This window comes from Micromonospora haikouensis (assembly GCF_900091595.1).
GTDB lineage: Bacteria > Actinomycetota > Actinomycetes > Mycobacteriales > Micromonosporaceae > Micromonospora > Micromonospora haikouensis.
Window position 1 is genome coordinate 1 of sequence record NZ_FMCW01000027.1, and the last position, 57,671, is coordinate 57,671.

The window sequence follows — 57,671 nt, forward strand, 5'->3', positions numbered from 1 at the left end:
GACGACGAACACGCCGTGTCCACCGTCACCGCCGGCCCCTCGAACCCGAACACGTACGACACCCGCCCAGACGCCACACTCGCCGCCGTGCCCGTCATCACGTAGCCCTGCACGTCCTCGGGAACCCGGCGCAGCCGGGTCACGTAGTCGTGGTGCACGATGCCGGTGAAGACGCCGACGTCCCGACCCCGCAGCGACGTCGGGTCGACGCCCGCCCGCTCGAGCGCCTCCCACGAGACCTCCAACAGCAGCCGCTGCTGCGGGTCCATCGCCAGGGCCTCGCGCGGGGAGATGCCGAACAGGGCGGCGTCGAACAGGGCGGCGTCGGGCAGGAACCCGCCGGCCCGGGTGTAGGACGTCCCGGGGTGGGCGGGGTCGGGGTGGTAGAGCCGGTCGACGTCCCAGCCCCGGTCCGCCGGGAACGGGGTGATCGCGTCACGCCGCTCCGACACCAGCCGCCACAGCTCCTCGGGGCTGTCGACACCGCCCGGGAACCGGCCGGCCGTGGCGACGATCACGATGGGGTCGTCGGCGTCGGCGTCGACGGGCGCGGGCCCGTCCGCCCGGCGTCCCGCGTCCGGCGTCCCGTGGAGGACCGCGTGCAGATGCGCGGCGAGGGCGGCGGGGCTGGGGTGGTCGAAGACGACGGTGGTCGGCAGCTCGACGCCGGTCTGCTCGCGCAGGCGGTTGCGCAGCCGGACGGCGCCGAGCGAGTCCATGCCCAGGTCCTTGAAGGGCTGGCCAAGGTCGAGGTCCGCGTCCGGGCGGTGGCCGAGGACAGCCAGGGCGCTCGCCCGGACGAGATCCACCAGTTCGTACGCGCCGGAGGCGACCGGCGGGGCCTCGGCGTACGTGGGCGGGGTGGCCCCGGGCCCGGACGCGCCCGGCTCGGGCTCGGCGTCGATCCAGAAGCGCTCGTGCTGGAAGGCGTAGGTCGGCAGGTCGGGGCCGAGGGTCGCGGCGCCGGACCGACCGAGGACCGCGGGCCAGTCGACGGCGACGCCGCGCACGTGCAGGCCGGCGACGGCGGTGAGCACGGCGAGCGGCTCGTCCACGCCGGCGGGCAGGCTGGTCAGGCAGGCGGCCTCCGGCAGGTCCGGCGCTTCGAGCAGCATGGCGGTCAGCGCGCCGCCCGGCCCGGCCTCGAGGAAGGTGGTGGCCCCCTCGGCCCGCAGCGCCGACACCGCCGCGCCGAAGCGGACGGCGTGCCGCACCTGCCGTACCCAGTAGCCGGCGGCGCCCAGTTCCCCGCCGGTGGCGAGGGCGCCGGTGAGGGTGGACACGATCGGGATGCCGGCGCTGCCGAAGGTCAGGCCCTCGGCGACGGCGCGGAACTCGTCGAGCATCGGCTCCATCAGCGCGGAGTGGAACGCGTGGCTGACCTCCAGCCGGCGGGTCCGGTGGCCGGCGCGGCGCAGCCGGTCGACGACCGCGTCGACGGCCTGCCGTTCGCCGGAGAGGACGAGCGACTCGTCGCTGTTGACGGCGGCCACGCAGACGATCCCGGTCGCCTGCTCCAGCAGCGGCGTCACGTCCGCCTCGGTGGCCCGCACGGCGGTCATCGCGCCCCCGGCGGGCAGCGCGTCCATCAGCCTCGCGCGTGCGGCGACCAGCTCGGCGGCGGCGGCCAGGTCGAGCACCCCGGCGACGTGGGCCGCCGTGATCTCCCCGACCGAGTGCCCGGCCAGCAGCCCGGGCCGCACGCCCCACGAGGCGAGGAGCCGGAACAGCGCCGTCTCCAGCGCGAACAGGGCGGGCTGGGCGTAGAGGGTGCGGTCGATCAGCTCCGCGCCGGGCGTCCCGGGCGCGGCGGACAGCACCTCGGGCAGCGGCCGGGGCAGGTGACCACCGAGATGCCGTTCGACTGCGGCGACCGCGTCGGCGAAGGCCTCCCGGAACACGGGGTGGCGGCGGCGCAGCCCCGCGCCCATGCCCGCCCACTGGCTGCCCTGGCCGGTGAACACCAGGGCGAGCAGGCCCTCGCCGGCGGAGCCGGTGACCGTGGCGTCGCCGGCCACCCCGCGTTCGAGGTCACGCAGCTCGGTCACCAGGTGCTCCCGGCCGGTCGTCAGGATCACGGCGCGCCGGTCGAGGTGGCTGCGGGCGGTCGCCTGGGCGTGGGCGACGTCGCCGAGCGGCAGCGCCGCCGGGGCGGCGGCGACGAACGCGGCGACCCGGCCGGCCTGGCCGCGCAGGCCGGCCGGGGTGCGCGCCGACACGACCACCGGCACGAGGGCCGGATCGGCCGCCGGGGGCGGGGCCGGGGGGTCGCCGGCCGGCGCGGCCTCCAGGACGACGTGGGCGTTCGTGCCGCCGATGCCGAAGGACGAGACGCCGGCCCGGCGGGGGCGGCCGGAGTCCGGCCAGTCGCGGGCCACGGTGAGCAGCCGCACCCCGCCCGTCGACCAGTCGACGTGCGACGACGGGCGGTCCACATGCAGGGTGGCGGGCAGCACCCCGTGCCGCATGGCCATGACCATCTTGATGACGCCGGCGACGCCGGCGGCGGCCTGGGCGTGGCCGATGTTCGACTTCACCGAGCCCAGCCAGAGCGGCCGGGCCGGGTCGTGCTCCCTGCCGTACGTCTCCAGCAGCGCCTGCGCCTCGATCGGGTCACCGAGCGTCGTGCCGGTGCCGTGCGCCTCCACCGCGTCGACGTCGGCGCAGCCGAGCCCCGCGTTCGCCAGGGCCGCGCGGATGACCCGCTGCTGGGCCGGCCCGCTCGGCGCCGTGAGGCCGTTCGACGCACCGTCGGAGTTGACCGCCGACCCACGGACGACGGCGAGGACCTGGTGGCCGTTGCGGCGCGCGTCGGAGAGACGCTCGACCAGCAGCAGGCCGGCGCCCTCGGCCCAGCCGGTGCCGTCGGCCGCGTCGGCGAACGGCTTGCACCGCCCGTCGGGGGCCAGGCCGCGCTGGCGCGAGAACTCGACGAACGTCTCGACGGCGCCGATGACGGTGACGCCGCCGGCCAGGGCGAGGGAGCACTCCCCCTGTTGCAGGGCGCGCACCGCCAGGTGCAGGGCCACCAGCGACGACGAGCACGCCGTGTCGATCGTGATCGCCGGGCCCTCGAAGCCGTAGTGGTAGGCGATCCGGCCGGACACGACGCTGCCGGAGCTGCCGGTGAGTCGGAACCCCTCGGCCCCGGGGGAGCGGTGCAGCCGCATGCTGTAGTCGTGGCTGTTGACGCCGGCGAACACGCCGACGTCGCGGCGGGTCAGGGTGGCCGGGTCGATGCCGGCGCGTTCGAAGACCTCCCAGGACGTCTCCAGCAGCAGGCGCTGCTGCGGGTCCATCGCCAGGGCCTCGTTCGGCGAGATGCCGAAGAACGCGGCGTCGAACCCGGCGGCGTCGTCGAGGAACGCGCCGTGCCGAACGTACGTCGTGCCGGGGTGGTCGGGGTCGGGGTGAAACCTGCCGTCCGGCGGCCAGCCGCGGTCGGCGGGGAAGCCGGTGACCGCGTCGACGCCGTCGCGCACGACCCGCCACAGGCCCTCGGGGCTGTGCACCCCGGCCGGAAAGTGGCAGGCCATGGCGACGATGGCGACGGGTTCGCCGAGGTCCGCCCCGGGCGCGGCGGCGGCCGGGGCCGGGGCCGGGTCGCGACCGGTGAGGCGGTCCCGTAGGTACGCCGCGAGCGCGGCGGGTCGCGGATGGTCGAACGCGATGGTCGCGCCGAGCGTCAGACCGGTCTCGGCGGCCAGCCGGTTGCGCAGCTCGATGGCGGTCAGCGAGTCGAGGCCGGCGTCGCGGAACGGCCGGTCGGCGGGCACGGCCTCCGGGCCGTCGTGGAAGAGCACGTCGGCGGTGTGCCGGCGCACCATCCGCAGCAGCGCGGCGTGCTGCTCCGCCTCGCCCATGCCGGCCAGCCGGGCCGGCGCCGGCGCCTGGGCCGGTGCCCCGGCGGTGGCCCGCGGGCGGCGCGGCGGGACGAGCGCCCGCAGCAGCGGGGCGACGGGTCCGGCGTGGTCGTCGGCGCGCAGGGCGGCGAGGTCGAACCGGGCGGCCACGACGACCGGGGGCGCGTCCGCGCGCAGCGCGGCGTCGAGCAGCGCCATGCCGTCGTCGGCGGTGAGCCCGGTCATGCCGCCGCGCCGGGTCCGGGCCAGGTCGGCGTCGCGCAGGTGGCGCGTCATGCCGCTCGCCTGGCTCCACCAGCCCCAGGCCACGGAGACGGCCGGCAGGCCGAGGCGGCGGCGCTGCCGGGCCAGGGCGTCGAGGCAGGCGTTGGCGGCGGCGTAGTTCGCCTGCCCTGGGTTGCCGAGCAGGCCGGCGGCCGAGGAGTAGAGGACGAACGCCGCCAGGTCGCGGCCGAGGGTCAGCTCGTGCAGGTGCCGCGCCGCGTCCAGCTTGGGCCGCAGCACGGTGTCGAGGCGGTCGGCGTCGAGCGCGGTGACGACGCCGTCGTCGAGGGCCCCGGCGGCGTGCACGACCGCCGTCAGCGGGGCGTCCTCCGGGATCCCGGCCAGCAGTTCGCCGACCTGTGCGCGGTCGGCGACGTCGCAGCGGGCGACCGTGACGGTGGCGCCGAGGGCGGTCAGCTCGTCGCGCAGGGCCGCCGCCCGGCCGGTGAGGCCGCTTCGCGTGGCCAGCAGCAGGCGGCGCGCCCCGTGCCGGGTGATCAGGTGCCGGGCGGTGGTCGTGCCGAGCAGCCCGGTCCCGCCCGTGATCAGCACGGTGCCGTCCGGGTCGAGCGGTCGCCCGGCGGTGTCGCCGGGCGGCGTACGGACCAGCCGCGGCACCTGCGCCGCGTTGCGGCGTACCCGGATCTGGGGTTCGCCGGTGGCGATCGCGGCGGGCAGCGCGTCGCGGGACTGCTCGTCGGTGGCGACGAGCAGGATCCGGCCGGGGTGTTCCGACTGCGCCGAGCGCACCAGCCCCCAGACCGCCGCCGTGGCCGGGTCGTCGCGATCGCCGGTGTGCACGACCAGCAGGCCGTCCGTCGCCGGCCCGGCCAGCCAGGCCCGCAGCGCCGTCAGGGTGTCGGCGAGCACGGCCCGGGGGTCGCCGTCCGCCGGCACCTCGTGGCGCAGGTGCTCCGGCGGCGGCGTCGCCGTGTCGGGCAGGGCGACGTCGACCCACTCGACGTGGAGCAGCGGGGGCGCGGCCGCGGCCGTCGGTTCCGGCCCGGCCGCCACCGTGCCGGCCGACAGCACCGGCACGCCGGACGGGTCGGTCAGCAGCAGCCGGTGCCCGCCGTCGCAGGCCGCCGCCCCGACGGTGAGCGCCGTGGCGTCGGTGGCGTGCAGGACGACATCGGTCCAGGTCACCGGCGCGGTGGCGGGCGCGAGAACGGTGCGCACTGCCGCGTCGAGCAGCTCCGGGTGCAGGCCGTAGCCGGCGGGGTCGCGGGCGAGGGCCACCCGCCCGGCCTCCGGCGCGGGCGGTGGGGCGGGTTCGGCGGGGGCCGGGGCCAGCAGCCCGTGGGCGTGCCGGGTCCACGGCTCGCCCGGGTCCGCCCCGGCCGCCCGGGTCCAGCACCGCACGGCGCGACGCCCCCCGTCGCCGAGGCCGCCGACCGTCACCCGCACGTCGAGTGCGCCGCGGGCGGGCAGCACGAGCGGGGCGTCGGTACGCAGGGACGCGACGGCGGGGGTGCCGGTCTCGTCGCCGGCGCGGATGACGACGTCGAGCAGCGCGGTGGCGGGAACCGTCGTGCCGCCGTCGGGCCGGTCGGCGGTGAGCCAGGGGAACGACCGTGCCGACCAGCGGGCGACGGCGACGACCCCGCCGGTGTCCGGCTGGGCGACGAGGGCCCCGACGAGCGGATGCCCGGGGCCGGTGAGGCCCGCTCCCGTGGCGTCGGCGCGGGCCGGGGTGGCCGGCAGCCAGTAGGGCCGGTGGTCGAAGGCGTACGGCGGCAGCTCGACGCGGCCCCGCGCGGGCGGGGTCACGGCGGGCCAGTCCACCGCGATGCCGGTGACGTGCAGCCGGGCCATCGAGAGGGTGAGGCGGCGCAGGTCGCCCTCGTCACGGCGCAGGGACTCGGTGACCGTGGCGGCGACCCCGGCGGCATCGACGATCTCGGTCACCGGCGCCACCAGCACGGGGTGCGCGCTCACCTCGACGAAGGTCGTGAAGCCCTGGTCGAGCAGCGTGGCGACGGCGGGGGCGAAGCGCACCTGGTGGCGCAGGTTGCGCACCCAGTAGTCGCCGCCGAGGTCGCCGTCGGCGGTGATCCAGTCGCCGGTGACGGTGGACAGGAGCGGGATCTGCGGCGCGCGGGCCCGCACCCCGGACAGGGCGACGCCGAGTGGGTCGACGATCCGCTCCACCTGCGCGGTGTGCGAGGCGTAGTCCACGGCGACGCGGCGGACGCGGACCCCGTCGGCCTCCCACCCGGCCAGGATCTCCTCCAGCGCGGCGGCGGGCCCGGCGACGACCACCGAGGAGGGGCCGTTCACCGCCGCCACCTCCACCGGACCGGCGGCGGGCAGCCGCCGGGCGGCCTCGGCCTCGCCGAGGGCCACCGACGCCATCGCCCCGCCGCCGGCGAGCACGTCGCGGACGAGCTTCGCGCGCACGGCCACGGTCCGCGCGGCGTCCGGCAGCGACAGCGCCCCCGCCACGTACGCCGCGGCGATCTCGCCCTGGGAGTGGCCCACGACCGCGCCGGGGACGACGCCCGCCGCCCGCCACATGGCGGCGAGCCCGGCCATCATCGCGAAGGAGGCGCTCTGGACGACGTCCACCCGCGCCGCGAGGTCGGCGGGGACGTCGCCGCGCAGCGCGTCGACCAGCGAGAAGTCGGTGTACGGCTCGACCGCGGCGGCGCAGGCGCGCACCTGCGCGGCGAAGACGGGTGAGCTGTCGAGCAGATCCCGGCCCATCCCGCGCCACTGGGTGCCCTGGCCGGGGAAGACGAAGGCCACCCTCCCCGGCCGGGCCGACCCCACCAGGGCCCCGGAGTCGCCGCGCCCCTGCGCGACGGCGCGCAGCCGCCGCGCGGCCTCGTCGGGTGACGCCGCGACGACCACCGCGCGCTCGTCGAACAGTGCCCGCGCGCCGAGGGCCGCAGCGACGTCGGGCAGCGGGGCGTCGCCGTCGGCCAGGAACGCGGCGAGGCGCGTCGCCTGCCCGGCCAGGGCGGTCGGGGTCCGCGCCGACAGGGCGAGCGCGATCGGCCCGGCGGCGGGCGCGGCCGGCGGCGGGGCCGGCTCGTCGGGGGCCTCTTCGAGGATGACGTGGGCGTTGGTCCCGCTCACGCCGAACGAGGACACGCCGGCGCGGCGGGGGCGGCCTTCGGTGCGGGGCCAGTCACGAGCCTCGGTCAACAGCCGCACCTCCCCCGACGACCAATCCACCTGCGACGTCGGCTCACCCACATGCAACGTCGCCGGCAACACCCCCCACCGCAACGCCTCCACCATCTTGATCACACCAGCCACCCCAGCAGCAGCCTGAACATGACCGATATTCGACTTCAACGACCCCAACCACAACGGACACCCCACCCCACGACCCCGCCCATACACCCCCAACAACGCCCCCACCTCCACCGGATCCCCCAACACCGTCCCCGTCCCATGCCCCTCCACCACATCCACATCCCCACCCACCAACCCACCCACCGCCAACGCCCGCCGAATCACCCGCTCCTGCGCCAACCCACTCGGCGCCGTCAACCCATTCGACGCCCCATCCTGATTCACCGCAGAACCCCGCAACACCGCCAACACCCGACCACCCCGCGCACGCACCCCCGACAACCGCTCCAACACCACCACCCCCACCCCCTCCCCCCAACCCGTCCCATCCGCGTCCGACGAATACGACTTGCAACGACCGTCGGCCGAGAGCCCACGCTGGCGGGAGAACTCCAGGAACGCGTCCGGGCTGGCCATGACGGTCGCGCCGCCGGCCAGGGCGATCGTGCACTCACCCGCCCGCAACGCCTGCGCCGCCAGATGGATCGCCACCAACGACGACGAACACGCCGTGTCCACCGTCACCGCCGGCCCCTCGAACCCGAACACGTACGACACCCGCCCAGACGCCACACTCGCCGCCGTGCCCGTGGTCATGAACCCTTCGAGGTCGGGCGGAAGCTGACCGCTCGGGGCGGGGCCGTGGCCCATCACGCCGGCGAAGACGCCGACCTCCGTGCCGCGCAGCGGCCCCGGGTCGATGCCGGCGTGTTCGAGGGCCTCCCAGGACGCCTCCAGCAGCAGCCGCTGCTGCGGGTCCATCGCCAGGGCCTCGCGCGGGGAGATGCCGAAGAAGCCGGCGTCGAACTGCGCGGCCGTGGGCAGGAAGCCGCCGCGCTCGACGTACGACGTGCCCGGGTGGGCGGGGTCGGGGTCGAACAGCGTCGACAGGTCCCAGCCCCGGTCGTCGGGGAAGCCGGTGATGCCCTCCCCGCCCTCCGCGACCAGCCGCCACAGCTCCGCCGGGCTGCCCACGCCGCCGGGCAGGCGGCAGGCCATGCCCACGATGGCGATGGGTTCGGCGGAGGCGACGCCGACCGCCGCCCGGTCCGGGGTCTCGCGGCCGAGGAGCCGGTCGCGCAGGTGCGCGGCGAGCGCCCCGGCGGTGGGGTGGTCGAAGGTGACGGTGGTGGGCAGGGCCAGTCCGGTCGCGTCCGCGAGCCGGTTGCGCAGCTCCACCACGGCCGCGGAGGAGAGGCCGAGGTCACGGAACGCGCGGCCGGCGGTGGCGTCGGCGCGGCCGACGCCGAGCACGGCGGTGACGTGCTCGCCGACCAGGTCGCGCAGCAGCGCGAGCTGGTCCGGGTCGTCCAGGGCGGCCAGGCGGGCCCGTAGCCCCGCGGCCGTGGCCGGGTCCGGCGTGCCGGTGGGGGCCGCGGCGGCCGCGAGGTCACGCAGCAGGGGCGGTGCCGCGCCGGCCGTCGCCGACGGGTCGGGGCGCCGGGCCAGCAACACGGCGGGGCGCAGGGCGAGCGCGGCGTCGAGGGCGGCGAACAGGTCGCGTGGCCGCCCGACCGCGCCGTCCGGGGCGTCGTCGCCGGCCCACTCGACGAACGTCGCGGGCAGTCCCTGCCGGCGTCGGGTGTGGACCAGCGCCTCGGCGTCCGCCGTGGCGCCGACGGCGAGGAACAGGGCGGTGTCGAGGTGGGCGGTGGCGAGGTGCAGGGCGCGGCCCAGCTCGACGTCGCCGCAGGCGTGCAGGACCGCGACCACCGGCCGTGGCAGTTCCGCCAGCGCCGCGCGCAGCGGCCCGTCCTGACCGGGGCGGACGGTCGCGGTGTCCCCGGCGCGCCCCGGCGCGCCCGTGGCGACGGTGAGCACGGTGCCGGCCCCGGTGGCCTCGACGAGCCGGCGGGCCAGCTCCGCCCGGGGCCCGGTGTCCGCCCCGGTGACGACGACCGAGCCGCCGGCGGGTGCGGCGAGTGGCCAGGGCCGGTCGTCGGCGGGGACGCGGACCAGCCGGGGCACCAGCGGGCCGGCGGGGCGCACGGCGATCTCCGGCTCGTCCGTGCCGGTCGGCGTGGCACCGGCCGTGACGCCGGCGGCGAGGTCGACGGTGGCCAGGTGCCCCGGCGTACGCGGGCGCAGGGCGCGGGCCGCCGCCCAGACCGGGAACTGGGCCGGGTCGGGCGCGGGATCGTCCGGGTCGGTCGTCACGGCGTGCCGGGTGAGCACGACGAGCCGCTCGCCCGCGCCCAGCCGGCCGGCCCGCTCGGTCAGCGTCCGGGCGAGGCGACTGCCGAGCAGCGCCCGCTCCGCCGGACCGGCGGGGGCATCGGCGGGCGGGGTGAGGTCGAGCAGCTCGGCGTCCGGCCGTTGCGGGCCGTCCGCGGCCAGCGGCACCCAGCGCAGGGTGAGCAGGCCGTCGTGGTGGCCGCTCGCCGCCCAGCGCAGCCACGACGGCTGGTCGACGAGCCGGCGACGGGAGATCTTGCCGGACGCCGTGCGCGGGATCGCCCGCACCTCGCGGATCTCCTCGGGGACCTCGAAGGGGGCCAGTTGCGCGCGGCAGCGGTCGAGCAGGGCTGCGACGTCGAGCCCGGCCGGGCCCGGCTGCACGTACGCCACGGGCACCTCGCCGAGCACGTCGTGGTCGACGCCGCCGACGCCGACGTCGGCCACTCCCCCGACGTCGCGCAGCACGGCCTCGATCGTCTCGGGGTGGATGTTCTCGCCGCCCCGGATGACGAGGTCGCTGATCCGCCCGCAGATCGTGAGGTAGCCACCGGCGTCGCGCCGGGCCAGGTCGCCGGTGCGGTACCAGCCGTCGCGCAGCGCCGCCCCGGTGGCGACCGGGTCGCCGTGGTAGCCGACCATGACGCTGGGGCCACGCACCCAGACCTCGCCCTCGTCGCCGACCGCCGCCTCCCGGCCGGTCCCGGGGTCGACGAGCCGCACGTCGACGCCGGGCACGGGCAGGCCGCAGGACCCGTCGGGCCCGCCGCCGTCGGGCGGGTTCATGGTGATCGCCCCGCAGGTCTCGGTGCTGCCGTACGCGTCGACGAGCGGCACCCCGAAGGTCTCCTCGAACGCCCGTCGCAGCCCGGGACCGGTCACCGCTCCGCCGACGAGCCCGATCCGCAGGTCGGGCAGGGTCAGGCCGGTCTCGCGCCGCGCCCGCACCAGCCCGTGGTACGTGGTGGGCACCCCGGCGAGGAACGTCGACCGGTGTGTGCGCAGCGCGTCGAGCACGTCGGACGCCGACTGGCCGTCCACGATCCGGGCCGTGGCGCCCACCGCGATCACGGCCAGCACGCAGGCGATGTGGGAGAGGCTGTGGAACAGCGGCAGCGGCCAGAGCACCCGGTCGTGCTCGCCGAGCCCGGGGACGGGCACGTAGCAGGAGGCCACGGACCACAGGCAGTTGCGCTGGGTGGAGAGCACGCCCTTGGGCCTGCCGGTGGTGCCGGAGGTGTAGAACATCCAGGCCACCTCGTCGAGCCCGAGGTCGTCCGGCGCGCTCGCGCGCGGCTCGGTCGCGGCGAGCCGCTCGTAGGGCAGGCAGCCCGCCACGGTTCCCGTCGACAGCACGGTCGGCGGCGACGTCGCGGCGGCGAACTCCGCCGCGTGGGCGGCGGTGGTCATGGCGAACCGGGCACCGCTGTCCTGGAGCTGGAAGGCGAGGTCACGGCGGCTGGCGTGCGGGTTGAGCGGCACGCCGACAGCGCCGGCGCGGACCACGGCGAGGTAGCCCTCCACCATGGCCACCGTGTTGCCGAGGCAGAGCGCGACGCGGTCGCCGCGGCGCAGCCCGGCGTCGACCAGGTGGCCGGCGAGCCGGCGGGTCCGCGCCTCCAGCTCGGCGTAGGTGACCCTCCGGCTGTCGTCCTCGTACGCGACCCGGTCGCCGAGGCGTTCCGCGTGCTCGCGCAGGATCATGGGCAAGGGTTTGACTAAATCGGCACGCACCACAGCCCCTGACACTCTCGGGAAAACCGGCACGGCGGATACCAGCGCCGACCGACCCATGTCGAAAGCCGCCACCGGAATGCATTTGACGGAAGCGTCGGCAGCGCATTCGCGGGCGGACACCACCTTTATCCCTGCTGCACATTAATCACCGTCCCGCTCCTGAGGGGATCCCCCGGTCTGGTAGCCGCGCGGGGTCATCGAGAGGTCAAATTGCCCCTAGGGTACGAAGCCACCAAATCGGCGGAGTCACCCCCAGCCCTCGCCACCCCTCGCCGCCTCGCGCATTTTGCTCGTTTTGTCCGTCGGATGTCCGCCACTTTCGTGACCAAGAGGGTTCACCACGCCACCAGGAGTTACGCAACGCTCCGACCGCTACTTGCCGTCATTGCCGCAAGAACACCTTCAATGCTGCACAACCACCCTGGAACCTAAGATCAATAAAGGGTGCCCTCATTAGCAGAGAGTAAGGCGGACCTCGATGCTTCTGGCGGCACATTCGACTCCTTGCTGATACCGTCCGGCCATGGCTACGATTACGCCCGAACGGGGGTCAGCGCCCGCGCCACCATCGTCGCGTCATCGACGACCGACATAATTCCCACGCAGTCCGGCGCCGTTTTTCAGCCCCTCCCGAAACTTGCCCGCGGGCACCGCCGTGACCAGGCGGGCCCGGGGCGGCCACGACGATCGGGCCCTGTGATGTGACGTTCACCGGCCCGGGACGACAGACGCCACGGCACGTGCGGGCGTCCGCCCCGGCACAGCACGAAATCGAGGGAATGATGACGTTAGAGGCCGCACTTCATCCGGAAGCTCCCGCCGGCAGTTGCCTGCGGCGGCTCGACAGCGGCGCCCCCCACGCGATCGAGACGCTGATCATCGCGTCCGCCGCCGCCTGGTGCGAGGGACGGCTCGACCGCTGCCTCGAACTGGCCCGGCGGGCGGCCGTCAGCGGCGGTCACACACCGGCCGACCGCGACTGGTCGCGCCTGGCGACGGTCTGGCACGCCACCGTCCTCACCCGCCTCGGCGACCTGCGGCACGGCAGCCAGATGGTGGCACGGGCGCTGGCCGGCGACGGCACCGACCCGAGCGAGCGGCTGCTGGCCGCCGCCACGCTGTGCCGCTCCGAGATCGCGCTGGCCCACGGCGACCTCGACGACGCCGTCACCGCCGCCCGCGACGGGCTGGAGCTGGCCGAACGCGCCGCCGTACGCACCCTGCTGCCGCTGGGCCACATCGTGCTCGCCCAGAGCGCGCTGCGCCAGGGCGACATGGGCACCCTCGGCACGTACGCCAACCATCTCAAGGACGATGCCCTGCTGGGGCACACCCGGTTCATGCCCGGCCGGTGCTCCCTGACGATCACCCAGCTCCTGGAGGCCCGGGACGGCACCGCCAGCGTCGCCCACCTCATCGAGAGCATCACCACCGACGACCGGCTGCTGCTGGAGCTGCTGGTGGCCCACCCGGCCGCCGCCTCCTGGCTGGTGCGGGCCGCACAGAAGCTCGACGCCCGCGACCTCGCCGCCGGGGTTGTCTTCCGGGCCCACGGCCTCGCCGTGTGCAATCCCGACTTCCCCCTGCTCTACGCCTCCGCCTTGCACTCCGCCGGCCTGTTCGACGACAGTGTCGAGCGGCTCCTGGCCGCCGAGGAGCTGCACCAGGACGTGTGGGCCAAGGCGTCGGCGGCGGAGGACGCGGGCATGATGCTGGCCGCCGCCACCGGGGACCGGGAGCGGGCCGTCGCGGCACTCAGCCGGGCCGCCGACGCGTATCTCACCGTCGGCGCGTCGCGGGACGTGTTCCGGGTCAACAGCAAGCTGCGCGAGCTGGGCGCCCGCCGGCGGCAGGTGCCCCGGTTGACCGGCCGACCCACCGCCGGCGGCAGCCGGCTCACCGACACCGAGTTCGCCGTGGCCGAGCTGGTCAGCCAGGGCCTCACCAACGCCCGGGTCGGCCGCCAGTTGTTCATCTCGACGCACACGGTCGCCTTCCACCTGCGGAAGGTCTTCCGCAAGCTGGGCATCAATTCGCGGGTCGAGCTGGCGAGCACCTGGAATCAGATCGTCACGCACTGAGCGCCAACGACTAGCGACTTCGGTGATTGCCCGCCGACGGCCCTTCGACCAGGCTGAATTCGTGGACACTCACGATTTCCTCGCCCTGGACGACCAACTCGACGACGCCGAGCGTTCCATCCGCGACGCCGTGCGTTCCTACGCCACCGCACAGCTCCTGCCCCAGGTAGACGGCTGGTACCAGCGCGGCGAACTGCCCCGGGAAATCGCGAAGGAACTCGGCGGTCTCGGCGTTCTGGGAATGCAGCTCGACGGTTACGGATGTGCGAACGCCTCACCCGCGGCCTATGGCGTGGTGTGCCGGGAACTGGAGGCGGTCGATTCCGGGCTGCGCAGCTTCCTCTCGGTCCAGAGCTGCCTGGCCATGTACGCCATCCATCGTTGGGGCGACGAGGAGCAGCGCCGGGAATGGTTGCCCGCGATGGCCGCCGGTGACGCCCTCGGCTGTTTCGGGCTGACCGAGCCGGATTCCGGGTCCGATCCGTCCTCGATACGCACGGTCGCCCGCCGCGACGGCGACGACTGGGTGATCGACGGCGCCAAGGCGTGGATGTCCAACGGCACGATCGCCGACGTCGCGGTCGTCTGGGCCGGCACCCCGCAGGGCCTGCGCGGGTTCCTCGTCCCCACGTCGGCCCCGGGGTACCGGGCGACGGAGATCACCGACAAGCTCTCCCTGCGCGCGTCTGTCTCGACGAACCTCACCCTGGAGAACGTGCGCGTGCCGTCCTCGGCGCTGCTGCCGCTGGCCCGGGGGCTCGGCGCGCCCCTCTCCTGCCTCGACGAGGCGCGTTTCGGCATCCTCTGGGGCATGGTCGGCGCCGCCCGCACCTGCTACGCGGCGGCCCTGGACCACGCGGGCCGCCGCCACCAGTTCGGCCGGCCGATCGCCGGCTTCCAGCTGGTCCAGCGCAAGCTCGCCGCCATGGTCGTCGAACTGACCCACGCCGGCCTGACCGCGTGGCGACTGTCCCAGCTCAAGTCGGCCCGGAGGCTGACCTCCGCGCAGATCAGCTTCGGCAAGCTCGCCAACGCGCGGTCGGCGGTCGAGGTGGCGCGCTGCGCCCGGACCATCCTGGGCGCGAACGGCATCACCCTCGCCCACCCGGTCGCCCGGCACCTGGCGAACCTCGACGCGGTGCTGACCGTCGAGGGCACCGAGGAGGTGCACCAGCTTGTCATCGGCCGCGCGGTGACCGGGATCTCGGCGTTCCGCTGAGCCGTCGTCGCCCGCCGCCGGGGTGGAGCCGACGGCGGGCGACGACGGACGACGGGGCGCGGCGGTCTACAGCGGGATGTTGCCGTGCTTGCGGTCCGGGGCGACGACCCGCTTCCGGGCCAGCAGGCGCAGCGCCCGGACCAGGTGGCCACGGGTGTGCGACGGCGGGATGACCGCGTCCACGTAGCCGCGATCGGCCGCCTGGTAGGGGGTCGCCAGGCTCTCGTACTCCCGCTCCAGCTGCGCACGGCGGGCGGCGCGCTCCTCGCCGTCGAGCCCCGACAGCTCACGGCGGTAGAGGACGCTCACCGCGCCGGAGGCCCCGGTCACCGCGATCTGCGCCGTCGGCCACGCGAGGTTGACGTCCGCGCCGAGGTGCTTGGAGCCCATCACCCCGTACGCGCCGCCGTACGCCTTCCGGGTGATCACGGTGATCTTGGGGACGGTGGCCTCCGCGTACGCGTAGATGAGCTTCGCGCCACGGCGGATCAGCCCGTTCCACTCCTGGTCGGTGCCGGGCAGGAAGCCGGGCACGTCGACGAAGGTCAGCACGGGCACGTTGAAGGCGTCGCAGGTGCGCACGAAGCGGGCCGCCTTCTCGGACGCGTCGATGTTCAGACACCCGGCGAAGCGCGCGGGCTGGTTGGCCACGACGCCGACGCTGCGCCCGTCGACCCGCCCGAACCCGCACACGATGTTGGCGGCGAACAATGGCTGCACCTCCAGGAACCCGCCGCCGTCGAGCACCCGCGACAGGATCTCCCGCACGTCGTAGGCGCGCCGGGGCGAGTCCGGGATCAGCGTGTCGAGTTCGAGGTCCGCCGGGGTGAGCCCGTCGCCGATCTCCCCGGCCGGCGGGGGTGGCCCGGCGACCACCGGCGGCAGCTCCTTGTTGTTGCCGGGCAGGTGGCCCAGCAGCCGCCGGACGTAGGCGAGGGCGTCGCTCTCGTCGGCGGCGAGGTGGTGCGCCACGCCGGTGCGGGTGTTGTGCAGCCGCCCCCCGCCGAGGGCCTCCAGGTCGATCTCCTGGCCCGTGGCCGCCTTGACGATGCCCGGCCCGGTGATGAACATGTGGCTGGTCCGGTCGACCATGACGGTGAAGTCGGTCAACGCCGGCGAGTAGACGGCGCCGCCGGCACACGGCCCCATGATCAATGAGAGCTGCGGGACCACCCCGGAGCAGGACACGTTGCGCATGAAGATCTCGCCGTAGCTGCGCAGCGAGGCGACGCCCTCGGTGATCCGCGCGCCGCCGCCGTCGTTGATGCCCACGATCGGGCAGCCCACGCGCACGGCGAGGTCCATCGCCTTGAGGATCTTCTCGCCGCCCACCTCCCCGATCGCGCCCCCGAAGACCGTCGCGTCCTGGCTGTAGACGACGACGGGACGGCCGTCGACCGTGCCGGTGCCGGTGACCACCCCGTCGCCGAGGGGGTGCGACGCGGCCATCCCGGCGGCGGTGCTGCGGTGCGTCGACAGCGCGTCGAGCTCGACGAAGGAGCCGGGGTCGAGCAACCCCGCGATGCGCTCCCGGGCGGTGCCCCGGCGGCGGGCACGCTGCCGGGCCAGCGCGGCCGGCCCTCCGTTGCGCTCGGCCTGCGCCGTGCGCCTGCCCAGGTCGGCGAGCTTCTCGGCGGTGGTGTCCGCCCCGGCGGGCACGACGCCGGCCGGCGCGGCCGCGCGGATCGGTGTGTCCAGGTCCATGCCGTCTGCCTCCTTCCCCGTCAGCACGCCGGGCCGCCGGCCACGTGGACGACCTGCCCGGACACGAACGACGCCCGGTCCCCGGCCAGGAACGCCACGACGTCGGCGACCTCCTCGGGACGCCCGACGCGGCGCAACGCGATGCCCTCCGCCGCCCGCGCCTGGTGCTCGGCGACGCTCTGGCGCGCGCGGGCGGCCAGTGCCGCGGTCATCTCGGTGGCGACGTACCCGGGCGCGACCGCGTTCACCGTGATGTTGAGCGGGCCCAGCTCCAGCGCGAGCGTCCTGGTCAGCCCTTCGAGGCCCGCCTTGGCTGCGGAGTAGTTCGCCTGCCCCGGATTGCCCCGGGCCGCGACGCTCGACAGGTTCACCACGCGGCCGACGCCCGCCTTCGCCATGTGGTCCAGGACGGCCTGGGTCATCAGGAAGGCCCCGCGCAGGTTGACCCCGAGCACGAGGTCCCAGTCGTCGGCGGACATCAGGAACAGCGCGTTGTCGCGTACCGCCCCGGCGTTGTTGACCAGCACGACCGGGGGCCCCAACGCGTCGGCCACCTGTCTCGTCGCCGCCGTCACGGAACCGGGATCGGTCACGTCGGCCTCGACGGCGATCGCCCGGCCACCCGCGCTGGCGATCCGGTCGGCGGTGGCGGTCGCCGCGGTGCGGTCGAGGTCGAGAACGGCGACCGGCAGGCCGTCGCCGGCGAGCCGCTGGGCGATGCAGGCCCCGATGCCCCGGCCGGCGCCGGTGACGATGGCGACGCGGCTCATGCGACCGGGGCGGCCGCGCGGACCCCTACGGCCCGGGGCGCACCGGTCGCCTCACCGGCCCGCAACGCGGCGATCCGCTCGGCGGGAAAGCCGAGTTCCCGCAGCACCACCTCGGTGTGTTCGCCCAGCGCCGGTACCGGCCCCATGGGCAGCTCCACCCCGGCGATGGTGAACGGCGGCAACAGCCCACGGACGACACCCGCCGGTGTCTGCACCGGCCGCCACCGCCCCCGGTGCGCCAGCTGCGGGTGGCTCAGCAGGTCGGTGACGTCGCCCAGCCGGGCGTACGCGATGCCGGCCCCCTCCAGCGCCGCCTCGATCGACCGGCCGTCCCGGGTCGACGTGATCCCGGCGACGACCGCGTTGAGGCCGGCGCGGTTGCGCACCCGCGCCTCGTTCGTGGCCCAGGCCGGGTCGGTGGCGAGGTGGGGCCGGCCCAGGACGTCGGTCGCGAAGCGCGCCCACTCCCGGTCGTTCTGGACGCCGATCATCACGTCGGGCCCGTCGGCGGTGGGGAACGCGTCGTACGGGGCGACCGAGGCGTGGGACAGGCCCATCCGGTCCGGCGCGTGCCCGGTGCCCTGGGCGAAATAGAGGTGGAAGCCCATCCACTCGCCCGTCGCCTCCAGCATCGAGACCTCTAGCTGCGCGCCGAGGCCCGTGCTCGCGCGCCGCAGCAGCGCCGCCAGCACCGACGACAGCGCGTACATCCCGGCGGCGATGTCGGAGGCAGGGATGCCGGTCTTGGCGGGACGGTCCGGCCAGCCGGTGACGGAGACGAGGGCGGCCTCGCACTGCACGAGCATGTCGTAGGCGCGCCGGTTCCCGTACGGGCCGTCGCCGCCGTAGCCCGACATGTCGACGGTCACCAGGCGGGGGTGGCGGGCACGCAGGTCGGCCGCCCCGAAGCCCAGCCGCCCGGCCGCGCCGGGAGCGAGATTCTGCACGAAGACGTCGGCGCCGGCCACGAGCGCGGCCAGCGCCTCCCGCCCGCCGGGGGTCTTCAGGTCCAGCGCCACCGACTGCTTGCCCCGGTTGAGCCAGACGAAGTGGCTGGACAGGCCCTTGATGCTGGCGTCGTAGCCGCGCGCGAAGTCCCCGCCCTGCGGGCGCTCGACCTTGACCACCCGCGCCCCCAGGTCGGCGAGGTGGCGGGTGGCCAGCGGAGCAGCGACGGCCTGCTCCAGCGCCACGACCGTGACGCCGGCCAGCGGCAGGGGCGCCGGTTCGCCGGCTCCGGGAACGGTCGGCTGCTGCGGGTCCATCGTGGCTTCTCCGATCGGCCGGGCAACGGCCGGAACCCGCCCTGAGCAGGCAGGTCGCGGCGCGGACGTTGTCCAAACCGTACGTCCGCGCCGCCGAGGCGGGGCATCCCTCGACCTGACAGTGCCGGCCGTGATCGGCAGCGGCCGGCTACCCCGGGGAGCCGGTCAGCGCGGCGCCGCGAACAGGGCCCGGACGGTGCCGGCGGCGTACCGCCCCGCGTCGTGCTCGACGGCGGCGGCCAGCGCGGTGAGCTGGGCGGCGGCGAGGCGGCGCAGGAACGGGTCGGCGAAGGTGGTGGTGACCGCGCCGGTCGCGTAGTCCTTGACGTCCTGGAGCCGGTCGCTGGCCTCGTTCACGATCAGGTACGGCCCGGCGACGACGTAGGCGTGGCACTCGTGCAGCACCCGGCTGAGGTCGGCCAGGCAGTTGCGGCCGAGGTTGCGGCCCGGGGTCGCCACCATGACGACCGCGCTCTTGCCGAGCAGTGCCGCGCTCGGCATCGGGCGGGACGCCCAGTCGATCGCGTTCTTGACCACGCCCGGGATCGAGCCGTTGTATTCCGGGGTGGCGATGACGAGGCCGTCCGCCTCCCGGATGGCCGTGCGCCAGCGGCGCACCGGCTCCGGCGCCTCCGCGACGTCGAGGTCCTGGTTGTACAGCGGGATGTCACCGAGCCCGTCGAAGATGTCGAACGTCATCCCGTCGGGGGCCACGCTCGGCAACGCGCGCAGCAGATGGGTGTTGAAGGATTCCTGGCGCAGCGATCCGGACAGCGCGAGAATACGCAACGGGAGAGCTCCTCGGAGTCGAGTCGACGCCTGCCCTCGGCCATGCGGTTCCACCAGGACGAATGGCACAAGCAGGAGGCGATGGAAACAAGTGCGAAACGATGGCACAAGCAGGAAAGGCCGCAACACTTTATCGCACCTTCGCGCCGCACTGCCACCTGACTGCTGCGGTGCGTGACCACTCAGAACGTCGCGACGTCCACCAGGACCTTGCCGGCGGAACCCGCCTGCACCGCGTCGTGCGCGTCCCGGGTGCGCTCCAGCGGGAAGCGCAGCAGGGGCAGCCCCGAGGCGTCCCCGACATCGAGCGCACCCGCCCCGACGGCAGCCGCGACGTCCCCGACCGCGACGTCCTTGGCGGCCGGCGGCAGCGTCGTGCCGAGCACGAACTGGTAGCGCACGTTCCGGCCCATCAGGACGGCGGTGGGCAGGGTCACCTGGCCGCGCCCCTCGGTCGCGTAGACCGCGACCGTGCCACCGGTAGCGAGCACCTCCAGGTCCGTTTCGGCGTACGCCGAGGCCGCCACCTGCACGATCAGGTCGACGCCGGCGGCCGCGACCGCGCGTACGTCCGCCGCCGCCGTCGCCGCGCGGTAGTCCACGACGTGCTGCGCCCCGGCGGCCCGCACGCGCCTCTCCTGGTCGGGGCTGCTGGCCGTGGCGACGACCTCCGCCCCGCTCCACACCGCGAGCTGGATCGCCGCGTGGCCGAGCGTGCCGGTGCCACCCACGACGAGCACCCGACGCCCGGCCAGCGCGCCGGGCCCGAGGCGGTCGGGGGCGTCCCGCCCGGCGAGCAGGCAGGCGTGCGCCGCCACCGCCGGCAGCCCGACGCTCGCGCCGATCTCGTACGACACGTCCGGCGGCAGCGGCACCGCCTGCCGCTGCGGCACCACGACGTACTCGGCGGCGGTGCCGCCGGGTCGACGCCAGGCCGCGTCCCACAGCCAGACGCGCTGCCCCGCCCGCGCGGGATCCACGCCGACGCCGACGGCGTCGATCACCCCGCTGCCGTCGTGGTGCGGGACGACCACCGGATACAGCAGCTCGCCGCGGACGTGGCCGAACTGGCGGCACTTCCAGTCCGTCGCGTTGACGCCGGAGATCGTGACCCGCACCCGGACCTCGCCGGGGCCGGGCTCCGGCACCGGCAGTTCGGTCAGTTCGAGGACGTCGCTGCCACCCACCGACGTATAGATGATTGCCTTCACCCTCGTGACGCTAGGGAGCCCGCCCCGCGCCACACAACGGGCGCGGCGCGGGTCTACCAGAATCGGGGAGGGGGCGCGGTCACCGGGCGGGGGCCGGCGCGCGGTCGGCCAGGTCGACCAACGCCGCGCGGACCGCGTCGTGGATGGCGGTCATCTGGCCGACGGTGAAGCATTGCGTGCTGTACGGCAGCTCGATGCTGAGCCGGCCGTAGACGGTCATCGGGGAGGCGAGCACGGGCCCCTGCCCGAACTCCGGGTTCCACTTGCTGGAGACGGCGAACTTCCGCAGGTCGACGATCTCGGTCCCGGGCGGCGACGGCGGGCCGGTGATCCGGCCGACGTTGGACAGCATCAGGCTCGACGCCCACAGCGACGGGTGGGTCAGCAGCCGGTCGAGGGCCTGGAGTTCCAGGGCCGGCTCACCGCGTTCCACCGCCGCCCGCAGGCCGGCGCTCAGCTCGACGCCCAGGCGGACCAGGTCGGGGGCGGGCGGCACGTCGACGAGGGTCCGGTGCCAGGAGGCGGCCGGCACCATCTCCTCGTGGCTCATCGGCGGCACGACCCGGTCGCGCAGGTCCACGGCGTCGAAGCAGGCGAGGCGGTGCCCGTCCTGTTCCCGGGGGAGCTGGGCGCGCAGGGCGGCGAACAGCGCGGCGGCGACGAACCCGTTGAGCGGCACGCCCGCCCCCTTCACGGCGGCCAGCACCCGGGCCGTCTCGTCCCGGGTCAGCCACAGGCGGCAGGAGGTCATCGCGCCCTCCCGCGACCCGACGCCGTCGCGGGCCGCCAGGAAGGGCAGCAGGGCCACCGGCGCTCCCTGCGCCTGGTCCAGGCGACGCCGGACGTGGGCGTCCAGTTCCTCGTCGGTGCGCGGGGGCAGCAGGTCGTCGATGGGGACGGGCCAGTCCTGGCGCGGAACGGCCGGCGGCTCGTACGCGCCCGCCGCGATGTCGGCGTAGTGCCGCCAGAGCCGGTAGCACAGCCCGGTCGCGCTACGCCCGTCGCAGACCGCGTGGTCGACGCCCAGCACCACCGTGTCCTCGTCCGCCCCGGTCAACAGCACCGCCCGCGCCAGCGGGCCGCCGATCGGCAGCGGCGTGTTGTATTCGCGGTGGCGCGCGTCCGGGCCGTCCGGCCGCACGAGCAGGCGCGGCAGCTCCCCGGGGGCCAGGGGGGTGAGGAACCAGCGCCCGCCGTCGCGGGTGAGGCGGCTGCGCAGCGACGGCTGCTCGGCCAGCGCCGCGCCCCACGCGCGCTCCAGCAGCTCGGGGTCGACTCCCCCGCGCACCGTGCAGATGGTCAGGGCCTGGGTCCTGATCTCGCCGACGTACATCAACTCCGAGCGGGACAGTTCACGGCGCATGTCGGTCCTGTTCTGTCGAGGGACGGGGACGGGGGCCGGCGAGGATGCCGTCGCGCACGGCCGGCCACTGTTCGTCGGTGAGGGTGCGGGTCTTCTCGATGCCACCGCGCACGGTCACGTGACGCAGTCCCTTCAGGACGGTCTGCCCGTCGGCGGTGGCGCGGCTCCACAGGCCCGGCCCGGCCGGGTCGGGAGGAGCAGTCAGCACGGCGTTCGCCGCCGCCTCGAACGGCCGCCACTCCACCAGCTCCCGCGGCTTGGTGGTGAGCCGGTAGACCGTGCTCCAGCGCCCGAGCCGCGGCCGGCGCAGCAGGAGCAGGCCGTCGCCGTCGGCTTCGAGGCGGTAGCGGCAGCCGTACTGCGCCTGCTCGCCGGGCTCGTCGAGCCGCAACGGCTCGAGGAACGACGGCCCGGCGTACCCGACGTCGGCCAGCCAGTCGTCGCCGTCGGCCCGGACGCACAGGAGCATGTGCTCGACGTCCACGCCGTACGCCTCGGCGCCCTCGACGGTGGTGCCGGCGAGCAGCCCGGCGTCGAAGCCGAGGTCGCGCAGCAGCCGCAGGAACAGCCGGTTCAACTGCACGCAGCCGCCACCGTTGCCCGCCACGACGACCGGCCCGAACGCGACGTCCTCGTCCAGGTCGACGACCTCGACCGTGACGCCGTCGCGGGTGGGCACCGCGAACGACCCGGTGCTGCTGAACGGCAGCGCCTCCAGGTGCCTCTTGTGCAGGGTGGCCAGGGTGCGCAGGCCCGGCGAGCCGCGTCTGATCAGCTCGGCGTCCAGGCCCAGGCAGCGCAGGTAGGTGTCGGCGTCGAACACGGGCGGCCTTCCGGTCGGGTGGCGGCGCCGGCTAGCCGGCGGCCGGGGCGGCGTCCAGGCTCTCGAGCAGGTGCTTGGTGACGCTCGACAGCGTGGGGTGGTTGAAGATGGTCGCGGGGGTCAACGGGACGCCGGTGCTCCCGCTCAGCCGGCGGGACAGGTCGATCGCCATGACCGAGTCCAGGCCCAGCTCGAAGAAGCCGCTGCGGGTGTCCAACGGCTCGCCGGGGTCCAGCCTCAGCACCTCGACGAGCTGCTCGCGGACCAGGTCGAGCACGAGCTGCTCCCGCTCCCCGCCGGCCGCGGCGGCCAGCAGCTCCGGCCAGCCGGTCCGCCCCGGTCCCGCCGGCGACGACGCGACGGCCCGGCGGCGGCGGGGACGTACCAGCCCCCGCAGCAGGGGCGGGACGGGGCGGCCGGGCATCGGCGCGGCCCAGGTGGCCGGCCGCCCCGGCACCCGCAACGGCACGGCCGAGCGCAGCGCGGCGGCGACCGCGTCGGCCGTCCCCGGGGCCAGGACGACGGTGCGCCCGGCGGCGTGCCGCGTGGCCAGGGCGCGCGCCGCGCCGTCGGCCGCCGCGGTGGCCGCCCGGTCGGCGGGGCCCGCTAGCGCGGCCGTGGTGGTGGTGACCACGAACGCGGCGAGCGGCAGCCCGGCGGTCGCCTCCACCACCGGGTCCAGCGTCGCGGCGCGGGCGTGCAGCTCCTCGGCCAGTCGCTCGGCGTCCAGCTCGGCGAGCGGGGTCGCCCCGGGCGGGTCCACCGCGTGCACCACGGCGGTCAGCGGATGCCGGGCGGGGATGCCGGCCAGCAGCCGCCGGACGGCCGCGGGGTCGGTCAGGTCGCAGGTCACCACGGCGTCGTCGGGGTCGTCCGACTCGGCGTCGGCGGCGTCGGGCCGGACCAGCAGGACGTGCCGCAGGCCGTGCCTGGTCGCCAGGTCCCGGGCGATCGCGGCCGCGCCGATCACCAGCACGGTGCCGTCGGGGTCGCCCACCGTGGCGGCGGGCGCCGCGCCGACCGACGCCAGGTGGGGGGCGAGGACCCGGCCGTCGCGCAGCGCCACCTGCTCACCGCCGGTCGTGGAGAGCAGCCCGAGCCCGACGGCGGCGCTGCCGTCGGGCTCGGCGTCCACGAGCAGGAACCGGCCCGGGTGTTCCGCCTGGACGGCGGCGACCATGTCCCACACGGCCGCGGCGGCCGGCGTCACGGCTTCGCCGGCGCGGACGGCGACCGCGTGGCGGGTGCGGATCAGCAGCCGGTGCCGCTCCAGGGCCGGGTCGTCGAGCCACTCCTGCACGGTCGCCAGCACGTCGGCGCAGGCCCGTGCGGCGTCCCGGTCGGCGGGGACGTCGAGCAGCGCCACCTCGGCGTCGGCCAGTTTCGGCGGGCCGGCGTCGCCGTCGACGGGCACGACGACCGCCGGTACGGCCACCGGGTCGAGGTCGAGGCCGGCCCAGGCGATCGTCAGGTCGCCGTCGGACGGCGCGGGCGGGGTGGCGGGTCGGGGAGCGGGGGCGCTGACGATCCGGGTGGCGGTGAGGACCGGCAGGCCCGCCTCGTCGGTGGCGTCCAGGGCGACGCCGCCGTCCACCATGGACAGCCGCACGCGCAGCGCCGACGCGCCCGTCGCGTGCAGGGTCACCCCCTCCCACCGCGTCACCGGCCCCGGCGACGCGGCGCTCAGCAGCAGCGGGTGCAGGCCGTACCGGCCGGCAGCGTCCCGCTGGCCGGGGGGCAGGGACACCTCGGCGTACGTCTGCGTGCCGCGCCGCCACCGCGCCCCGGCCGCGCCCGCCGTCGGCTCCACCCGGTCGGCGTCCACCGGCGGCCACGAGGTCGGCTCCGCGCCGGCCTCCCGCCCGGCGCGGGCCAGGACACCCTGCGCCACCGGCGTGCGGTCGGATTCCCCGCCGGTCACCGCCTCCACGGTGACCGGGCGTCGCCCGGCGGCGTCCGGCGCGCCCACCCGCAGGTGCAGGTCGACGTCGCGGTCCAGGCTCAGCGGGCGGGCCAGCGTCAGGTGCTCCAGCACCGGGCAGTCCACCTCGTCCCCGGCGCGGACGGCGAGCTCGACGAGCGCGGCGGAGGCGTCGCCGTCGGCGAGCCAGGGCTGCTCCGTCGGCGACAGGCGGGCCACGAGGAGCACGCCCTCCGGCCGCGGCAGGTCCACGGTCGCCACGAGCAGCGGGTGGCCGGCCGGGCCGGTGCCGGTGCGCGCGGGCGTCGGCTGCCCGGCGAGCCAGTAGTGCCGATGCTCGAACGGGTAGGTGGGCAGCTCGGCGCAGCACCTCCGCCAGGTGCCGGCGGCGGCCGGCACGGTCGCCGCCCAGTCCACGGCCAGCCCGGCGGCGAACGCGGCGGCGAACGCGGTGAGCAGGCGACGGCGGCCGCCCTCGTCGCGGCGCAGCGTGCCGAGGACGGTCCCCGCCGCGCCGGCGTCGGCCAGGATGTCCAGCAGGGACGCGGCGAGCCCGGGATGCGTGGAGACCTCGACGAACGCCCGCGCCTGCGCCGCGACCGCGCGGACGGCCGGGTCGAGCCGCACCGGCTGGCGCAGGTTGCGGAACCAGTACCCGGCGTCGAGCGTCTCCCGCTCGCCGATCCAGCGCACGTCCACCGTGGAGAAAAACCGGCAGCCCGGCACGAGCCCGGCGGCGGGACGTTCCCCGACGCCGTCGAGGCCGCGCAGCATCGGCTCGCGCAGCTCCTCGACGAGGAACGAGTGCGACGCGTAGTCGGCGGCCAGCCGGCGGTGCCAGATGCCGCGCTCGGCGGCCGTGGCGGCGATCGCTTCGATGCCGGCCAGCTCACCGGTCAGCACCACGGCCGACGGGCCGTTGACCGCGCCGATCTCCACCCGCCCGCCGCAGCCGGCGATCAGCTCCTCGGCCCGGTCGGCGCCGGCGCCCAGCACGAGGGTGCCGCCACCGGCGGGCAGGCCCGCCGCGAGCCGGGCGCGCAGCACCACGACGTGCAGGGCGTCCTCGACCGAGAGCAGCCCGGCGACGCAGGCCGCGGCGATCTCGCCCTGGGAGGGGCCGAGCACGACGTCGGGCACCACCCCGGCGGCGGCCCAGAGCTGGGCCAGGCCGGTCATCATCACGAACGCGGCCGGCTGCACCACCTCCACCCGGGACAGGTCTGCCTCACCGCAGAGCGCCTGTTCGAGGGTCCAGTCGCCGCCGTAGCCGGCGAGCAGGTCGTCGCAGCGCCGCACCCAGGCCCGGAACTCCGGCGAGGTCGCCATGAGTTCGCGGCCCATCCCGGTCCAGTGCGCGCCCTGGCCGGGGAAGACGAAGACCACCTCCGCGCCGGGTCGCACGGCCCCGGTCACCGTGGCGTCACCGGGCCGCCCCGCCGCCAGGTCACGCAGCCCCGCCGTCAGGCCGGCGCGGTCGGCGGCCAGCACGACCGCCCGGACGCGGTGGTGGGCGCGGCCGTGGGCCAGGGCCGCGGCCAAGTCCGGCAGGGCGATCCGCTCCCGTGCGGCGGCGTCGGCGAGCCGCCCGGCCAGCTCCGCGAGCCGGCCCTCGTCGCGGGCCGACAGCACGAACGGCAGGACGTCGCCGCCGGGGCCCCCGGCGCGGGCCTCGGCGTCGGCGGGGGCCCCGGCGGCCGGCGGCTCTTCGAGGACGAGGTGCACGTTGGTGCCGCTGAGGCCGAAGGCCGACACCCCGGCGCGGCGCGGGTGGCCGGGGCGCGCCGGCCACGGCCGCGCCTCGGTGAGGAGCCGCACGGTGCCCGCCGACCAGTCGACCTCGGGGGTCGGCGCGTCCACGTGCAGGGTCGCCGGGAGCAGCCCGTGGTCCAGCGCGAGGACCATCTTGATCACGCTGGCCACGCCGGCCGTCGCCTGGGTGTGCCCGAGATTGGACTTGACGGAGCCCAGCCACAGCGGGTCGGCGCTGTCGCGCTCCCCGTAGGTCGCCAGCAGCGCCTGCGCCTCGATCGGATCGCCGAGGCGGGTGCCCGTGCCGTGCGCCTCGACCACGCCCACCTGGGCGGGTTCGAGGCCGGCCACCGCGAGCGCACGACGGATGACCCGCTGCTGGGCGGGGCCGTTGGGCGCGGTGAGCCCGTTGGACGCGCCGTCCTGGCTGACGGCGGAGCCACGGACGATGGCCCGCACCGGGTGCCCGTTCGCGGCGGCGTCGGCGCGCCGTTCCAGCAGGACGACGGCGACCCCCTCGGCGTTGCCGGTGCCGTCGGCGGACGCCGCGAACGCCTTGCAACGCCCGTCCGGGGCCAGCCCGCCGTTCTGGGCGAACTCGACGAACGACCCGGGGGTCGTCATCACGGTGACGCCGCCGACGACCGCCAGCGAGCACTCCCCGTCGCGCAGCGCCTGCCGCGCCAGGTGCATGGCGACCAGCGACGACGAGCAGGCGGTGTCGACGGACACGGCGGGGCCGGTGAACCCGTACACGTAGGACACCCGGCCGGAGACCACGGAGACGGCGCCGCCGGTGCCGCGAAGGCCGTCGGAGTCGGCGTCGCCGCCGAACATGCCGTACCCCTGGCCCATGACGCCCACGAACACCCCGACGTCGGTGCCGCGCAGGGTCGCCGGATCGATGCCGGCGTTCTCCAGCGCCTCCCACACGACCTCGAGCAGGATGCGCTGCTGCGGGTCCATGGCGGTGGCCTCGCGGGGGGAGATGCCGAAGAAGGCGGCGTCGAAGCCGCCCGCGGCGTCGAGGAAGCCCCCGGCGCGCACCGGGATCCGGGACAGGTCCCACCCCCGGTCGGCCGGGAACGGCGTCTGCGCGTGCCCGCCCCGGGCCAGCAGGTCCCAGAAGCCGTCCGGGCCGTCGATGCCGCCGGGCAGACGGCAGCCCACGCCGACGACGGCGACGTCGTCCTGCGGGCCGGCGGGCGTCACGGGCGTCGCCGCGCGGGGCGCGTCGCCGCCGGTGAGCAGCTCCCGCAGGCGGCGGGCGAGCTCACGGGGCGTCGGATAGTCGAACACGAGCGTGGTCGGCAGCGTGAGCCCGGTGCTGACGCCGAGGCGGTTGCGCAGCTCGACAGCGGTCAGCGAGTCCATGCCGGCGGACTGGAACGGCAGGTCCGGGCCGATCTCGTCACCGGAGCCGTAGCCCATGACCAGGGCGACGCGGGAGCGCACCAGCGCGAGCAGCCGCGCCTCGCCCTCGGCGGGGGTGCCGCCGGCGAGCGCGGCGGCGAGGTCCGGGCCGGTGGACCCGGCCGCCGCCCGGCGGCGGACCCGCACCAGCGCACCCAGCAGCGGCTGCGCCGGGCCACCGGCGGCGGCGTCGGCCCGCGCCGCGGCGAGGTCGAGCTTCATCGGCACGAGGTGGGCCTCGTCGCTGTCGAGCGCCGCGTCGAACAGCGCGAGGGCTTCGGCCGGCGACAGGGCCAGCACGCCGCCCCGGCTCATCCGGGCGCGGTCGGCGGCGGCCAGGTGGCCGGTGATCCCGCCGTCCTGCGCCCACAGCCCCCACGCCAGCGACACGCCCGGCAGGCCCGCCGCCCGGCGCGCGCCCATCAGGGTGTCGAGGTAGGCGTTCGCGGCCGAGTAGTTCGCCTGGCCCGGCGAGCCCAGCAGCCCGGCCGCCGACGAGAACGCAACGAACGCGGCCAGGTCCGTGTCCCGGGTCAGCTCGTGCAGGTGGCGCGCCGCGTCGGCCTTCGGCGCGCAGACCGCCGCGAGCCGCTGCGGCGTCATCGCGTCGAGCAGCCCGTCGTCGAGGATCCCGGCGGTGTGCACGACCGCGGTCAACGGATGCGCGGCCGGGATCCCGGCCAGCAGCGCCCGCACGGCGTCGCGGTCGGCGACGTCGCAGGCGACCACGGTGGCCGTCGCGCCGAGCGCGGCCAGGTCGGCGACGAGTTCGCCCGCGCCCGGGGCGTCGGCGCCCCGGCGGCTGACCAGCAGCAGGTGCCGCACGTCGCGCGTCGCCGCCAGGTGCCGGGCCACCAGCGCGCCCAGGGAGCCGGTGCCGCCGGTCACGAGCACCGTGCCGTCGGGGCGCAGGGGGGCGCGCCGGTGGATGAGCGGCCCGGCGGGTGCCAGGCGGGGAACGAGCACGGCGTCGCCGCGTACGGCGGTCTGTGGTTCGTCGAGGGCGAGCGCGAGCGCGAGGGCTCGGTCGGGGTCCGCGCCGGCCGCCGCGTCGAGCAGCAGGATCCGGCCCGGGGCCTCGGCCTGGGCGGCCCGGGCCAGGCCCCAGACCGCGCCCGCCCCCGGGTCGACGGCGACTGTCGGGCCCGCCGGCACCGCGTCGCGGGTGAGCACGACGAGCCGGGCCCGCGCGGGGCCGTCGCGCAGCCAGGCCCGCAGCACGGCCAGGACGTCGGCCAGGGTGCTCCCGCCGTCCGGCTCGAACTCGAAGACGGCGGCGGCGACGTCCGGCTGCGCGGCGAGGGCCGCGACCTCCCCGGCGGCGGCGACGCGCCGGGTCCGGGCCGCCTCGGGCGGCACGGCCACGGGCGGCGTCTCCTGCCAGCGCACCCGGAACATGGCGTCCGCGGTGGCGTCCGCGCCGGCCGGTGCGGGCGGCGGGGTCACGACGCAGGAGGCGGCGGTGAGCACCGGCGCCCCGGTGCCGTCGGTCGCCTCGACCGCCCAGCGGTCGCCGCCGAGGGGGGTGAACCGGGCCCGGAGGCGGCGGGCGCCGGTCGCGTGCAGCGCCACCGCCTCCCACCGGCCCGCGAAGCCGAGCGCGGCCGTCACCGCGTCGAGCAGGCGCGGGTCGAGGCCGAAGGGCTCCGGGCCCGCGTCGTCGTCGAGGGCCGCCTCGGCGAACACCTGGTCGCCGTGCCGCCACGCCGCCACCAGCTCGGCCCCGCCCGCCCGCACGTCGACCGGCTCCGCCCCGGCGGGAGGCCACGGGCGGTGGTCGGGGGCCGGCGTCGCCGGGGCGTGCGGCGCGAGGGTCGCGGTGGCGTGCCGCTGCCAGGCGGTGGAGCCGTCCGGCGCGCCGTGGACGGTCAGCGGGCGTCGCCCGGCGTCGTCGGCCGGGCCGACCACGACCTCCAGGCGCACCGCGGCGGACGGGTCCAGCACGAGCGGCGCGTCGACGGTCAGCCCGTCGAGCACGGCGCAGCCCGCCTCGTCGCCGGCCCGCAGGGCCAGCTCGACGAGGGCGGCCGGCGGCACCGGGTCGCCGGGCGTCAGCCACGGGCAGGACGCGGCCGTCAGCCGGGCGACGCCGATCAGGCCCCCGGTGTCCGGGACGGGGGCCACGGCCGACAGCAGCGGATGGTTGCCGGGCGTCAGGCCGAGCCCGGCCGCGCTCCCCCGGCCCCCGGGCTCGCGCAGCCAGTAGTGCCGGTGGTCGAACGCGTACGTCGGCAGGTCGGCCAGGTCGGCGGCGGCCGGCAGCAGCGCCGCCAGGTCGACCGGCACCCCCCGCGCGAACAGCTCACCCATCGCGGCAACGGTGCCGCGCACCTCGTCGCGGCCGTCGCGCAGCGTCGGGGCGCAGACGGCGGGCACGCCCGCGTCCGCGATCGTGTGCGCCGCCGCCGCCGACAGGGACGTGCCGGGGCCCAGCTCGACGAGGATCCGGCCGCCCCGGTCCAGCGCGGCACGGGTGCCCGCGCCGAAGCGCACGGTGCCCCGCACGTGGTCGACCCAGTAGTCGACGTCGCCCGGGTCGCCGGCGGCGAGGCTGACGACCGGGATCCGGGCGGGCAGCCAGGTTACGGCGGACACGGCCGCGCGGAACGCGTCGAGCATGGGCTCCATCAGCGCCGAGTGGAACGCGTGGGACACCCGCAGCGCGGTCACCTTGCGCCCCTGGGCGCGCAGCTCGTCCGTCGCGGCGCGCACGGCGTCGGCGACGCCGGAGAGCACCACCGAGGAGGGGTGGTTGACGGCGGCGAGGTCCACGCCGGCGCCGAGCAGCGGGCGCACCTCCTCCTCGCTCGCGGCGACCGCGGCCATCGCCCCGCCGGGCGGAAGCGCCTGCATGAGCCGACCCCGCGCGGCCACCACGAGGGCGGCGTCGTCGAGCGAGAGCATCCCGGCGACGTGGGCGGCGACGACCTCGCCGATCGAGTGCCCGATCAACTGGGCGGGGCGCACGCCCCAGGACTCCACCAGCCGGAACAGCGCGACCTCGGTCGCGAAGAGGGCGGCCTGGGTGTAGGCGGTCTGGTCGAGCAGCGCCGCCTCGGGGCTGCCCGGCTCGCCGAACACGACGTCGCGCAGCGCGACGTCGCCGGCCAGGTGCGCGTCGAGGCGCTCGCAGGCCCCGTCGAAGGCCGCGGCGTAGGCGGGGAAACGGTCGTGCAGGTCCCGGCCCATGCCGGGCCGCTGGGCGCCCTGGCCGGGGAAGACGCACACCAGCGACGCCGCCGCGCCGGGGGTGACCTCCGCGATGGCGGTGTCGGCGGCCCTCTCGCCGGCGGCGACGGCGTCGAGCCCGGCCAGCAGCGCGTCGCGGTCGGCCGCCGTGACCACGGCGCGGTGCCCGAGGCGGGCCCGCGCGCCCAGCAGCGTACGCGCGGCGGCCGGCAACGACGTGCCGGCCGCGACCGCCGCACGCAGCCGGCGGGCCTGTCCCGCGAGGGCGGCCGGGCTGTTCGCGGACAGCACGAACGGCAGGGGCCCGGCCCCGTCGGGTTCGGCGGGCTCGTCGGGTTCGGCGGGCCTGGGCGGGGCGGGCGGGGCCTGTTCGAGAACGAGGTGGGCGTTGGTGCCGCTGATCCCGAACGAGGAGACGGCGGCCCGGCGCGGCCGGTCGCCGGACGGCCAGGGACGGGCGCGGTCGAGCAGGGCCACGGCGCCCTCGGACCAGTCGACGTGCGGGGTCGGCTCGTCCACGTGCAGGGTCGGCGGCAGCGTCTCGTGCCGCAGCGCCTGCACCATCTTGATGACGGAGACCACCCCGGCGGCGGCCTGCGTGTGGCCGAGGTTCGACTTCACCGAGCCCAGCCACAGCGGGCGGTCCGGCTCGCGCTCCCGCCCGTACGTGGCGACGATGGCCTGCGCCTCGATGGGGTCGCCGAGCGAGGTGCCGGTGCCGTGCGCCTCCAACGCGTCGACGTCGCCGGCGGCGACCCCGGCGGCGGCCAGGGCGGCGCGGATGACCCGCTGCTGCGCCGGCCCGTTGGGGGCGGTGAGGCCGTTGGAGGCCCCGTCGGAGTTGATCGCGGAGCCACGGACGACGGCGAGCACCCGGTGCCCGTTGCGGCGCGCCTGCGACAGGCGCTCCAGCAGCACCACGCCGACGCCCTCGGAGAGCACGGTGCCGTCGGCGGCGGCCGAGAACGGCTTGCACCGGCCGTCGGCGGCCAGTCCACGGGCGCGGGAGAAGCCGAGCACGCCGACCGGGGAGCCCATCACCGCCGCGCCCCCGGCCAGCGCCATCCGGCACTCGCCGGCCAGCAGCGCCTGGGCGGCCAGGTGGATGGCGACCAGCGACGACGAGCAGGCGGTGTCCACCGTCATCGCGGGCCCCTCCAGGCCGAACGAGTACGCCACCCGGCCCGAGGCGACGCTGCCCGCCGTGGCCGTGGTGACGAAGCCCTCCAGCTCGGCGGGAACGTCGGCCAACGAGCCGAGATAGTCGTGGATGGACAGGCCGGTGTAGACGCCGATCCGCTCGCCACGCAGCGAGGACGGGTCGATCCCGGCCGACTCCAGGACCTCCCAGGTGCTCTCCAGCAGCAGCCGCTGTTGCGGGTCCATGGCCAGCGCCTCGCGCGGGGAGATGCCGAACAGGGCGGCGTCGAAGCTCCCCGCGTCGTGCAGGAAGCCGCCCTGCCGCACGTACGAGGTCCCGGCGTGGTCGGGGTCGGGATCGAACAGGCCGCCGAGGTCCCAGCCCCGGTCCTGTGGAAAGCCCGACATGCCGTCGCGGCCCTCGGCGACCAGCCGCCACAGGTCGTCGGGGTTGGCCACGCCGCCGGGCAGGCGGCAGGCCATGCCGACGACGACCACCGGATCGTCGGCGGCGGCCGGGCCGACGGCGACCGGCGCGGGCCCGGCCGAGGCGACCTCGCCCGCGCGTTCAAGCAGGTGGCGGGCGAGCGCAAGCGGCGTCGGGTAGTCGAAGACGAGGGTGGCGGGCAGCTTGACGGCGGTGGCCGCGGAGAGCCGGTTGCGCAGTTCCACGGCGGTGAGCGAGTCGAAGCCGATGTCGCCGAAGCGCTGCGCGTCGAGGGTGGAGTCCGGCGCGTCAAGGCCCAGCACCGTGGCCGCCTCCGCCCGGATGACGCCCAGCAGCAACTCCGTCTGCTCCTGCGTGGACAGCCCGGACAGGCGGCGGCTCAGGGCGTCGCCCGCGCCGCCGCCCGAGGCCCGCACGGCCGGGCGCGGCGGGCGCACGATGGCCCGGTACAACGGCGGCACCGTCCCGGTGGCCGCCGCGTCGGCGCGCAGCGCGCCCAGGTCGAGGCGGATCGGGATCAGCAGGTCGCCGTCGCCGCCGTCGACGGCGGCGTCGAAGATGCGCAGGGCGTCGGCGGCGGACAACGGGCGTACGCCACCACGGCTCATCCGGGTGCGGTCGACCTCGGCGAGCGTGCCCGTCATCCCCGTCTCCGGCTCCCACAGGCCCCAGGCCAGCGATACGGCGGGCAGGCCGGCGGCCCGCCGCGCCGACACGAGCGCGTCGACGTAGGCGTTGGCCGCCGCGTAGTTGCCCTGCCCGGCCGAGCCGAAGACGCTCGCCGCGGAGGAGAACACGGCGAACAGGGCCGGCGGGAGGATGCGGGTCGCCTCGTCGAGCATCCGCAGGACCGCAGCCTTGGGCAGGAACACGGCGTCCAGGCGGCGCGGGTCGAGGCCGGCGATCGTGGCGTCGTCGAGCACGCCGGCGGCGTGGATCAGCCCGGAGAGCGGGCGGTCGGCCGGAATCTCGTCGAGCAGCGCGGCGAGGGTTGCCCGGTCGGTGAGGTCACCGGCGACGACGTGGACGTGGACGCCCCGCCCGCCGAGCTCGTCGACCAGGGCGGGGACCCCGTCGGCGGCCGCGCCCCGGCGGCTGGCCAGCACGAGGTGGCGCACGCCGTGCCGCTCGACCAGGTGGCGGGCCAGCAGCTGACCGAGCACCCCCGTCCCACCGGTGATCAGCACGGTGCCGTCGGCGAGCGGACCGGCGGGCGTGGCGGGCTCGGTGCGCCGCGCGTGGCACAGGCGCGGCACCCGGACGGTGTCCGCCCGTACCGCCGCCTGCGGCTCGCCCGCCGCGAGCGCCAGCAGCACCGCCCGGTCCCGGTCCACGCCGGGCTCGACGTCGACCAGCACGAACCGGCCCGGGTTCTCGGCCTGCGCGGAGCGCAGCAGCCCCCACACGGCGGCGCCGGACGGGTCGGCGACCGCCGTGGCGGCCGGCACGGCGCCCCGCGTGACGACCACCAGCGGCACCCCGTCCGGAACGGGCTCGGCGAGCCAGGTCTGGACGACGCCGAGCACCCGGTGCAACAGGGGCAGCGGGTCGCTGCCGGACCCGCCGCCGGTCACGTCGCACAGCACGGTGTCGGGCGGGGCGTCGCCGCTCTCCACCGCCAGCGCGAGCCGGGCCACGTCGCCGGCGGTGGCGACGTCGACCCAGCGGCCCCTGGTGGCGGCGGCCGGCGGCGGCAGGGGCGTCCAGTCGAGCTGCCACAGCGAGTCGGGTGCCGGCCCGGCCGTGAGGTCGGCCACCGGCAGCGAGACGAGGGACTCCATGCTCAGCACCGGGACGCCGTGCTCGTCGGCGGCGTCGAAGGACAGCGCGTCCGGCCCGTACGGGGCCACCCGCACGCGCAGGCGACGCGCGCCGGTGGCGTGGAGCTGGACCCCGTTCCAGGCGAACGGCAGGACGTTGCGCTCGTCGTCGCGGCGGTGGAACGCGTTGGCGTGCAGCGCGGCGTCCAGCAGGGCGGGGTGGATGCCGAACCGGTCCGCGTCGGCGTCGTGCCCGGCCGGCAGGGCGGCCTCGGCGAAGATCTCCTCGCCGCGTCGCCAGACGGCGGTGAGGCCCGCGAACGCGGGGCCGTAGTCGTAGCCACGGGCGGCGAGGCCGGCGTAGAAGCCGTCCAGGTCCACCCGCGAGGCGCCGGCCGGCGGCCACTGGGTGAGGTCGACCGGGCCGCCGCCGGCCGGGGTGGCGGAGAGCAGGCCCGTGGCGTGGCGGGTCCAGCCGGTCGTGCCCTCCGCGCTGCTGTAGACCTGCACGGGTCGCCGGCCGGTGGCGTCGGTGCCCGTCACGGCCACCTGGATCCGCACGCCGCCGCCCTCGGGCAGCGGCAGCGGCGCCTCGATGACCAGTTCGTCGAGGGTGCCGCAGCCGAGTTCGTCGCCGGCGCGCACGGCCAGGTCGACGTAGACGGTGCCGGGCACGAGCACGGTGCCCTGGATGCGGTGGCCGGCCAGCCACGGGTGCGTGGTCAGCGACAGCCGGGAGGTGAGGACCAGCCCGTCGCCGTGCGGGAGGTCGACCAGGGCGCCGAGCAGCGGGTGGTCGCTGGATGTCTGCCCGAGCGACTCAGGGCTCGTCCGCGTCCCGGGCATGGTGATCCAGTACCGCTGGTGGTCGAACGGGTAGGTGGGCAGCGGGGCGGGTTCGACGGCGCGGCCGGGGGTGAGGGCCCGCCAGTCCACCGGCACGCCGCGGACGAACAGCTCGGCCATGGAGCGCAGCAGCCGCGACCGGCCGCCGTCGTCGCGCCGGATGGAGCCGACGGCGGTGACGTCCGCGCCCAGGGCGTCCGCCGTGGCGGTGACGGCGGCCAGCAGCGTCGGATGGGCGCCCAGCTCGACGAAGACCCGATGGTCCTGGGCGACGAGGTCGCGGACGGCGGGGGCGAAACGGACGGTCCCGCGCAGGTTGCGGTACCAGTAGTCGGCGTCGAGGCGGTCGTCGTCGCCGAGCCACCGGCCCTCGGTGGTGGAGTAGAACGGGATGCGCGGAGCGGTCGGGGCGAGGCCGGCGAGGTCGTTGCGCAGGACCGGCTCGATCGCCTCGACGAAGTGGCTGTGCGAGGCGTAGTCGACGGCGATCCGCTTGAACCGGAAGTCCCGGCCGACGACCTGGGTGGCCAGCTCGTCGAGCGCCGCGCCGTCCCCGGCGACGACGACGGCGGCGGGCCCGTTGACCGCCGCGATCTGCAACCGCCGCCCCCACGGCTCGATCAGGGCGGCGACGTCGTCGGCCGGCAGCTCCACGGAGGCCATGCCGCCGCCGGGGGGCAGCTGCCCGCCGATGGCCTGGCTGCGCAGGATCACGACGCGGGCCGCGTCGGCGAGGGGCAGCGCCCCGGCCACACAGGCCGCCGCGATCTCGCCCTGGGAGTGGCCGAGCACTGCGTCGGGCGTCACTCCGGCGGCCGTCCACACCGCCGCCATGCCGACCATCACCGCGAAGCACGCCGGCTGGACGACGTCGACCCGGTCGAGGTCCGGACCGCCGCCGCGCAGCACGTCCGCGACCGACCAGTCCAGCCACGGGTCGAACGCCTCCTGGCACTGCGCGACCCGGGCGGCGAAGACCGGGGAGCTGTCCAGCAGTTCGCGGCCCATCCCCACCCACTGGGTGCCCTGCCCCGGAAACACGAAGACGACCTGGCCCGGGTCGCCCGCGGGGCCCGTCCCGGCGATCGTGCCGCCGCCGGTGCGCCCATCGGCCAGCAGGCTCAGCCCGTCGCGCAGCTCGTCGGGGCGCTGCGCGACGACCACGGCGCGGTGGCCCAGGTGGGCGCGGCCGGTGGCCAGGGTCGCGGCGAGGTTGCCGAGCGGCGCGTCGTCGGCCACGACGGCGGCGAGCCGGCGGGCCTGCGCGGCCAGGGCGGTGGCGGTCTGGGCCGAGACGACGAAGGGCAGCGGGCCGTCCTGCTCCCGGGGCGGCTCGGCCTGCGGCGCGGGCGGCGCCTCCTGGAGGATCAGGTGCACGTTGGTGCCGCTGGCGCCGAAGGAGGAGACTCCGCAGCGGCGGGGCCGGTCGGTGGCGGGCCAGTCACGGCCCTCCCGCAGCAGCTCCACGGTGCCCGGCGACCAGTCGACCTGCGGGGTGGGCGCGTCGACGTGCCGGGTGGCCGGCAGGTGCCCGTGCCGCAGGGCGAGAACGGACTTGATGACCCCGGCCACACCCGACGCCGCCTGGGTGTGGCCGATCACGGACTTGACCGAGCCGAGCAGCAGCGGGCGCTGCGGGTCGCGGCCCTGCCCGTACGTGGCGAACAGCGCCTGTGCCTCGATGGGATCGCCGAGCGAGGTGCCGGTGCCGTGCGCCTCGACCGCGTCGATGTCGGCGGGCGTCAGGTCGGCCGCCTGCAACGCCCGGCGGATCACCCGCTGCTGCGCGGGCCCGTTGGGGGCGGTCAGCCCGTTGGACGCGCCGTCGGAGTTGACAGCGGAGCCCCGGATGACCGCGAGAACGTGGTGGCCGTTGCGGTGGGCGTCGCTGAGCCGTTCGAGCAGCAGCACGCCGACGCCCTCCGCCCAGCTGCTGCCGTCGGCAGCGGCGGCGAACGACTTGCAGCGCCCGTCGGCGGCCAGGCCACGCTGGCGGGCGAAGCCGACGAAGCCACCGGGGGTGGCCATCACGGTGGCGCCGCCGGCCAGGGCCATGGTGCACTCGCCCCGCCGCAGCGCCTGACTGGCCAGGTGGATGGCCACCAGCGACGACGAGCACATCGTGTCGACCGTGACGGCCGGCCCCTCCAGGCCCAGGCAGTAGGCGACCCGGCCGGAGGCGACGCCGCCCGCGCTGCCGAGCGCGCGTTCGAGGCTGAGGTAGTCCTCGGCGCCGGCGAGGTCGGGGGCGTAGTCCTGGTGGACGATGCCGGCGAACACGCCGGTGTCCGAGCCGCGCAGGCTGCGCGGGTCGATGCCGGCGCGTTCGATCGTCTCCCAGCTCACCTCCAGCAGTTGCCGCTGCTGCGGGTCCATGGCCAGCGCCTCCTGCGGGGAGATGCCGAAGAACCGCGCGTCGAACTGGGCGGCGTCGTGCAGGAACGCGCCCTGCTGCACGTACGTCGTCCCGGGGGTGTCCGGGTCCGGGTCGTAGAGGCCGTCGAGGTCCCAGCCCCGGTCGTCGGGGAACGGGGTGTAGACGTCGATGCCCTGCGACACCACGGTCCAGAAGTCGTCGGGGCCCGCGATGCCGCCCGCGAACCGGCACCCCATCGACACGATCGCGATCGGTTCGCGGGCGGCGGCGACCAGTTCGTTGTTGCGCTGCCGCAGCCGCGTCGTCTCCTTGACCGATTCCCGGAGCGCCTTGATGAGGTCGTGTTCCGGCATAGCCACGTTCGTCCTCCAGAGCTGCAAGGGTCCCGCCGGCGCGGCGTGTGCCTCGGGACCGACGCTAGGTACCGGGCCGCGGCGGCGGCATCCCTCAGGCTGATAGCGAGGTCGACAGCGGAAGCGACATCGGGCCGAAGAAGAGCAGCGAGGGACGCCACCGCACGACGCCGGCCAGCCGCAGCGCCGGCAGCCGGTGCAGGGCGGCGCAGAACTCCTCCAGCACGAGCCGCGCCAGCGCCGCGCCGAGGCAGTGGTGGATGCCCGCGCCGAGCGCGAGCGTGGCGATCTCGGGCCGGCCCACGTCGAACGCCTCCGCGTCGGCGAAGCGGGCCGGGTCGCGGTTGGCCGAGCTGAGCAGCACCACGACGACGGAGCCCTCCGGCACCGTCACGTCGTCGAACTCCACGGTGCGGGCCGCGTAGCGGCGGGCGATGTGGTAGTTGCCGCCGTACCGCAGCACCTCGGTGGACGCGGCGGCGGCCGCCGCCGGGTCGCGGCGGACCCGGGCCAGTTGCCGCGGGTTGGTGGCGAACGCGTACGCGGCGTTGCCGAGGGTGTCGCTGAGGGTGGTGACGCCGGAGCCGAAGATGGGCAGGATCGCCAGTCCCAGTTCCCGGTCGGTGAGCCCGTCCGGGTCGTCGGCGTGTTCGGCGGTGCAGGCGCTGATCAGGTCGTCGCGCGGGGCGACCCGCCGGGCGGCGGCCAGCTCGGAGAAGTAGCCCACCAGCTCCTCCGACGCCGTCGCGGAGCGACGCAGGACCGCCGCGAGCTGCGCCGGGTCGGTGCCCGGGGCGGGCGGGCCGGGGATGGCCTCCCGCAGCAGCTCCCACGTCCGGTCCTGATCCGTCACCGGCACCCCGAGCAGGCCGCCGAGCACCCGCAACGCCAGCGGCACCGCGACGGCCTGCTGGAAGTCGGCGGTGGCGGCCCCGGCCAGGTCGTCGAGCACCCGCGCCACCTCGTCGCGCACGGGATCCCGCAGGACCAGCAACTGCCGCGCGCTGAATCCCCGCGCCAGCAGCCGCCGCAGGCGGGTGTGCGCCGGCGGGTTCTGGAAGAACAGGGACGACATGAACTGCTCCTGCGCGGGGGACGGCCCACGCTGCGGCTGGTTGGCCCGCATCCACGCCACGTCCACGACCGGGAACGTCCGGCTGTCGGTGAGCACCCGCTGGCAGTCGGCGAAGCGGGAGAGCAGCGTCACGCCGAGCGTGGCGCTGCGGTACACCGGGGCGAGGTCCCGCAGCCGCCGGTAGTACGCGAACGGGTCGTCCACGGTGCCCGGCGCGAGGACGAACCGCACCAGCTCCTCGGCCTCCGGCTCCCCCGGCGGCGCGTCGGCTACGAGCGGCGGGCGACCCACAGCCCGTCCCTTACCGGCAGGATGACGCTGGTGAAGTCGGTGTCCTGGGCCAGCAGCTCGTTCATCAACCGCACCCCGCGCGCCTCGATGGAGTCCGGGTCGCCCTCGTCGAGGACGTGGTTGCCGCAGAACGCGTTGTCGATGAAGAGCACGCCCTGCGGGGCGAGGTGGGACTTCGAGAGCTTGAGCAGCTCGGCGGCCTTCGAGGGGTCGTCGCCGAAGTAGCGGTGCTTCATCACGTCCTGGAAGATGACGTCGAACTCGCCCAGCTCGGGCAGCATGTCGAAGGCGTCGCCGACGAGCACGTCGACCCGGTCGGCGTAGCCGGCCCGGTCGATGAAGCGGGCCGCCCGCCCGGCCCGCACGGGGTCGATCTCGATGGTGGTGACCCGGCCGCCCGGCGCGAGGGCGCGGGCCAGCCAGATCGCCGAATAGCCGATGGCCGTGCCGATGTCGAGGATGCGGCGGGTCGACGCGCCGGGCAGCGACGCCAGCGTCTGCAGGAGCATGCCCTCCAGCCGTCCCACGACGGGGATCTGCTCCTCGCGGGCGACGTCCTCGATCTCCCGCAGGACCTCGTCGACGGCGGCCGGCAGGGCCGCCATCCGCACCAGCGAGGTGGCGTACAGCTCGCCGGCGTCCGTGCTGTCCTGGGGAACGATGGGGAGCGGTCCCCTCAGCGAACTGCTCATCGAGGTGTACCTGATCCTTCCGGTCGCAGGTCGGTCCAGTGTTGTTCGACGTAGGCGAGGCATTCGGCGTGCGGTGCGGGGCCGGCGGCGACGGTCCAGCTCGTCGGCGGGACCGCGGACGAGGGCCACAGCGAGTACTGCCTCGCGTGGTTGCGCAGGACGAGGAAACTCGCGTCCTCGTCGTCGAACGCGTGCGGCATGCGGGCTCCTTCTAGGCCAGGTCGACGCTCTCGGCGGTCAGCGCCAGCGGTAGCGAGCTCATCCCGTGCAGGATGCTCGAATAGATCCAGCTCTCCGGTCCGGTCTGCACGGCGTGCGACACCCGGCGGCGCAGCGAGGCGAGCATCTCCTCGATCTCGATGCGGGCCAGGTAGTGCCCGAGGCAGTAGTGGGTGCCGACGGCGAACGTGAGGTGCCGGTTCGGCGAACGGTCGAGCCGGAACCGGTCCGGATCGCCGAAGACCTCCTCGTCGAAGTTGGCCGAGGCGATCCACACGCTGACGATGTCGCCGGCGCGCAGCGTCTGGCCGTCGATCTCGACGTCGGCGGTGACGGCACGGCCGCCGTGCAGCGACGGCACCGTCCAGCGCAGCAGCTCCTCGCCCGCGACGGCCGGGTCCGCCTCGCCGTTCTTGAGCGCCCGCCACTGGTCGGGGTGCTCGATCAGGGCGAGCATGCCGCCGGTGATGGCGTGCCGGCCGGTCTCGTCGCCGCCGATCATGAGGCCGTAGCAGTTGGCCATGACCTCCGCCTCGCTCAGCGGCTCGCCGTCGATACGGCAGTTCGCCAGCAGCGTCACCACGTCGTTGGCGTCGCTGCCCCGCCGGGAGCGGGCCAGGTCGGAGAAGTAGAGCAGGATCTCGCTCTTGGCCGCCCAGCTGTCCTCGGGCCGCGCGTCCGCCTCGTCGGAGCTCCACGCCTGCGACGTGCGGTCCAGCAGGTACTGCCGGTCGGAGCGGGGCACGCCCAGCAGGTCGCAGATGGCGCCGAGGGGAATGTTGCCGGAGACGTCGCGGACGAAGTCGCACTCGCCCTTCTCGATGGCGGCGGTGAGCAGCTCGTCGACGGTCTGCCGCACCCTCGCCCGGATGTCGTCGAGCATCCGCGGGGAGAACGCGCCCATCAGCAGGTTGCGGATGCGCGAGTGGGTGATGCCGTCGGTCACCGCCAGCATCGTCCCGGCCGCCGGGTCACCGCCGGCCAGCAACGTGTTGAGCGCGTTGCCGCGTTCGACGGTGAAGTGCTCCTTGTCCCGGTAGACGGCGTTGGCGTCCTCCCAGCGGGTGACGACCCAGAAGCCGGGCTGTGCGCCGCGCGCGGGCTGGTGGTAGAGCTCGCGTCGCCCGCGCAGGTGCCGCCACACCGCGCTGAGGTCGCGCTCGGCGTGCAGGCGGGGGTCGGCGAGGTCGATGTCGGCGAGGTCGTCCGGCGACACCACCGGGTGCGGGGTCATCATGAGGGACTCTCCTGGGCCTCGGGCTCGACGGGACGGGCGACGCTGGTGGCGACCGCGGCCAGGCCGGCGACCGTCGGGTGGTCGATGATCTCGCGCGGCGAGAGCGCGTAGCCCGCGTCGCGGGCGCGCTGGATCAGCGTGACCGCGAGCATGCTGTCGCCGCCGAGCTGGAAGAAGTTGCTGTCGGCCTGCGCGTCGGGCACCGAGAGCAGGTCCATGAAGATGGCCCGGAACGCCCGCTGGGCGGTGGTCAGGCCGGCGGCGGGGCGCGCCGTCGCGGCGGCGGGCTCCGGCAGGGCCCGGCGGTCCAGCTTGCCGGCCGGGGTGACCGGGAAGGCGTCGGTGAACACGACGGCGGCGGGGACCATGAACGCGGGCAGCTTCCCGGCCGCGTACTCGCGCAGCTCCGCGCCGTCGGGCGCGACGCCGTCGGCGGGGACGACGTGGACGACGAGCTGGCTGCGGCCGGGGGCGACCTGGCGGACGGAGGCGACGGCCCGGCCCACCGCCGGATGGCCGGACAGCACCGCCTCGACCTCACCGAGCTCGATCCGGTGCCCGTACAGCTTGACCTGCTCGTCGCGGCGGCCGTGGAAGAACAGCGTGCCCTCCGGCGACCAGGAGACGAGGTCGCCGGTGCGGTACATGCGCGAGCCGTCGTCGGCGAACGGGTCCGCCACGAAGCGGGCGGCGGTCAGGCCGGGGCGTCCGAGGTAGCCGAGGGCCACCCCGTCGCCGGCCACGTACAGCTCGCCGGTGACGCCGGGCGGCGCCGGTTGCAGGCCGGGCCCGAGAACGTACGTCGTGGTGCCGGCGATCGGCCGTCCGATCGGCGGCGTGCCCTCGCCGGTCAGCGGATCGCTGACGGTGGCGCACACGGTCACCTCGGTCGGGCCGTACGCGTTGACCAGATGCCGGCCGGACGCCCAGCGGGCGGCCAGGTCGGCCGGGCACGCCTCCCCCGCCGTCATCATGCCGCGCACGGCCGGCGCGTCGTCGGGGCCGATCGACCCGGCGGCCACCGGGGGCAGCAGCACCCGGTCGACGTGGCAGTCGGCGAGCACCCCGGCCAGGGCCTCGCCCGCCAGGGCGGTGTCCCCCGCGACGACCAGGGCGGATCCCGCGCCGAACGCGCCGAGCAGCTCGGCGACGAACGCGTCGAAGCTCGGGGAGGCGAACTGGAGCAGCCGGCTTCCCGGCCGCAGGTCCATGCCGTCGACCATGGCCCGGGTCAGGGCGCTCAGCCCCGAGTGGGTGACGGCGACCCCCTTGGGCCGGCCCGTGGTGCCGGAGGTGTAGACGACGTAGGCGACGTCCGTCAGGGCCGGCGGCGGTGCGTCGCCGGCGGGGTCCGACGCGCGCTCCCACGCCGACCGCACGGCCGGATCGTCGAGCACCAGCGTCGTGCCGTCGGCGGGCAGGGCCGTGGCGGCGGCGGAGCTGGTGCACACGAGGACCGGGCGGGCGTCGGAGAGCATGAAGGCGATCCGCTCCGCCGGGTAGCCGGGGTCGACGACGAGGAACGCGGCACCGGTGCGGGCCACGGCGAGCACGGCGGTGATCAGGTCCGCCGAGCGGGGCAGCGCGAGGGCGACCAGCGTCCCCGGGGCCGCGCCCCGGGCGCGCAGCAGGCAGGCCAGCCGGTTCGCGCGGCCCGACAGCGCGGCGTAGCTGATCGTGCCGGTCGCGGTGACGACCGCGACGGCGTCGGGGCTCTCGCGTACGGGCCGGTCGAGCAGCGCCGTCAACACCTGCCGCTCGGGCCCCGGCGCGCCGTGGCTCCAGTCGTCGAGGAGTTGCCGCCGCTGGGGTTCGGCGGCCATCGGCAGGCGTCCCACCGGCGTGCCCGGGTCCGCCCCGGCGGCCCGCAGGACGGTGGCGAGCATGCCGAGCACGGCCCCGGCGTCGATGCCCGGCCGGTGCCAGCCGGCCAGCCGCAGGCCGTCGCCGACGGGTTGCGCGGCCACGACCAGGTTGGTGCCGGTGCCCGGCCGGTGCGCGCGGACGTCGGCGTGCTCCGGCAGGACGAGCACGGCGGTGTCGAAGAGCGGGCTGGTGGCGGCCAGGTCGCGGATCCTGCGCACCTGGCGCACTGCGGCGACGAGGTCCGCGAAGGCGTCGCCCGCGGTGACGCGCGCCAGCACGCCGTCGCGGGGGTCGTCACCGCCGAACGCGACGTGGTCCTGCCCGGTGAGCCAGGACAGCACCACGGCGTAGGCGGCGTGCACCACGTCCCGCGCCGGCGTCCCCGCCCCCCGGGCGTACGCGACGATCTCCTGCCCCACCGCGCCGGGCAGCTCGACGAGGACGGGATCGTCCGGCGACGGCGTACCGACCAGCGTCGGCTCCACGGTGGCCAGCTCCGCCCGCAGCCGCTCCCGCGCTTCCTGTTCCGCGCGCACCCGACGGGTGACCACGGCGGTGACGTCGGCGCGCAGCAGCCCCCGGTCGGGCTTGCCGGGGCCGGTGACCGGCAGGGCGTCCCGGAACTCGATCTCGGCGGGGACGTGGCTGGGCGACAGGACCACGGCGACGTGCTCGCGCAGCGTGGCGACGTCCACGTGCTCGCCGTCGCGCAGCGCGACGACCGCGACGATGCGCTCCACCCGGTTGGTGTCCTCCACCCCGAAGACGGCGGCCTGCGCCACCGCCGGGTGGTCCATCAACGCGCGTTCGACCGCGTCCGGGTACGCCTTGATGCCGTTGACCTTCATCACGTCGGCGAGGCGACCGTGCAGGTGCAGGTAGCCGTCCTCGTCGAGGTGTCCGATGTCGCCGGTGCGCACGTGCCCGTCGCGGATGGCGGCGGCGGTCAGCTCCGGCTCGTTCCAGTAGCGCTCCATGCGCCAGCGGCCGGTCACGCACACCTCGCCGGCCTGGCCGGTGGGCAGCGCCTCGCCGGTGTCCGGGTCGCGGATGTCGACCTGCACGGCGGCGGGCGGGCGGCCGACCGTGCGGCGCAGCCCCGCGTCGAGGTGCTCGTGCGGCAGCAGCAGGCTGATCAGCCCCGTCTCGCTGGTGCCGTAGACCTGCATCAGCACGGGTCCGAAGATCTTCGCCGCCTCGGCGAGGCGTTCCGGCGAGGCGGGGCTGCCGGTGTAGAACACCTCGCGCAGGCTCGACAGGTCGGTGCGGTCGGTGTCCGGGTGCGCCGCGAGGGCGTAGACCTGCGGCGAGCCCAGCACCAGCCGGCTGATCCGGTGCGCGCCGATCGCCGCCAGCACCGCCGCCGGGTCGAAGCCGTGGTGCAGCACCACGAGCCCGCCGGTCACCATCGTGTCGTCGGCCGAGGACCCGCCGGAGTGGGTCAGCGGCGCGGTGATCAGCAGGGTCACCCGCTGCCCGTGCGCCGCCTGGGCCTGCGCCATCTCGTTCTTGACCCGGAAGCTCCAGCTCACCCCCTTCGGCCGGCCGGTCGACCCGCTGGTGAACATCACCACGGCGACGTCGCCGTCGCGCACCATCTGCGGGTCGAAGGAGGACGCGCCCGCGGTGAGGTCGACGGCGTCCCCGGCCGGGCCGAGCGCGGCGACCAGGGGCGCCGCGCCGAGCGGCGCGCACAGCGACCGGGCGCGCTCCACGTTGGCCGGGTCGACGGCCAGCATCGCGGGACGGGTCGAGGCGAGGATCTCCCGCTGCACGGCGAGCGGCAGCTCCTCGTCGGGGTTGACCGCGTTGACGCCACGGATGTGCACCACCGTCGCACCGAGCAGGTTGGCCGCCCACCGCAGCAGCAGGGTGGCCGCGGTGTTGGGGTCGGTCAGCACGGCGACGAGGCTGCCGGGCCCGATGCCGTGCCGGTGCATCGCCGCCGCCGCCGTCTCCACCGAGGCGGCGAGGTCCCCGGCGCGCACGGGCTCGCCACGCGAGATCAGCGCCGTGCCGCCGGGGTTCTCGTGCAGCTTGGCGAGGATCTGGCGTACGTAGTGGTCGGGTTGTGGCACGGTGCTCCTCCAATGCCGGTGCCTGACGCGCCAGGGCTAGTCAGGAACGTATCGGCAGAGGAGCGCGGTCCCCTATCCCTCAGATTGACAGTCGTCGGTCCGTCGGCCGACGGCCACCGTGCAGTACCACTCGTCGGAGGTGGACGTGGTCGCCACCAGCCCGTGTGCCGACATCGCCGCCGCCGTCCACCCGGCCTGCCCCTCGCCGGTCTCGATGAGCAGCCGCCCGCCGGGGGCGAGCCACCGGGCCGCGCCCTCGGCCACCCGCCGGTGCACCGCGACGCCGTCGACGCCGCCGTCGAGCGCCACCAGGGGCTCGTGTTCGCGCGCCTCGGGCGGCATCATGGCGATCTCGTCGGTGGGCACGTACGGCGCGTTGACGACCAGCACGTCGACGGTGCCCCGCAGCGCGGCCGGCAGGGCGGCGTAGAGGTCGCCCGCGTGAACGTGCCCGCCGATCGGTTCGAGGTTGCGGCGGGCGCAGCGCACCGACGCGGGCTCGATGTCGCAGGCGTGCAGCCGGACCCCGGGCACCCGGGCCGCGACGGCCGCGCCGATCGCCCCCGTCCCGCAGCACAGGTCCACCACCACCGCGCCCGGCCGGGTCACGGCGACGGCCTGCTCGACGAGGTAGGTGGTGCGCTGGCGGGGCACGAAGACGCCGGGTTCGACGACGATCCGCAGCCCGCAGAACTCGGCCCAGCCGAGGATGACCTCCAGCGGCTCGCCGAGCACCCGCCGCCGGGTGAGCTCGTGCAGCTCCTCCGGCGTCCGCGCGGCCTCGACGAGCAGCCGCGCCTCGTCCTCGGCGAAGACGCAGCCAGCGGCGCGCAACCTTGCGACCGTCGCCTCGTCGGGATCCGTGGTGGTCATCGCGGCGCTCCTGTCGTCTGCCCTGAGTCGGCGTGGCCGGCGGCCAGGGCGGCCCGGACCGCCGGGACCACCTCGCCGCCGAGCAGCTCGACGGTGCGGGCGACGTCCGCGAAGGGCAGCCCGCCCGCGTCGACCTGGAACAGCACGCGATGCTGTCCCAGCCGGCGATGCTGCGCGAGGATCTTCTCCGTGACCTGCTCGGGGTCGCCGGCCAGCAGCGCCTCGCCACCGGCGACGTGCCGGTCGAAGCCGTCGCGGTCGAGCACGATCCGGCCCCGCGAGTGCAGGTCGAGATACTCCGCGCAGTACGGGTAGTAGTCCGCGACCCCGCCGGGGCGCGGGGTGAGGTGGGCCTGGCTCGTGGTCGCCACCCGGATCGCGGCGGGGTCGTGGCCGTGCTCGGCCGCCGCCGCCCGGTAGGCGGCCAGGTTCTCCGCGAGCCGCGCCGTCGAACCGGGGGTCACCGCGACCGCGACGGGCAGCCCGAGCGCCCCCGCCCGCAGCACGCTGCCCCGGTTACCGCCGACGCCGGCCCAGACGGGCAGCGGCTGCTGCACGGCGCGGGGGCCGACCCAGGAGCCCAGCAGCGCGGGCCGGTGGCTGCCCTGCCAGCTCACGAACTGCTGCCGGGTGGCCGTCAGCAGCAGGTCGAGATGCTCGGTGAACAGCGCGTCGTAGTCGTTCATGTCGTAGCCGAACAGGTCGAACGGCTCGGGGAACGCGCCGCGACCGACGGTGATCTCGGCGCGACCGCCGGACAGCGCGTCGAGGGTCGCGAAGTCCTCGTAGACCCGCACCGGGTCCAGGACGCCGATCAGGGTGGTGGCGCTGGCGAGCCGGATGCGCCCGGTGGCCTGGGCGACCGCGGCCAGCACCACGGCCGGCGAGGTCACCGCGTAGTTCGGGTGGTGGTGCTCGCCGACCGCGAAGACGTCGAGGCCGGCCTGTTCGGCGAGCTGCCCGAGGCGGACGATCTGGCGGATCCGCTCGTCGGGGGCGACCGGGTGGTCCGCGCGCGGCTCGGACGTGAGGTCCGCGAGGCTGATGAGCCCGAATTCCATGAACCTGCCTCAACGGGACGGCTGTGACGACCCACCGTACCCTGTGCCCTCACGCCGCGTGGAGCTGCCTCCCCAGGTCCGCGAGCAGGGCGGGGACCTGCTCGGGGTCGGCGACCGCGCCGAAGACGTGGTGGTCCGGGCGGACCAGGACCGCCGTCGCGCCGAGCCCCGCCAGGTAGGGCAGGTAGAGGCCGTCGACGTCCTCGACGGCTCCCGCCGCCAGGTGCGCGACCGTCACGTCCGGGCCGGGCCCGGCGGGCGTCTCCACGGTGCACGGCACGGCCGGCCCGCCTGCGGTGAGCAGCACGAAGCCGCGCCCCACCAGGTCGTCGAAGAGCCCCGTCCGGCCGCGCAGACGGACCCGGCCCTGCGGCACCACCGCGCCCCGGGCCGCCGCCAGCGCCTGCGGCAGCCCGCTGAGCAGCCCCTCGGTCAGTGGTTTCGCGGGTTCCGGGGTGGCCGGGCCCGGCCGGGCGTTGGCCAGGATGGCGGCGTCGCGGTCGGCGGCGGCGGCCGGGTCCGTCACGCAGATGACCCGGCCCAGCTTCACCGACTCGCGGATCGCCTGGCGGGCCTGGCCGCGCCGCTCGACGGTGTAGGTGTCCAGCAGCGCGTCCGGCGCGCCGCGCAGCACGAGGTCCAGCTTCCAGGCGAGGTTCGCCGCGTCCCGGATCCCCGAGCACATGCCCTGGCCCGCGAACGGGGGCATCAGGTGCGCCGCGTCCCCGGCGAGCAGCACCCGGCCGACCCGCCACTGCTGCGCCCACATCGCCTGGAACGTGTAGGTCGCGCTGCGCAGCAGCCGGGCCGTCCCGGGCCGTACGCCGTGCCGGGCGAGCAGCCGCCACGGCGCGTCCTCGGTCCGCAGCTCCGCCACGTCCTCACCGGGCAGCCGCATGAACTCCCAGCGCCGGCGTCCGGGCCCGCTGCCCACCATCGTCGTCGGGCGGGCCGGGTCGCAGAGCTGCTGGTTCGTCGGCACGAACTCGCGGTCGCCGGTCAGCTCCACGTCGCACAGCAGCCAGTCGTAGGAGAAGCCCAGGTCGGTGACGCCGACGCCGAGCCACTCGCGGACGAAACTGTTCGCCCCGTCACAGCCGATCACCCAGCCGGCGGTGACCGTGTGCGCCGCGCCGTCCACGCTCCGGGTGCCGACGACGACGCGGTCGCCGTGTTCGGCCAGGCTCACGACCTGACGGCCGCGCCACACCCGCGCCTGCGGGAACTCGGCGAGCCGCCGGGTGAGCACCGCCTCCAGCGCCGGCTGGTGCATGGTGTTCGCGTCCGGCCAGCCGTACCGGCCGGTGCGGGAGAACGCGATGTCGAGCAGCACCCGGCCCCGGGCGTCGCGCCACTGGTAACCGGTGGCCGGCAGCGACAGCTCCCGCAGCTCCGCGCCGACGCCCGTGCCCGCCAGCAGCCGGGCGGTCTCGCCGTCGAAGCTGGTGGCGCGCGGCAGCGGATAGGGCTCCGGCCGTCGTTCGGCGACGGCGACCCGCCAGCCCCGCTGGGCGAGCATGATCGCCAGCGCCGCTCCGGTCGGGCCGAGTCCCACCACGAGGACGTCGACGTCGCCCTGCGGCGCGGTCACCACCGCACGGGCAGGTCGTGGACGCTGAAGACGGGCGTCCGGGCCCGCAGCCGCACCTGCTCGACCGCCCCGTCCAGGCCAAGGCCGGGCAGACCGACGACCAGCGTACGCAGGGCCACGGCGAGCAGGACGCGGGCCAGGCGCTGACCGAGGCAGATGTGCACGCCGTAGCCGAACGCGACGTTGCCGGCCGTGTCGCGGGCCAGGTCCAACAGGTCGGGGGCGGCGAAGCGGCGCGCGTCGCGGTTGGCGACCGGCAGGGAGACCGTGACGGTGTCCCCCTTGCGGACGAGCTGGCCGCCGACCTGCACGTCTTCCAGCGCGGTGCGGAAGATCTGGTACTGGTTGACCGTGGTGTAGCGCAGCAGCTCCTCGACTGCCGCCTCCACGCCGACGCCCTCGGCGCACGCGGCCCGGAAGGCGTCGAGCTGCCGACGGTGATGCAGCAACGCCAGGGTGGCGGCGGCCAGGGCCCCCTCGCAGGTGGTGAGGCCGGCCACGAAGACGATGAGGAGCATGTTGGTGATCTCCCGGTCGGTCAGGCCGGGTACGGCCGTCAGCCGGCTCATCATCGAGTCGCCGGGGTCGGCGCGTTCCTTGCCCACCAGGTCCCGCAGGTAGAGGAACGCCCGCTTCTCCGCGGCGAACTCCTCCTCGACCGGCACCGCGTCGTCGTTCGCCGTCTCCGACAGCGCCGCGAGCAGCGGTCCCCCCTCGTCCGGGATGCCCACCAGGTCGCACAGGACCCGGCGGCACAGCGGTTGCACGTACCCGGTGACCAGGTCGGCGGGCGGGCCCAGCGCGCGCAGCGCCGCCAGCTGCTCCGCCGCAGCCGTCTCGATCCGCTCGCCGAGCACGGCCACCCGGTGCGTGGTGAACTCGCCGGTGAGCATGCTGCGGTAGCGCGTGTGCTCCGGCGGGTCCATGTGGATGAACATGCCCGGGATGATCGGCATGGACGGGAAGGGCTGCCCCTTCTTGGTCACCGGGAAGTGCGCGGAGTGGAAGTTGTGGCTGAAGACCGGGCTGCTCAGCACCTCCTTGGCCACGTCGAGCCCGGTCGCCAGCCAGCCGACGTGCCCGTCGGGATAGACCATCCTGGCCAGTGGCTGCTCCACGGCGAGGTCCCGCAGCAGTTTCGGCGGGTCGAACGGGTCCGTACGGTCCCAGTGCTCCAGGTACGTGATCGGTTCGGCCATGTCGAAACCTCTCGTCGCTCGCACGCCGTCCACCGGACGAATCGAGGCTAGAAAAGTTGTCGACGCCCGCCATCCCCTACTCTGGTAAGACCGTCGCGCACCCGTTGTGACGGCCCGACGAGCGCCGTTAGCTTGGCCACATGCCCAGCGACAGCATGAGGGCCGTGTATGCCTCGGCACCCACCCCGGACGATCCGCTTTCCGCTCTCGTCGTCGGCGAGCGGCCCACCCCGGTCGTCCCCGACGGTTGGGTCCGCGTCGACGTACGGGCGGTGTCGCTCAACCACAAGGACCTGTGGACCCTGCGCGGCGTCGGCCTCAACCACGACCAGTACCCGCGGATCCTCGGCTGCGAGGCGGCCGGCCTCGACCCCGACGGTCGGCGCGTGCTGCTGTATCCGCTGCTCGACACGCCGCCGGGGGTCAGCGACGAGACGCTGCACCTGCCGGCGGCGCAGTTGTCCGGGGCGCGTCCCGGCACGCTGGCCGAGCAGTTCACCGCCCCCCGCTCCGGCCTGCTGCCGGTGCCGGCCCACCTGACGTGGGAGGAGGCCGCCTGCCTGGTGTGCACCTGGCTGCCGGCCTACCGGATGCTGTTCACCAAGGCGCGGCTGCAACCGGGCGACACGGTTCTCGTCCAGGGCGCCGCAGGCGGCCTCTCCACCGCGCTGATCTCGATCGGCGCGGCCTCCGGCCTGCGGGTGTGGGCGACGGGCCGCACGCCGGAGAAGCGCGCCATCGCCCACCGGCTCGGCGCCGCCGCGACGTTCGAGCACGACACCGACCTGCCGGAGCGGGTCGACGCGGTCATCGACGGCGTCGGCAAGGCCACCTGGCACCACTCCCTACGCAGCGTCCGCCACGGCGGCACGGTAGTGGTCGCGGGGGCCACCACCGGCGACGTTCCCCCCGCCCGCCTGCACCGCGTCTACTTCCACCAGATCAACATCGTGGGTTCGCTCAGCGGCACCCGCGAGGAGTACATGCGCCTGTTCACCCTGATGAGCACGACCGGCCTCAGGCCGCTGATCGACGACACCATGCCCCTGCCGGAGGCCCGCGCCGCCTTCAAACGGCTCTCCGACGGCGACGTGCGGGGCAACCTGGTCATCACCGTCGGCTGACCAGCCACCGCCGGCCGGCCGGATTCGGACAGATAAGACGAAACCCCGCTCGATCCCGAGCGGGGTTGATCATGATTGACCACCGGTTCGCACTACGGTGCGTTCGGTGGAGCCGAGGGGACTCGAACCCCTGACCCCCACACTGCCAGTGTGGTGCGCTACCAGCTGCGCCACGGCCCCTTGCTGTTCGCCCCCGGTCTCCCGGGCACGGAGAGAACTATACACACGCCCGCCCGCATGGTCATCTCGCGGGGCCCCTCCCCCGCGCGCGTCAGTTGAGCGCCACGTCGGGAGGGAAGTGGGCGACGGCGGCCATCATCCCGCCCTGCCGGCGCAGCACCATCGGCCACAGGTCGTCGGGGCGGTCGACGAACGCGTCGCCGGGCAGCGCGTCCAGGACGAACCAGGACCCGTCCTCGATCTCCTGCTCCAACTGGCCCGCGCCCCAGCCCGAGTAGCCGGCGAAGACCCGGATGCCGCCGATGCTCTCCCGCATCCGCTCCGGGTCCACGGAGAGGTCGATCGTGCCCACCGCGCCGGAGACCTGGTGGAAGCCCCGCAGCCGCTTGACGGGGTTGCGCATCCGGGCCAGGCAGATGGCCGAGTCGGGTTGGACGGGACCGCCCTCGAACAGCACCGCCGGCTCCCGCGCCAGGTCGCTCCAGTCGCCGAGGACGTCGGCGACCGGCACCTCCGTGGCCCGGTTGAGCACCACACCGAGCGCGCCGCCCGGCTCGTGGGCCACGAGCAGCACCACCGTGCGGTCGAAGTTCGGGTCCTTGAGCGTGGGGGTCGCGACCAGCAGCCGTCCGGTCATCGAGTCCATCGCCCGCCCGCCGATCGCCTGGTCCTCTCCCTGCATGTCGGACATCCGTCAGCCGCGCGCCGGGACGCGGAGAAGGCACCCCGGGACGACGCCGCCGCCGGGCCGGGCGGAACCGACGTCGTGGCCGGCATGGGGGGTGGCCTGCCCGACCCGGTCGGCACGGGACGCCGGGCTCATCCGTGCTGTCAACGCCATGCCTGGCACCATAGCCTGCGCCCGGGGCGCTGGCTAAGGTCTGACCGGTGGGTGATCGAGTGGGATCGAAGGGGGCGACGATGGGTCCGACGGCGGACATCGCGGTCATCGGCGGGTCGGGGCTCTACGCCCTGCTGGAGGGCGCGACCGAGCACCCGGTCCAGACGCCGTACGGCGAGCCATCGGACCCGGTCACGATCGCCGAGGTGGGCGGCCGGCGGGTGGCGTTCCTGCCCCGGCACGGGCGCGACCACCGGCACCCGCCGCACCTGATCCCGTACCGGGCGAACCTGTGGGCGTTGCGGGCGCTCGGGGTGCGGCAGGTCCTCGCCCCGTGCGCGGTCGGCGGGCTCCGCCCCGAGCTGGGGCCGGGCACGTTCGTGGTGCCGGACCAGTTGATCGACCGCACCAGCGGGCGGGTGCAGACCTACTACGACCGGGGCGCGGTGCACGTGGCCTTCGGCGACCCGTACTGCCCGGTGGGGCGGCGGACGCTGCTGGACGCGGCGGCGGGCCGCGGCGTGCCGGCCGTCGACGGCGGGACGATGGTGGTCGTGGAGGGGCCGCGCTTCTCCACCCGGGCGGAGTCGCGCTGGTTCACCGCGATCGGCGGGGCGGTGGTCAACATGACGGGGCACCCGGAGGCGGTGCTCGCCCGCGAGCTGGCCCTCTGCTACACCCCGATCGCGCTGGTCACCGACCTCGACGCGGGGGTGGAGGCGGGCGAGTCGGTCACCCAGGAGGAGGTCTTCCGGGTCTTCGCCGAGAACACCGACCGGCTGCGCGGGGTGCTGCTGGACGCCGTCGCCGCCCTGCCGGCCGGGCGGGACTGCCCGTGCGGGCGGGCGCTGGACGGGATCAAGCTGCCCTTCGCCCTGCCGTGAGCCCGGCCGGGCTCACGGCAGGGCGAATCGCCCGGTAGGTGGTGCTTTTCCCGATAGATTCGGCGGGTGGCAACGGTCCGCGAGACGACGTACGAGCTGCTGCGGGCGCTGGGCATGACCACCGTGTTCGGCAACCCGGGCTCGACGGAGGAGCCCTTCCTCCAGGACTTCCCCGCCGACTTCCGGTACGTCCACGCCCTGCACGAGGCGTCCGCCGTCGCCATGGCCGACGGGTATGCCCAGGCCACCGGCCGCCCCGCCCACGTCAACCTGCACACCGCCCCGGGCACCGGCAACGGCATGGGCAATCTCGTCACCGCCTGGCACAACAAGACCCCGCTGATCGTCTCGGCCGGTCAGCAGAGCCGGGAGATGCTGCTGCTGGAGCCCCGGCTGGCCAGCCCCCGGGCGGCCGAGCTGACCCAGCCGTACGTCAAGTGGAGCCACGAGCCGGCCCGCGCGCAGGACATCCCGGCGGCGTTCATGCGGGCGTACGCCACGGCGGTGCAGCCGCCCGCCGGCCCGGTCTTCCTCTCCCTGCCGCTGGACGACTGGGCCCGGCCGGCGGACGGGCCGCCCGAGGTGCGCACCGTGGCCACCCGGTACGCCCCCGACCCGGCCCGGCTGCGGGAGTTCGCCGCCCAGGTGGCCGCCAGCCGCAGCCCCGCGCTGGTGCTCGGCGGGGCGGTCGACCGGGCCGGGGCGTGGCCGGCGGCGGTGGCGCTGGCCGAGCGGCTGGCCGCCCCGGTCTGGGCCGCGCCCGCCCCCGAGCGGACCCCGTTCCCCGAGGACCACCCGCACTACCGGGGCGTGCTGCCGTACGCGATCGGGCCCCTGGCCGAGGCGCTGGTCGGCCACGACACGGTGCTGGTGGTCGGCGCGCCCGTGTTCCGCTACTACCCGCACGTGCCGGGCGACTACCTGCCCGCCGGCACCCGCCTGCTGCACGTCACCGACGACCCCGACGAGACGGCCCGCGCCCCGGTCGGCGACGGCCTGCTCGCCGACCCGGGCCTGGCCCTGGCCGCCCTGGTCGAGCTGCTCCCGGCGACCGACCGACCGCCCCCGCCGCCCCGGCCGGCCCCGGGGCCGCCCGACGCGGGCCCGCCGGTGAGCCCCGACGCGCTGTTCGCCGCCCTGGCCCGGCACTGGCCGCCCGACGGGGTGCTCGTGCAGGAGTCACCGTCCAACCTGGCCGCGCTGCGCCGCCGGCTGCCGGTCACCCGCCCCGGGTCGTACTTCACGATGGCCAGCGGCGGCCTCGGGTTCGGGCTGCCGGCGGCGGTCGGGATCGCGCTGGCCGAGCGGGACACCGGGCGGGGCCGGCCGGTGGTCGCGGTGATCGGCGACGGGTCGTTCCACTATTCCGTGCAGGCGCTGTGGACGGCCGCGCGGCTGCGCCTGCCGCTGGCCGTCGTGGTCCCGGTCAACCAGCAGTACGCGATCCTCAAGGCGTTCGCCGAGCTGAAACACACCCCCGGGGTGCCCGGCCTGGACCTGCCCGGCCTCGACGTCGTCGCCGTGGCCCGGGGATACGGCTGCGCCGCCACCGTCGTCGAGGAGCTGGACGGGCTGGGCGACGCGTTGGGCGCGGCACTGGCGGCGGACCGGCCCACCGTGCTGCCGGTGCCGATCAGCACCGAGGTCCCGCAGCTGCTCTGAGCGCCTTCGGGGGTGCGCTGCACCCTCGGGGGCCGCCCCGCATCCTCGGGCCGCGCTCAGGGGCGCAGGACCAGCGGCGCGCCGGTGACCACGTCGAGCACCGGGCGCTTACCCAGCGGTGCCTTGAGGGTGGCGGTGACCGGCTCCAGCTTGAGCAGGTCGACGCACACGCCGGTGCCGCGGACGACCCCGCCGCCGACCACCACCACGTCGTCGCGCTCCTGCACGAGCGGGGTGATCCCGGTGTCGCAGGCGCCCACGCCGACCCGCCAGGTCAGCTTCGCCCCGTCGACGGCCCGCAGGTCCTGCGCGCTGACCACCCCGTCGGGTGCCCGACCCGTCGGCGCGACCCCCTCGGGCGGGGCCGCGGGGTCGGCGACGGCGAGCCGGGCCACCTTCGTGGTCAACTCGTCGACGGTGAACAGCCACGCCGGCACCTGCGCCTCGCCCCGGCTCGTGCGCACCGGCGCGGTGCCGAGCGTCACGGCGGTGACGGTGAGCGGCACGCAGGCCGACGACGGCGCGCTGCTGGCCGGGTCGTTCGGGCCGACGCTGTGGCCGTACGGTCCCTCCCCGACGGTCGGGCCGTCGGGTCCCGGCTCCACGACCGGGCCGGAGCCGGGCTTCGCCGGCCGGCCGGGGCCCCTCGGCCGTCCCTCGCACGGCGGCGGGTCCCCCTGGTCGAGCTGACGGTACGCCTCGGCGGCGCTGAGCAGCTTCACGGTGAGCGTCCCGTCGGGGAAGCGGATCGCACCGTCGGCGGGCCGGGCGGTGGGCACCTCGATCTGCTCGCGGTACCAGCCGTTGCGGAACGCCTGCTCGGTGTCGGCGCTGAACCCGGGGTCGCCGAGCAGCACGGTGGGCTCCTGCAGCGGCAGGTAGCCGCCGGTCCAGGCGGCACCCGGCCGCCACGCCCCGGCGACCTCGTCGGCCCGCTGCCCGAATCCCGCGAAGCGCTGGTCGGCGCTGCCGGCGGGGCCGCCGCCGGTGGACGGCTCGGAACCGGCCGGCGCGCAGCCGGCCGCGACGACCAACAGGGGCAGCCCCAGCAGGGCGAGAACTCGACGCATACCGCTACGACGCGGCCGCGCGGGCTGCGGTTCCCCGTGATACGACGATGCGCCCCGGCCGGGTGGCCGGGGCGCATCGCCAGGTGGTGGAGGTGCCGGGAATCGAACCCGGGTCCTTCGCCGGTTTGTCAGGGCTTCTCCGAGCGCAGCTCGCTGTGCCTCTACTCGGCCCCACCGCTCACGCGAGCAAGTTGGTGTGACGGGCCCAGTCGCTGATTGATCTCGCCGCACGGACCCCGCGACCGGGTCCGGTTGGCCAGCCTTCTAGCTGATGCCGGCTACTGGGACGAAGGCGTTCCCAGGCCGACAGACTTAGCTACTCGCCTCAGGCGGCGAGAGCGAAGTCAGCGCGATTGTTCTTGGCGCTTATTGGTTTCCGACGACCGATTCTCGAGACGACGTCGGCTTCCTCGGCTCGCTTCCCCTGCCGCAACGTACGAAGTCGAAACCAGTCACCCCCTCGACGGGCCGCCGGTGTGGCGGCACCACCAAGACTAACGCCTGCCGCAACGGGATTCATCCCCGAGCCCCGCCCCGGCGCGCCGAGACGGACAAACGGGACGCATCAGTCGTCCATGCCCTTGCCGCGCCGGCCCGCAGCCCGGGCGATCTCGCGTTCCGCGTCCCGCTTGGCCAGGTCCTGGCGCTTGTCGTACGTCTTCTTGCCCTTCGCCAGGGCGATCTCCACCTTGGCCCAACCGTCGGAGAAGTAGACCTGCAACGGGACCATGGTGAGGCCGCCCTCGCGGGTCTTGCCGATCAGACGGTCGATCTCCAGCCGCTTGAGCAGCAGCTTCCGGGTGCGCCGGGGCTCGTGGTTGGTCCAGGTGCCCTGCGTGTACTCCGGGATGTGCATGCCGTGCAGGAACAGCTCGCCGTCGCGCTCCTGGGCGAACGCGTCGACCAGCGACGCCCGCCCCGCCCGCAGCGACTTCACCTCGGTGCCGGTCAGCGACATGCCCGCCTCGTACGTGTCGAGGATGGCGTAGTCGTGCCGCGCCTTCTTGTTGGAGGCGACGACCTTGCGCCCCTTCTCCCGTGGCATCGGTGCCCCTCCCCTCGTGCGATACCCGCCCCGGCCCGGACGGCGGGCCGGAAGCGGAGATCATGCTACCCGAACGACAAGGGCCCCCCGGCGCGGATTATTCCGCGCCGGGGGGCCCTTGGCTGTCGCCGGCAGACCCGGTGGGCGACTTAGACGCGCAGGTAGAACCGGAGGGTAGTCCAGCCGGTGACGGCGCTGACCAGCGCGCCGACGCCCGCCATGATCGGGAACATCAGGAAGATGTCGCTCCAGGTCACCGGGGAGAACAGGCCCTGCAGGGCGCTCAGGGAGCCGTCGAACAGGAAGAACTTCAAGGCGATCAACGCGCCCAGGCCGAGGAACGAGCCGATCAGACCGGCGACCACGGCCTCCAGGACGAACGGCGCCTGGATGAACCAGTTGGACGCGCCGACCAGCTTCATGACCGCCACCTCGCGCCGCTTGCTGTACGCGGCGACCTGGATGGTGTTGGCGACCAGCAGCAGGGCGGCGATGGCCATCGCGATCGCCCCGGCCAGGGCGATGTTCTGCCCGGCGGTGAAGAGGTCGAAGATCTTGTCCAGCAACCGGCTCTGGTCGACGATCTCGTCGACGCCCTCGGTGTCCTTGTACTGGTCGTAGATGCTCTTGTACTGCTCGGGGTTGACCAGCGTGAGCCGGAACGACTCCGGCAGCTGGTCCGGCTTCACGGCGGTCACCAGGTCCGGCGCGTCCTGGTACATCTCCTGGAAGCGCTTGTACGCCTCGTCCTTGTTGACGTAGAGGACCTCCTTCACCAGGGAGTCACTCTTGAGCTTCGTCTCCAGGTCGGTGCGCTGCTGGTCGGTGACGTCGCCCTTCAGGAAGATCGAGACCTGGATGTTCTTGTAGTACAGGTCCTTCATGTCGTCGACCTTGCTGTACACCAGGCCACTGAC

The 57,671-nt window shown here is 75.6% G+C and carries 27 protein-coding genes, 1 tRNA gene and 1 other RNA gene (1 of these 29 running past the window's edge); 5 read left to right on the top strand and 24 right to left on the bottom strand.

Features of this window, described 5'->3' with window-relative positions; translation table 11 throughout:
• A partial coding sequence (locus GA0070558_RS24485) for a type I polyketide synthase (protein ID WP_091283981.1) occupies window positions 1–11,309 on the bottom strand: 11,309 nt, incomplete at its 3' end.
• 815 nt (window positions 11,310–12,124) lie between these two features.
• Between GA0070558_RS24485 and GA0070558_RS24490 the strand changes: the two genes are divergently transcribed.
• Together GA0070558_RS24490 and GA0070558_RS24495 are read left to right on the top strand one after the other, a co-directional pair.
• Complete coding sequence (locus GA0070558_RS24490; RefSeq protein ID WP_141722310.1) at window positions 12,125–13,423, top strand: LuxR C-terminal-related transcriptional regulator; 1,299 nt, start codon at window positions 12,125–12,127, stop codon at window positions 13,421–13,423.
• Between the two features lie 61 nt (window positions 13,424–13,484).
• Window positions 13,485–14,642, top strand: a complete 1,158-nt coding sequence (locus tag GA0070558_RS24495; protein ID WP_091283984.1) for an acyl-CoA dehydrogenase family protein — start codon at window positions 13,485–13,487, stop codon at window positions 14,640–14,642.
• A 66-nt stretch (window positions 14,643–14,708) separates the two neighbouring features.
• Here the strand turns inward: GA0070558_RS24495 and GA0070558_RS24500 are convergent, their stop codons facing one another.
• From GA0070558_RS24500 to GA0070558_RS24580, 17 genes are all read right to left on the bottom strand, one after another.
• Complete coding sequence (locus GA0070558_RS24500) at window positions 14,709–16,346, bottom strand: acyl-CoA carboxylase subunit beta (RefSeq protein ID WP_091283986.1); 1,638 nt, start codon at window positions 16,344–16,346, stop codon at window positions 14,709–14,711.
• A gap of 20 nt (window positions 16,347–16,366) precedes the next feature.
• Window positions 16,367–17,116 (bottom strand): 3-oxoacyl-ACP reductase FabG, encoded by a 750-nt coding sequence (gene fabG / locus GA0070558_RS24505; RefSeq protein WP_091283988.1) that lies wholly within the window; start codon window positions 17,114–17,116, stop codon window positions 16,367–16,369.
• Entirely contained in the window at window positions 17,113–18,381 is a 1,269-nt protein-coding gene (locus GA0070558_RS24510) for a CaiB/BaiF CoA transferase family protein (protein ID WP_091283990.1), read from the bottom strand. The genes fabG and GA0070558_RS24510 overlap by 4 nt, the downstream gene beginning before the upstream one ends.
• 165 nt (window positions 18,382–18,546) lie before the next feature.
• Window positions 18,547–19,170 carry an NAD(P)H-dependent oxidoreductase gene (locus GA0070558_RS24515; protein ID WP_091283992.1) on the bottom strand — a complete coding sequence of 208 codons (624 nt, stop codon included), beginning with the start codon at window positions 19,168–19,170 and terminating at the stop codon, window positions 18,547–18,549.
• A 182-nt stretch (window positions 19,171–19,352) separates the two neighbouring features.
• A complete protein-coding gene (locus tag GA0070558_RS24520) occupies window positions 19,353–20,381 on the bottom strand; it encodes an NADPH:quinone reductase (protein WP_091283994.1) in 1,029 nt (342 codons plus the stop codon).
• Between the two features lie 79 nt (window positions 20,382–20,460).
• The gene (locus GA0070558_RS24525) at window positions 20,461–21,744 is read right to left on the bottom strand and encodes a phthiocerol/phthiodiolone dimycocerosyl transferase family protein (RefSeq protein WP_091283996.1); all 1,284 of its coding nucleotides are present in this window, start codon (window positions 21,742–21,744) and stop codon (window positions 20,461–20,463) included.
• Window positions 21,734–22,567 (bottom strand): arylamine N-acetyltransferase family protein, encoded by an 834-nt coding sequence (locus tag GA0070558_RS24530; RefSeq protein ID WP_091283999.1) that lies wholly within the window; start codon window positions 22,565–22,567, stop codon window positions 21,734–21,736. Before GA0070558_RS24530 ends, GA0070558_RS24525 begins: the two co-directional genes overlap by 11 nt.
• 31 nt (window positions 22,568–22,598) lie before the next feature.
• The gene (locus tag GA0070558_RS24535; RefSeq protein ID WP_141722311.1) at window positions 22,599–37,772 is read right to left on the bottom strand and encodes a type I polyketide synthase; all 15,174 of its coding nucleotides are present in this window, start codon (window positions 37,770–37,772) and stop codon (window positions 22,599–22,601) included.
• 88 nt (window positions 37,773–37,860) lie between these two features.
• Entirely contained in the window at window positions 37,861–39,132 is a 1,272-nt protein-coding gene (locus GA0070558_RS24540) for a cytochrome P450 (protein ID WP_091284003.1), read from the bottom strand.
• On the bottom strand, window positions 39,111–39,824 hold the full coding sequence (locus GA0070558_RS24545; protein ID WP_176734365.1) for an O-methyltransferase: 714 nt from the start codon (window positions 39,822–39,824) through the stop codon (window positions 39,111–39,113). Before GA0070558_RS24545 ends, GA0070558_RS24540 begins: the two co-directional genes overlap by 22 nt.
• Window positions 39,821–40,024, bottom strand: a complete 204-nt coding sequence (locus GA0070558_RS24550) for an MbtH family protein (RefSeq protein ID WP_091284008.1) — start codon at window positions 40,022–40,024, stop codon at window positions 39,821–39,823. The genes GA0070558_RS24545 and GA0070558_RS24550 overlap by 4 nt, the downstream gene beginning before the upstream one ends.
• Window positions 40,025–40,035: 11 nt before the next feature.
• Complete coding sequence (locus GA0070558_RS24555) at window positions 40,036–41,280, bottom strand: cytochrome P450 (RefSeq protein ID WP_091284009.1); 1,245 nt, start codon at window positions 41,278–41,280, stop codon at window positions 40,036–40,038.
• Window positions 41,277–45,224 (bottom strand): amino acid adenylation domain-containing protein, encoded by a 3,948-nt coding sequence (locus GA0070558_RS24560; protein WP_091284011.1) that lies wholly within the window; start codon window positions 45,222–45,224, stop codon window positions 41,277–41,279. Before GA0070558_RS24560 ends, GA0070558_RS24555 begins: the two co-directional genes overlap by 4 nt.
• Before the next feature lie 72 nt (window positions 45,225–45,296).
• The gene (locus GA0070558_RS24565; RefSeq protein WP_091284013.1) at window positions 45,297–46,097 is read right to left on the bottom strand and encodes a putative protein N(5)-glutamine methyltransferase; all 801 of its coding nucleotides are present in this window, start codon (window positions 46,095–46,097) and stop codon (window positions 45,297–45,299) included.
• Window positions 46,094–47,158, bottom strand: coding sequence for an LLM class flavin-dependent oxidoreductase (locus GA0070558_RS24570; protein WP_091284014.1), 1,065 nt, complete (start codon window positions 47,156–47,158; stop codon window positions 46,094–46,096). The genes GA0070558_RS24565 and GA0070558_RS24570 overlap by 4 nt, the downstream gene beginning before the upstream one ends.
• 49 nt (window positions 47,159–47,207) lie before the next feature.
• The gene (gene mhpA / locus GA0070558_RS24575) at window positions 47,208–48,749 is read right to left on the bottom strand and encodes a bifunctional 3-(3-hydroxy-phenyl)propionate/3-hydroxycinnamic acid hydroxylase MhpA (protein WP_091284103.1); all 1,542 of its coding nucleotides are present in this window, start codon (window positions 48,747–48,749) and stop codon (window positions 47,208–47,210) included.
• Complete coding sequence (locus tag GA0070558_RS24580) at window positions 48,746–49,948, bottom strand: cytochrome P450 (RefSeq protein ID WP_091284016.1); 1,203 nt, start codon at window positions 49,946–49,948, stop codon at window positions 48,746–48,748. Before GA0070558_RS24580 ends, mhpA begins: the two co-directional genes overlap by 4 nt.
• A gap of 140 nt (window positions 49,949–50,088) precedes the next feature.
• Between GA0070558_RS24580 and GA0070558_RS24585 the strand changes: the two genes are divergently transcribed.
• Complete coding sequence (locus tag GA0070558_RS24585) at window positions 50,089–51,072, top strand: zinc-binding dehydrogenase (RefSeq protein WP_218107084.1); 984 nt, start codon at window positions 50,089–50,091, stop codon at window positions 51,070–51,072.
• Between the two features lie 107 nt (window positions 51,073–51,179).
• Here the strand turns inward: GA0070558_RS24585 and GA0070558_RS24590 are convergent.
• Window positions 51,180–51,252: transfer RNA gene (locus tag GA0070558_RS24590), tRNA-Ala, on the bottom strand.
• A 91-nt stretch (window positions 51,253–51,343) separates the two neighbouring features.
• On the bottom strand, window positions 51,344–51,934 hold the full coding sequence (locus GA0070558_RS24595; protein WP_043964045.1) for a YqgE/AlgH family protein: 591 nt from the start codon (window positions 51,932–51,934) through the stop codon (window positions 51,344–51,346).
• A gap of 239 nt (window positions 51,935–52,173) precedes the next feature.
• Here GA0070558_RS24595 and GA0070558_RS24600 point away from each other — a divergent pair, with 239 nt between their 5' ends.
• Both GA0070558_RS24600 and mdlC read left to right on the top strand, forming a co-directional pair.
• Window positions 52,174–52,977, top strand: a complete 804-nt coding sequence (locus GA0070558_RS24600) for an S-methyl-5'-thioadenosine phosphorylase (RefSeq protein ID WP_091284018.1) — start codon at window positions 52,174–52,176, stop codon at window positions 52,975–52,977.
• A gap of 66 nt (window positions 52,978–53,043) precedes the next feature.
• Window positions 53,044–54,639, top strand: a complete 1,596-nt coding sequence (gene mdlC / locus GA0070558_RS24605) for a benzoylformate decarboxylase (RefSeq protein WP_091284020.1) — start codon at window positions 53,044–53,046, stop codon at window positions 54,637–54,639.
• 56 nt (window positions 54,640–54,695) lie between these two features.
• Here mdlC and GA0070558_RS24610 read toward each other — a convergent pair whose 3' ends face one another.
• From GA0070558_RS24610 to ftsX, 4 genes are all read right to left on the bottom strand, one after another.
• Window positions 54,696–55,709 (bottom strand): hypothetical protein, encoded by a 1,014-nt coding sequence (locus GA0070558_RS24610; RefSeq protein ID WP_091284022.1) that lies wholly within the window; start codon window positions 55,707–55,709, stop codon window positions 54,696–54,698.
• Window positions 55,710–55,793: 84 nt separating this feature from the next.
• Window positions 55,794–56,169, bottom strand: a transfer-messenger RNA (tmRNA) gene (gene ssrA / locus GA0070558_RS24615).
• A 105-nt stretch (window positions 56,170–56,274) separates the two neighbouring features.
• Window positions 56,275–56,754 (bottom strand): SsrA-binding protein SmpB, encoded by a 480-nt coding sequence (smpB, locus tag GA0070558_RS24620; RefSeq protein WP_074478481.1) that lies wholly within the window; start codon window positions 56,752–56,754, stop codon window positions 56,275–56,277.
• A gap of 149 nt (window positions 56,755–56,903) precedes the next feature.
• Window positions 56,904–57,671, bottom strand: partial view of a permease-like cell division protein FtsX gene (gene ftsX, locus GA0070558_RS24625; RefSeq protein WP_091284023.1) — the 3' portion only. The gene runs 108 nt beyond the window's last position; the window shows 768 of its 876 coding nt (coding positions 109–876); its start codon lies beyond the right edge, outside the window; it ends in the stop codon at window positions 56,904–56,906.

Bases quoted from the DNA above. Each gene is read 5' to 3' on its own strand.
- GA0070558_RS24585 (WP_218107084.1), top strand. From the start codon at position 50,089: ATGCCCAGCGACAGCATGAGGGCCGTGTATGCCTCGGCACCCACCCCG.
- GA0070558_RS24555 (WP_091284009.1), bottom strand. From the start codon at position 41,280: ATGATGACCCCGCACCCGGTGGTGTCGCCGGACGACCTCGCCGACATC.
- GA0070558_RS24490 (WP_141722310.1), top strand. From the start codon at position 12,125: ATGACGTTAGAGGCCGCACTTCATCCGGAAGCTCCCGCCGGCAGTTGC.
- GA0070558_RS24580 (WP_091284016.1), bottom strand. From the start codon at position 49,948: ATGGCCGAACCGATCACGTACCTGGAGCACTGGGACCGTACGGACCCG.
- GA0070558_RS24545 (WP_176734365.1), bottom strand. From the start codon at position 39,824: ATGAGCAGTTCGCTGAGGGGACCGCTCCCCATCGTTCCCCAGGACAGC.
- GA0070558_RS24500 (WP_091283986.1), bottom strand. From the start codon at position 16,346: ATGGACCTGGACACACCGATCCGCGCGGCCGCGCCGGCCGGCGTCGTG.
- smpB (WP_074478481.1), bottom strand. From the start codon at position 56,754: ATGCCACGGGAGAAGGGGCGCAAGGTCGTCGCCTCCAACAAGAAGGCG.
- GA0070558_RS24600 (WP_091284018.1), top strand. From the start codon at position 52,174: ATGGGTCCGACGGCGGACATCGCGGTCATCGGCGGGTCGGGGCTCTAC.
- GA0070558_RS24510 (WP_091283990.1), bottom strand. From the start codon at position 18,381: ATGGACCCGCAGCAGCCGACCGTTCCCGGAGCCGGCGAACCGGCGCCC.
- GA0070558_RS24610 (WP_091284022.1), bottom strand. From the start codon at position 55,709: ATGCGTCGAGTTCTCGCCCTGCTGGGGCTGCCCCTGTTGGTCGTCGCG.
- GA0070558_RS24570 (WP_091284014.1), bottom strand. From the start codon at position 47,158: ATGGAATTCGGGCTCATCAGCCTCGCGGACCTCACGTCCGAGCCGCGC.
- GA0070558_RS24525 (WP_091283996.1), bottom strand. From the start codon at position 21,744: ATGCGCCGTGAACTGTCCCGCTCGGAGTTGATGTACGTCGGCGAGATC.
- GA0070558_RS24565 (WP_091284013.1), bottom strand. From the start codon at position 46,097: ATGACCACCACGGATCCCGACGAGGCGACGGTCGCAAGGTTGCGCGCC.
- fabG (WP_091283988.1), bottom strand. From the start codon at position 17,116: ATGAGCCGCGTCGCCATCGTCACCGGCGCCGGCCGGGGCATCGGGGCC.
- GA0070558_RS24550 (WP_091284008.1), bottom strand. From the start codon at position 40,024: ATGCCGCACGCGTTCGACGACGAGGACGCGAGTTTCCTCGTCCTGCGC.
- GA0070558_RS24595 (WP_043964045.1), bottom strand. From the start codon at position 51,934: ATGCAGGGAGAGGACCAGGCGATCGGCGGGCGGGCGATGGACTCGATG.